This window comes from Streptomyces sp. NPDC051907 (assembly GCF_040681075.1).
Taxonomy (GTDB): Bacteria; Actinomycetota; Actinomycetes; order Streptomycetales; family Streptomycetaceae; genus Streptomyces.
In genome coordinates this window covers 1-56,324 of the sequence record NZ_JBFAYB010000049.1, presented here as the reverse complement: position 1 = coordinate 56,324, position 56,324 = coordinate 1, and the positions used below count along the sequence as shown (strand labels likewise).

The 56,324-nt window shown below is 71.8% G+C and carries 52 protein-coding genes and 1 riboswitch (1 of these 53 running past the window's edge); of the genes, 33 read left to right on the top strand and 19 right to left on the bottom strand.

What is annotated here, in order from left to right; genetic code table 11:
- Nucleotides 1-509: the 5' portion of an ornithine--oxo-acid transaminase gene (rocD, locus tag AB0M39_RS24160; protein WP_365367679.1), read on the bottom strand. It extends 697 nt beyond the left edge of the window; 509 of the gene's 1,206 nt are visible here — the first part of the coding sequence; it begins with the start codon at nt 507-509; its stop codon lies beyond the left edge, outside the window.
- Nucleotides 510-649: 140 nt separating this feature from the next.
- A riboswitch (ZMP/ZTP riboswitch) is annotated at nt 650-741 on the top strand.
- A gap of 44 nt (nt 742-785) precedes the next feature.
- Between rocD and glyA the strand changes: the two genes are divergently transcribed.
- Nucleotides 786-2,054, top strand: coding sequence for a serine hydroxymethyltransferase (gene glyA / locus AB0M39_RS24155; protein ID WP_365367677.1), 1,269 nt, complete (start codon nt 786-788; stop codon nt 2,052-2,054).
- Between the two features lie 322 nt (nt 2,055-2,376).
- Here the strand turns inward: glyA and AB0M39_RS24150 are convergent, their stop codons facing one another.
- Both AB0M39_RS24150 and AB0M39_RS24145 read right to left on the bottom strand, forming a co-directional pair.
- Nucleotides 2,377-3,186 (bottom strand): hypothetical protein, encoded by an 810-nt coding sequence (locus tag AB0M39_RS24150; RefSeq protein ID WP_365367675.1) that lies wholly within the window; start codon nt 3,184-3,186, stop codon nt 2,377-2,379.
- Nucleotides 3,179-3,847, bottom strand: coding sequence for a sigma-70 family RNA polymerase sigma factor (locus AB0M39_RS24145; protein ID WP_365367673.1), 669 nt, complete (start codon nt 3,845-3,847; stop codon nt 3,179-3,181). Before AB0M39_RS24145 ends, AB0M39_RS24150 begins: the two co-directional genes overlap by 8 nt.
- Here AB0M39_RS24145 and trpS point away from each other — a divergent pair.
- The 3 genes from trpS to AB0M39_RS24130 all read left to right on the top strand — a co-directional run bounded on the left by trpS (nt 3,846) and on the right by AB0M39_RS24130 (nt 6,859).
- Nucleotides 3,846-4,859, top strand: coding sequence for a tryptophan--tRNA ligase (gene trpS / locus AB0M39_RS24140; protein WP_365367671.1), 1,014 nt, complete (start codon nt 3,846-3,848; stop codon nt 4,857-4,859). The two genes, AB0M39_RS24145 and trpS, sit on opposite strands and share 2 nt — an antisense overlap.
- 231 nt (nt 4,860-5,090) lie before the next feature.
- A complete protein-coding gene (locus AB0M39_RS24135; RefSeq protein WP_365367669.1) occupies nt 5,091-5,672 on the top strand; it encodes a 2'-5' RNA ligase family protein in 582 nt (193 codons plus the stop codon).
- Nucleotides 5,673-5,842: 170 nt separating this feature from the next.
- Nucleotides 5,843-6,859 (top strand): YihY/virulence factor BrkB family protein, encoded by a 1,017-nt coding sequence (locus tag AB0M39_RS24130; protein ID WP_365367667.1) that lies wholly within the window; start codon nt 5,843-5,845, stop codon nt 6,857-6,859.
- Here AB0M39_RS24130 and AB0M39_RS24125 read toward each other — a convergent pair.
- Nucleotides 6,828-8,045: a D-alanyl-D-alanine carboxypeptidase gene (locus AB0M39_RS24125; protein ID WP_365367665.1), complete on the bottom strand. Its 1,218-nt coding sequence runs from the start codon at nt 8,043-8,045 to the stop codon at nt 6,828-6,830. The two genes, AB0M39_RS24130 and AB0M39_RS24125, sit on opposite strands and share 32 nt — an antisense overlap.
- A gap of 121 nt (nt 8,046-8,166) precedes the next feature.
- Here AB0M39_RS24125 and AB0M39_RS24120 point away from each other — a divergent pair, with 121 nt between their 5' ends.
- Both AB0M39_RS24120 and AB0M39_RS24115 read left to right on the top strand, forming a co-directional pair.
- Entirely contained in the window at nt 8,167-8,409 is a 243-nt protein-coding gene (locus tag AB0M39_RS24120) for a hypothetical protein (RefSeq protein WP_365367663.1), read from the top strand.
- Between the two features lie 10 nt (nt 8,410-8,419).
- Complete coding sequence (locus tag AB0M39_RS24115) at nt 8,420-9,790, top strand: metallophosphoesterase (protein WP_365367661.1); 1,371 nt, start codon at nt 8,420-8,422, stop codon at nt 9,788-9,790.
- Between the two features lie 22 nt (nt 9,791-9,812).
- Here AB0M39_RS24115 and AB0M39_RS24110 read toward each other — a convergent pair whose 3' ends face one another.
- The 4 genes from AB0M39_RS24110 to AB0M39_RS24095 form a co-directional block, all read right to left on the bottom strand.
- A complete protein-coding gene (locus AB0M39_RS24110; protein ID WP_365367659.1) occupies nt 9,813-10,598 on the bottom strand; it encodes a TetR family transcriptional regulator in 786 nt (261 codons plus the stop codon).
- A gap of 11 nt (nt 10,599-10,609) precedes the next feature.
- Entirely contained in the window at nt 10,610-11,146 is a 537-nt protein-coding gene (locus AB0M39_RS24105) for a DCC1-like thiol-disulfide oxidoreductase family protein (RefSeq protein WP_365367657.1), read from the bottom strand.
- 7 nt (nt 11,147-11,153) lie between these two features.
- The gene (locus AB0M39_RS24100) at nt 11,154-11,585 is read right to left on the bottom strand and encodes a hypothetical protein (protein ID WP_365367655.1); all 432 of its coding nucleotides are present in this window, start codon (nt 11,583-11,585) and stop codon (nt 11,154-11,156) included.
- A 298-nt stretch (nt 11,586-11,883) separates the two neighbouring features.
- Entirely contained in the window at nt 11,884-14,391 is a 2,508-nt protein-coding gene (locus tag AB0M39_RS24095) for a DUF4132 domain-containing protein (RefSeq protein ID WP_365367653.1), read from the bottom strand.
- A gap of 118 nt (nt 14,392-14,509) precedes the next feature.
- Between AB0M39_RS24095 and AB0M39_RS24090 the strand changes: the two genes are divergently transcribed.
- Nucleotides 14,510-14,809: a hypothetical protein gene (locus AB0M39_RS24090; RefSeq protein WP_365367651.1), complete on the top strand. Its 300-nt coding sequence runs from the start codon at nt 14,510-14,512 to the stop codon at nt 14,807-14,809.
- A gap of 200 nt (nt 14,810-15,009) precedes the next feature.
- On the opposite strand, the gene AB0M39_RS24085 is transcribed toward AB0M39_RS24090, so the two are convergent.
- Genes AB0M39_RS24085 through sdhC form a run of 4 tightly spaced genes read right to left on the bottom strand, consistent with a single transcriptional unit; the run spans nt 15,010 to nt 18,413 of the window.
- Nucleotides 15,010-15,768, bottom strand: coding sequence for a succinate dehydrogenase iron-sulfur subunit (locus AB0M39_RS24085; RefSeq protein WP_365367649.1), 759 nt, complete (start codon nt 15,766-15,768; stop codon nt 15,010-15,012).
- Nucleotides 15,768-17,528, bottom strand: coding sequence for a succinate dehydrogenase flavoprotein subunit (gene sdhA, locus AB0M39_RS24080; protein ID WP_365367647.1), 1,761 nt, complete (start codon nt 17,526-17,528; stop codon nt 15,768-15,770). Before sdhA ends, AB0M39_RS24085 begins: the two co-directional genes overlap by 1 nt.
- Nucleotides 17,529-17,550: 22 nt before the next feature.
- A complete protein-coding gene (locus AB0M39_RS24075; RefSeq protein WP_365367645.1) occupies nt 17,551-18,024 on the bottom strand; it encodes a succinate dehydrogenase hydrophobic membrane anchor subunit in 474 nt (157 codons plus the stop codon).
- Nucleotides 18,025-18,032: 8 nt separating this feature from the next.
- Complete coding sequence (sdhC, locus tag AB0M39_RS24070) at nt 18,033-18,413, bottom strand: succinate dehydrogenase, cytochrome b556 subunit (protein ID WP_365367643.1); 381 nt, start codon at nt 18,411-18,413, stop codon at nt 18,033-18,035.
- A 715-nt stretch (nt 18,414-19,128) separates the two neighbouring features.
- Between sdhC and AB0M39_RS24065 the strand changes: the two genes are divergently transcribed.
- The 9 genes from AB0M39_RS24065 (at nt 19,129) to AB0M39_RS24025 (ending at nt 27,713) form a co-directional block, all read left to right on the top strand.
- Nucleotides 19,129-20,745, top strand: a complete 1,617-nt coding sequence (locus tag AB0M39_RS24065) for a glycoside hydrolase family 20 protein (protein ID WP_365367641.1) — start codon at nt 19,129-19,131, stop codon at nt 20,743-20,745.
- 291 nt (nt 20,746-21,036) lie between these two features.
- A complete protein-coding gene (locus AB0M39_RS24060) occupies nt 21,037-21,735 on the top strand; it encodes a DUF4328 domain-containing protein (protein WP_365367699.1) in 699 nt (232 codons plus the stop codon).
- Nucleotides 21,736-21,953: 218 nt separating this feature from the next.
- On the top strand, nt 21,954-22,460 hold the full coding sequence (locus tag AB0M39_RS24055; RefSeq protein WP_365367639.1) for a hypothetical protein: 507 nt from the start codon (nt 21,954-21,956) through the stop codon (nt 22,458-22,460).
- A 169-nt stretch (nt 22,461-22,629) separates the two neighbouring features.
- The gene (locus AB0M39_RS24050; RefSeq protein ID WP_365367637.1) at nt 22,630-23,190 is read left to right on the top strand and encodes a hypothetical protein; all 561 of its coding nucleotides are present in this window, start codon (nt 22,630-22,632) and stop codon (nt 23,188-23,190) included.
- Nucleotides 23,190-24,332: a hypothetical protein gene (locus tag AB0M39_RS24045; RefSeq protein ID WP_365367635.1), complete on the top strand. Its 1,143-nt coding sequence runs from the start codon at nt 23,190-23,192 to the stop codon at nt 24,330-24,332. The genes AB0M39_RS24050 and AB0M39_RS24045 overlap by 1 nt, the downstream gene beginning before the upstream one ends.
- Nucleotides 24,332-24,865, top strand: coding sequence for a hypothetical protein (locus tag AB0M39_RS24040; RefSeq protein WP_365367633.1), 534 nt, complete (start codon nt 24,332-24,334; stop codon nt 24,863-24,865). Before AB0M39_RS24045 ends, AB0M39_RS24040 begins: the two co-directional genes overlap by 1 nt.
- 237 nt (nt 24,866-25,102) lie before the next feature.
- Entirely contained in the window at nt 25,103-25,675 is a 573-nt protein-coding gene (locus AB0M39_RS24035) for a hypothetical protein (RefSeq protein WP_365367631.1), read from the top strand.
- Between the two features lie 272 nt (nt 25,676-25,947).
- Nucleotides 25,948-26,703: an RNA polymerase sigma factor gene (locus AB0M39_RS24030; protein ID WP_365367629.1), complete on the top strand. Its 756-nt coding sequence runs from the start codon at nt 25,948-25,950 to the stop codon at nt 26,701-26,703.
- A complete protein-coding gene (locus AB0M39_RS24025) occupies nt 26,703-27,713 on the top strand; it encodes a hypothetical protein (protein WP_365367627.1) in 1,011 nt (336 codons plus the stop codon). Before AB0M39_RS24030 ends, AB0M39_RS24025 begins: the two co-directional genes overlap by 1 nt.
- 309 nt (nt 27,714-28,022) lie before the next feature.
- Here the strand turns inward: AB0M39_RS24025 and AB0M39_RS24020 are convergent, their stop codons facing one another.
- On the bottom strand, nt 28,023-28,922 hold the full coding sequence (locus AB0M39_RS24020) for a peptidoglycan-binding protein (protein ID WP_365367625.1): 900 nt from the start codon (nt 28,920-28,922) through the stop codon (nt 28,023-28,025).
- A 272-nt stretch (nt 28,923-29,194) separates the two neighbouring features.
- Between AB0M39_RS24020 and AB0M39_RS24015 the strand changes: the two genes are divergently transcribed.
- Together AB0M39_RS24015 and leuE are read left to right on the top strand one after the other, a co-directional pair.
- On the top strand, nt 29,195-30,775 hold the full coding sequence (locus tag AB0M39_RS24015) for a methylmalonyl-CoA mutase family protein (RefSeq protein ID WP_365367623.1): 1,581 nt from the start codon (nt 29,195-29,197) through the stop codon (nt 30,773-30,775).
- Nucleotides 30,776-31,175: 400 nt separating this feature from the next.
- On the top strand, nt 31,176-31,832 hold the full coding sequence (gene leuE / locus AB0M39_RS24010; protein WP_365367621.1) for a leucine efflux protein LeuE: 657 nt from the start codon (nt 31,176-31,178) through the stop codon (nt 31,830-31,832).
- Between the two features lie 89 nt (nt 31,833-31,921).
- Here leuE and AB0M39_RS24005 read toward each other — a convergent pair whose 3' ends face one another.
- Together AB0M39_RS24005 and AB0M39_RS24000 are read right to left on the bottom strand one after the other, a co-directional pair.
- The gene (locus tag AB0M39_RS24005; protein WP_365367619.1) at nt 31,922-33,331 is read right to left on the bottom strand and encodes an alpha-2,8-polysialyltransferase family protein; all 1,410 of its coding nucleotides are present in this window, start codon (nt 33,329-33,331) and stop codon (nt 31,922-31,924) included.
- Nucleotides 33,331-34,314, bottom strand: a complete 984-nt coding sequence (locus tag AB0M39_RS24000; RefSeq protein ID WP_365367617.1) for a glycosyltransferase family 2 protein — start codon at nt 34,312-34,314, stop codon at nt 33,331-33,333. The genes AB0M39_RS24005 and AB0M39_RS24000 overlap by 1 nt, the downstream gene beginning before the upstream one ends.
- Before the next feature lie 187 nt (nt 34,315-34,501).
- On the opposite strand from AB0M39_RS24000, the gene AB0M39_RS23995 reads away from it, so the two are divergent.
- From AB0M39_RS23995 to AB0M39_RS23940, 12 genes are all read left to right on the top strand, one after another.
- Nucleotides 34,502-35,818: a DUF6716 putative glycosyltransferase gene (locus AB0M39_RS23995; RefSeq protein WP_365367615.1), complete on the top strand. Its 1,317-nt coding sequence runs from the start codon at nt 34,502-34,504 to the stop codon at nt 35,816-35,818.
- A gap of 23 nt (nt 35,819-35,841) precedes the next feature.
- The gene (locus AB0M39_RS23990; protein ID WP_365367613.1) at nt 35,842-37,089 is read left to right on the top strand and encodes an acylneuraminate cytidylyltransferase; all 1,248 of its coding nucleotides are present in this window, start codon (nt 35,842-35,844) and stop codon (nt 37,087-37,089) included.
- Nucleotides 37,090-37,100: 11 nt separating this feature from the next.
- Nucleotides 37,101-38,024 carry an N-acetylneuraminate synthase family protein gene (locus AB0M39_RS23985; protein ID WP_365367611.1) on the top strand — a complete coding sequence of 308 codons (924 nt, stop codon included), beginning with the start codon at nt 37,101-37,103 and terminating at the stop codon, nt 38,022-38,024.
- 105 nt (nt 38,025-38,129) lie between these two features.
- A complete protein-coding gene (locus tag AB0M39_RS23980; protein WP_365367609.1) occupies nt 38,130-39,242 on the top strand; it encodes a hypothetical protein in 1,113 nt (370 codons plus the stop codon).
- 649 nt (nt 39,243-39,891) lie between these two features.
- Nucleotides 39,892-41,112 carry an amidohydrolase gene (locus tag AB0M39_RS23975; RefSeq protein WP_365367697.1) on the top strand — a complete coding sequence of 407 codons (1,221 nt, stop codon included), beginning with the start codon at nt 39,892-39,894 and terminating at the stop codon, nt 41,110-41,112.
- Between the two features lie 521 nt (nt 41,113-41,633).
- Nucleotides 41,634-42,683 carry a BMP family ABC transporter substrate-binding protein gene (locus tag AB0M39_RS23970; RefSeq protein WP_365367607.1) on the top strand — a complete coding sequence of 350 codons (1,050 nt, stop codon included), beginning with the start codon at nt 41,634-41,636 and terminating at the stop codon, nt 42,681-42,683.
- A 238-nt stretch (nt 42,684-42,921) separates the two neighbouring features.
- Complete coding sequence (locus tag AB0M39_RS23965; RefSeq protein WP_365367695.1) at nt 42,922-44,505, top strand: ABC transporter ATP-binding protein; 1,584 nt, start codon at nt 42,922-42,924, stop codon at nt 44,503-44,505.
- Nucleotides 44,502-45,608, top strand: coding sequence for an ABC transporter permease (locus AB0M39_RS23960; protein WP_365367605.1), 1,107 nt, complete (start codon nt 44,502-44,504; stop codon nt 45,606-45,608). The genes AB0M39_RS23965 and AB0M39_RS23960 overlap by 4 nt, the downstream gene beginning before the upstream one ends.
- A complete protein-coding gene (locus AB0M39_RS23955; protein WP_365367603.1) occupies nt 45,605-46,876 on the top strand; it encodes an ABC transporter permease in 1,272 nt (423 codons plus the stop codon). Before AB0M39_RS23960 ends, AB0M39_RS23955 begins: the two co-directional genes overlap by 4 nt.
- Complete coding sequence (locus tag AB0M39_RS23950) at nt 46,873-47,283, top strand: cytidine deaminase (protein WP_365367601.1); 411 nt, start codon at nt 46,873-46,875, stop codon at nt 47,281-47,283. Before AB0M39_RS23955 ends, AB0M39_RS23950 begins: the two co-directional genes overlap by 4 nt.
- A gap of 109 nt (nt 47,284-47,392) precedes the next feature.
- Nucleotides 47,393-48,670 carry a thymidine phosphorylase gene (locus AB0M39_RS23945; RefSeq protein ID WP_365367599.1) on the top strand — a complete coding sequence of 426 codons (1,278 nt, stop codon included), beginning with the start codon at nt 47,393-47,395 and terminating at the stop codon, nt 48,668-48,670.
- A gap of 124 nt (nt 48,671-48,794) precedes the next feature.
- Nucleotides 48,795-49,085: an STAS domain-containing protein gene (locus AB0M39_RS23940; protein ID WP_365367597.1), complete on the top strand. Its 291-nt coding sequence runs from the start codon at nt 48,795-48,797 to the stop codon at nt 49,083-49,085.
- A gap of 49 nt (nt 49,086-49,134) precedes the next feature.
- Here AB0M39_RS23940 and AB0M39_RS23935 read toward each other — a convergent pair whose 3' ends face one another.
- The 3 genes from AB0M39_RS23935 to AB0M39_RS23925 all read right to left on the bottom strand — a co-directional run bounded on the left by AB0M39_RS23935 (nt 49,135) and on the right by AB0M39_RS23925 (nt 52,339).
- Nucleotides 49,135-50,115: a sigma-70 family RNA polymerase sigma factor gene (locus tag AB0M39_RS23935; RefSeq protein WP_365367595.1), complete on the bottom strand. Its 981-nt coding sequence runs from the start codon at nt 50,113-50,115 to the stop codon at nt 49,135-49,137.
- A 66-nt stretch (nt 50,116-50,181) separates the two neighbouring features.
- On the bottom strand, nt 50,182-50,913 hold the full coding sequence (locus AB0M39_RS23930; RefSeq protein WP_365367593.1) for a L,D-transpeptidase family protein: 732 nt from the start codon (nt 50,911-50,913) through the stop codon (nt 50,182-50,184).
- 115 nt (nt 50,914-51,028) lie between these two features.
- The gene (locus AB0M39_RS23925; RefSeq protein ID WP_365367591.1) at nt 51,029-52,339 is read right to left on the bottom strand and encodes an MFS transporter; all 1,311 of its coding nucleotides are present in this window, start codon (nt 52,337-52,339) and stop codon (nt 51,029-51,031) included.
- 62 nt (nt 52,340-52,401) lie between these two features.
- Here AB0M39_RS23925 and AB0M39_RS23920 point away from each other — a divergent pair, with 62 nt between their 5' ends.
- A complete protein-coding gene (locus AB0M39_RS23920) occupies nt 52,402-53,364 on the top strand; it encodes a LysR family transcriptional regulator (protein ID WP_365367589.1) in 963 nt (320 codons plus the stop codon).
- Between the two features lie 212 nt (nt 53,365-53,576).
- On the opposite strand, the gene AB0M39_RS23915 is transcribed toward AB0M39_RS23920, so the two are convergent.
- The gene (locus tag AB0M39_RS23915) at nt 53,577-54,257 is read right to left on the bottom strand and encodes an alpha/beta hydrolase (RefSeq protein WP_365367693.1); all 681 of its coding nucleotides are present in this window, start codon (nt 54,255-54,257) and stop codon (nt 53,577-53,579) included.
- 238 nt (nt 54,258-54,495) lie between these two features.
- Here AB0M39_RS23915 and AB0M39_RS23910 point away from each other — a divergent pair, with 238 nt between their 5' ends.
- Both AB0M39_RS23910 and AB0M39_RS23905 read left to right on the top strand, forming a co-directional pair.
- Nucleotides 54,496-55,650 carry an adenosine deaminase gene (locus tag AB0M39_RS23910; protein WP_365367587.1) on the top strand — a complete coding sequence of 385 codons (1,155 nt, stop codon included), beginning with the start codon at nt 54,496-54,498 and terminating at the stop codon, nt 55,648-55,650.
- 124 nt (nt 55,651-55,774) lie between these two features.
- Nucleotides 55,775-56,197 (top strand): ATP-binding protein, encoded by a 423-nt coding sequence (locus AB0M39_RS23905; RefSeq protein ID WP_365367585.1) that lies wholly within the window; start codon nt 55,775-55,777, stop codon nt 56,195-56,197.
- The last annotated feature ends 127 nt before the right edge of the window (nt 56,198-56,324 follow it).

Here is a 56,324-nt window from a genome sequence, read left to right as displayed (position 1 = left end):
ATCTCGAAGCCCGGCGTGTACGGACCGAAGTCCGCCCGCGCCTCGGGGTCCGTCGAGAAGCTGACCACCGTGGTCGTACGGCCGTGGAAGTTGCCGGCCGCGACGACGATCTTCGCCATGTTGTCCGGGACGCCCTTGACCCGGTAACCCCACTTCCTGGCGGTCTTCACGGCGGTCTCCACCGCCTCCGCCCCCGTGTTCATCGGCAGCACCATCTCCATGCCGCACAGCTCGGCCAGCTGCGTGCAGAAGTCGGCGAAGCGATCGTGATGGAAAGCGCGTGAGGTCAGCGTGACTCTCTCCAGCTGCGCCTTCGCGGCGTCGATGAGGCGACGGTTTCCGTGACCGAAGTTGAGCGCCGAGTACCCGGCGAGCATGTCGAGATAGCGGCGCCCCTCGACATCGGTCATCCAGGCGCCGTCGGCCGAGGCGACGACGATCGGCAGGGGGTGGTAGTTGTGCGCGCTGTGCGCTTCCGCGGAAGCGATGGCACTCTCCGATGTAGACACGGGATCTCCGTCCGTCCGTCTGTACAAGCCATCCGGTGTGCAAGCCATCCGGCCTGAGGCGGGGTGGTGCGCCCGTTTCTATCGTCGCTCGCATGGTGGACGTAGAAACCTTGCTGCGGGGCGCGACTATTAAAGTTGTGGGTACGCACGGCGACTGGCGTACGGGGAGACAACCTCGAGGAAGCCGCGCGCGGAAGATCAACGCGAGGTGCCGCCCGCCTGGGCACCCCGGGGACAGATGCGACGCCCGAGCAACGGACCGCCCCGGAGGACACCATGACCCTTCCCCTGCCGCATCCGGCACTCTCCGCCGCAGACCCGGAACTGGCGGCCCTCGTCGGCGCCGAGGAACAGCTCCAGGCCGAGACCCTGCGGCTCATCCCCAGCGAGAACTACGTGTCCAACGCCGTGCTCGAAGCCGCCGGCACGGTGCTCCAGAACAAGTACAGCGAGGGCTACGCGGGCCGCCGCTACTACGAGGGCCAGCAGAACATCGACCAGGTCGAGCTGCTCGCCATCGCCCGCGCCAAGGCCCTCTTCGGCGTCGAGCACGCCAATGTCCAGCCCTACTCCGGCTCCCCGGCCAACCTCGCCGTCTACCTCGCCTTCGCCGAGCCCGGCGACGCCGTGATGGGCATGGCCCTGCCGATGGGCGGCCACCTCACCCACGGCTGGGGCGTCTCGGCCACCGGCAAGTGGTTCCGCGGCGTCCAGTACGGCGTACGCCAGGACACCGGCCTCATCGACTTCGACGAGGTGCGCGAACTCGCCCTCAAGGAGCGCCCGAAGGTCATCTTCTGCGGCGGCACCGCGCTGCCCCGCACCATCGACTTCGCCGCGTTCGCGGAGATCGCCCGCGAGTCCGGCGCGGTCCTGGTCGCCGACGTCGCCCATATCGCCGGCCTGATCGCGGGCGGCGCGCACCCCTCCCCGGTCCCGCACGCCGACGTGATCTCCACGACCACCCACAAGACGCTGCGCGGGCCCCGCGGCGCGATGCTCATGTGCCGCGAGGAGCACGCCAAGGCGATCGACAAGGCGGTCTTCCCCGGCCTCCAGGGCGGCCCCCACAACCAGACCACCGCGGCCATCGCGGTCGCCCTCCACGAGGCGGCGCAGCCCTCCTTCCGCGCCTACGCCCAGTCGGTCGTCGCCAACGCCAAGGCGCTCGCCGAGCATCTCCTCGCCCGAGGCTTCGACCTCGTCTCCGGCGGCACGGACAACCACCTGATCCTGATGGACCTCACCCCCAAGGAGGTCCCGGGCAAGGTCGCCGCGAAGGCGCTCGACCGGGCCGGGATCGTCGTCAACTACAACACCGTGCCCTACGACCCGAGGAAGCCGTTCGACCCGTCCGGCATCCGTATCGGCACCCCCTCTCTCACCTCTCGTGGTCTGGGCGTCGAGCACATGGCCGCGGTCGCGGAGTGGATCGACCGCGGAGTGCGCGCGGCCGGGGCGGGGGACGAGGGGGCGCTGGCGGCGATCCGGGCCGAGGTGGGGGAGCTGATGGGGGCGTATCCGGCACCGGGGCTGGCGGGGTAGGTCGGGCGGGGGTGGTGCCGGGGGCGTCCGGCCCGCTCTGTCCTCAATCGCCGGACGGGCTGGGGTGGCTCGTCCCGGCCCAGGGGCCCTTGGCCCGGGCTCTCCGGTGCGTGGGGCTTGATCGGGGCGGGTGCGAGTTTGGCCGGGTGTCCGTGTGGTTTGCGGGTTCTCGTGGGCGAGGGTCGTCCTCAATCGCCGGACGGGCTGGATTCGCCGGATGGGCTGACTTTGGGCCTGCCGCCCTGAGCCGGGCGGGCTCGAGTGGGCCTCGGGTCCGTCCTCAAACGCCGGACGGGCTGGATTGGGCGGGCGGGCTGACGCCTCAGCGGAGCGTGGACTCGGCGATGTCCTTGGCGCGGGGCAGCTCCGGCACGCCCTCCAGGCGCAGGGTCGTGGCTGCGTCCGGGGTCGTCCACAGGAGGGTGGGGCCCGCGGTGCGCTCGGAGCGGAGCCACTGCCCGCCCGCCGCGTCCGTCAGGCCGAACCGCAGCAGGTGCGGCTCGGCGAACCAGAGCCCGGGGCCGTCGCCGGTCAGCGTGATCCACTGGGGGGCGATCCGCGCCTCCTTGGCGACGCCCATGTCCAGCCGCGCCGGGAACTCGTCCAGCCGGACCGTCCGCCCCCGCTCCCGCCAGCACAGGCTCACCACCGACCGGCCCGCCGGCCCCACGGTCACCGAGACCGCGTCCGGATCGCCCAGCCCGTCCGGCACCCGCGCCGAGAAGCCCGCGCGCCGCTCCGCCTCCGCCAGGGACACCGGGTCCTCGCACCACGGCGCCTGACCCTCTGCCCTCGGCGGCGCCGACGGGTCGTACCGCACCTCCACGCCGCCGAAGCCGAACCAGTCAGCCACCTCCGCGCGCACGGGCGGCGTGAGCACGGCGACCATCAGCACGCCCGACAGGGCGACGGTCAGCGCCCGCCACCGTCTGCGCGCCCAGCTCCGCAACCGTGCGCCCCGCCCCGGCGCGGGCGCGGGCGCCGGGATCGCCTCGGCGAGGAGCTGCGCCAGCACCCGCTCCGCCATCGTCTCGCCGTCCACGTCCGGAATCCGCGTCCCGCGCCCCAGGGCGCGCAGCTCCTCGCGCAGCGCGTCCCTCTCGTCGTCGGTCCGATCGCGTCCCTCACCCACACTCCTCACCTCCCTTCGCCTGACCCGGCAGCAGCCGCCCCAGCTTGGCCAGCGCGCGGTTCAGCCGGGACTTCACCGTGCCGCGCGGCCAGCCCAGGGCCTCGGCCGTCTCGGCCTCGTCCATCTCCAGCAGATAGCGGTAGGCGACGACCTGCCGCTGCTCCTCGCTGAGCTCGTCCATCGCCGCCAGCAGCTGCGCGCGCCGCTCGCCGGCCACCGCCGCGTACGCCGGGTCCGCCGACTCCGGTATCAGCGGCTCGGCGCCGAGCAGCAGCGCCTCCCGCCCGGCGAGCGCCCGCATCCGCACCGCCGTGCGCACTGTGTTCCTCGTCTCATTGACGACGATCCGCAGCAGCCACGGCCGAAACGACGCGCCGTCTCGAAAACGGTCCAGCGACTGATACGCCTTGATGAAGGCGCTCTGCACCACGTCCTCCGCGTCCGCTCCAGCGCCGAACGTCACCGCCGCCTTCAACGCCACATTCGTATAGGCGCGGACAAGCTGCGCATACGCCTCCGGCTCCCCGGCGCGCACGCGCGCGATCACCGCAGCCTCGTCTACGACGGTGCGGCCCCCCTCCCGCGTCCCCTCCCGCGTCCTCACACCTTTGATACACCGGCGGCCGGAGATCGGTTCCACACCTGAGAGAATGTTGTGCATGGCCTCTGACCGACCCCGCGCGCTCTCCGGTATCCAGCCCACCGCAGGCTCGTTCCACCTCGGGAACTACCTCGGCGCGATCCGCCAGTACGTGGCGCTGCAAGAGACCCACGACGCGTTCTACATGGTCGTGGACCTGCACGCCATCACCGTGCCGCAGGACCCCGCGGAGCTGCGCGCGAACACCCGGCTCGCCGCCGCCCAGCTGCTCGCCGCCGGCCTCGACCCCGAGCGCTGCACCCTCTTCGTCCAGAGTCATGTGCCCGAGCACGCGCAGCTCGGCTGGATCATGAACTGCCTCACCGGCTTCGGCGAGGCCTCCCGGATGACGCAGTTCAAGGACAAGTCCGCCAAGCAGGGCACGGACCGGGCCACCGTCGGCCTGTTCACGTACCCGATCCTCCAGGTCGCGGACATCCTGCTCTACCAGGCAGACGCCGTCCCGGTCGGCGAGGACCAGCGCCAGCACATCGAGCTCACCCGCGACCTCGCAGAGCGCTTCAACTCCCGCTTCGGCGACACGTTCACCATCCCGGCGCCGCACATCGTCAAGGAGGTCGCGAAGATCTACGACCTCCAGGACCCGTCGATCAAGATGAGCAAGTCGGCGTCCACGCCCAAGGGCCTGATCAACCTGCTCGACGAGCCGAAGACGACGGCCAAGAAGGTCAAGAGCGCGGTCACCGACACCGACACGGTCATCCGCTTCGACCCCGAGAACAAGCCGGGCGTCTCCAACCTCCTCACGATCCACTCCACGCTCACCGGCAAGACCGTCGCCGAGCTGGAGAAGGAGTACGAGGGCAAGATGTACGGAGCGCTCAAGACCGACCTCGCCGAGATCATGGTCGACTTCGTCACGCCGTTCCGGAGCCGTACGCAGGAATATCTGGACGACCCCGAGACGCTGGACTCGATCCTGGCCAAGGGCGCGGAGAAGGCCCGCGCGGTCGCCGCGGAGACGCTGGCAGCCGCCTACGACAAGGTGGGACTGCTTCCGGCCAAGCACTGACCGGCCATGTCCGCACGGTGAGGTCCCGATCACGCCGGGGCCGGACCCGCGCGGACCCGGGCCGGATCCGGACACGGGCCGAAAAAGTGACCTATAGCACTCAGGCCAAGCAGTGTCCGAGGACTCTGGCCACATACGCCGTGCAGCCGCCACACTGGCGGCTGCACACCATAGCCGCCGACCGTCCGTCGACGGCTATGGACCCGGCTACCGACGACTGAGGAGAACGACGTGGGGACCGTAACGCTCGGCGTTTCGATCGCGGTCCCGGAGCCCTATGGCAGCCTGCTCCAGGAGCGGCGCGCGGGCTTCGGGGATCCCGCCGCGCACGGCATTCCCACGCACGTCACCCTCCTGCCGCCCACCGAGGTCGACGCCGAGGCGCTGCCCGCGATCGAGGCGCACCTCGCCTCCGTCGCCGCCGCCGGGCGCCCCTTCCCGATGCGGCTGTCCGGCACGGGCACCTTCCGTCCGCTCTCGCCCGTCGTCTTCGTCCAGGTCGTCGAAGGCGCGTCGGCCTGCACCTGGCTCCAGAAGCGGGTGCGCGACGCCTCCGGGCCGCTCGTACGCGAGCTCCAGTTCCCGTACCACCCGCACGTCACCGTGGCGCACGCCATCGCCGAGGACGCTATGGACCGCGCGTACGAGGAGCTGGCGGAGTACGAGGCGGCGTGGATGTGCGCCTCCTTCGCCCTGTACGAGCAGGGCGCCGACGGCGTCTGGCGGAAGCTGAACACGTACGCCTTCGGCGGCGCGATCGGGTCCGTCCCCGCCCAGGGCGCGCCGGTGGACGAGCCCGCCACCACGCTCTGACCCCTTCGCCCGCCCCTTCGCCCGCTCCTTAGCCCTCCCCTTCCGTCGGCCCTCCTCCGGCCCCTCCGGGCCCTTGGGGCTGATCCGCTGGCCCTGCTGCCGGTACGCCGAGACGGGTGACGGTTCGCCGAGGCCCTCGTGACGAGGCCGGGGGAGGGTACGCGTAGGACATGGACTGGCTGACCAAGATCCCCGTCATCGGCCCGCTGGCGGCACGGCTGATGCGCACCCACGCCTGGCGTTCGTACGAGACCCTGGACCGGGTGCACTGGACGCGGCTCGCCGCCGCGATCACCTTCCTCAGCTTCCTCGCGCTGTTCCCGCTGATCACCGTCGCCGCGGCGGTCGGAGCGGCGCTCCTGAGCGACGAGCAGCTCAAGAAGCTGGAGGACAAGCTCTCCGAGCAGGTGCCGGGCATCTCCGACCAGCTCGACCTCGACTCCCTGGTCGCCAACGCGGGCACCGTCGGACTGATCGCCGGCGCGCTGCTGCTGGTCACCGGCATCAGCTGGATCGGCTCGATGAGGGACTGCCTGCGGGCCGTCTGGGAGCTGGACGACGAGGACGAGGGAAACCCGGTTCTGCGCAAGCTCAAGGACGGGGGCGTGCTGCTCGGGCTGGGCGGGGTCGCGCTCGCCTCGGTCGGGGCCTCGGCGCTCGGCTCCACGGCCGTCGGCTGGAGCGCGGACCGGCTCGGCATCGAGCGCGACGGCGGCGCCGGGGTGATGCTCCAGATCGCCGCCCTCGCGATCGCGGTGATCGCCGACTTCCTGATCCTGCTCTACCTGCTGACGCTGCTGCCCGGCGTGCATCCGCCCCGCCGCCGTCTGGCGGTGGCGGCGCTGGTCGGCGCGGTCGGCTTCGAGCTGCTGAAGATGCTGCTCTCCGGCTATATCCGGGACGTGGCGTCGAGAAGCATGTACGGGGCGTTCGGCGTGCCCATCGCGCTGCTGCTATGGATCAACTTCACGGCGAAGCTGCTGCTGTTCTGCGCCGCCTGGACGGCGACGCAGAGCAAGAGCGAGGAGGGCGCCGGGTCCGAGGACGACGGCGGGAACGGCGAGAACGGCGGAAGCGGAGAGGCCGGCGGGAGCGGAGCGGCGGGCCGGAGCGGAGCGGCCGGCGAACAGGCCGCCGGCCGGGCGGACAAGCCGGTCAGCGGCGGCGGAGCGGCCAGCGGCGGTTGACCAGGAACACGCCGGCCGCCAGCAGGACCAGCACCCCGCCCGTGATCGCGAGCGCCGTGCCGACGCCGCCCGAGCCGCTGGTCTTGTCGGCGGAGGCCTTCGCGGGGGCGCCCTTGCCGTTCTTGGCGGGCTCGCCGACGTTGGCGGGCCCGGTGGCCGCCGACTTCGGCGGGACCAGCTCGCCGACCGGCTTGACCTTCCCCGCCGCCGCGAAGCCCCAGTCGAGCAGCCGCCCGGCCTCCTTGTAGACGGCCTGGCTCTCGTCGGAGTCCGGGTTCATCACGGTGACGAGGAGCACCTTGCCGTCGCGCTCGGCGACGCCCGTGAAGGTCGCGCCCGCGTGGGTGGTGTTGCCGTTCTTGACGCCCGCGATGCCCTTGTACGGATCCATCCCATAGTCGCCGGTGAGCAGGCGGTTGGTGTTCTGGATCTCGAACGTCTCGCGCTTCTTCCCCTTCTCCTGCTCGCCGGGGAACTTGGCGCTGACCGTGGAGCAGTACTCCCGGAAGTCCTTCTTCTGCATGCCGCTGCGAGCGATGAGCGTGAGGTCGTACGCGGAGGAGACCTGGCCGTCCGCGTCGTAGCCGTCGGGCGACACCACATTGGTGTCGAGCGCCTGCAGCTCCTCGGCGTGGGCCTGCATGTCCTTGACGGTCTGGCGGATGCCGCCGTTCATGGCGGACAGGACGTGGACGGCGTCGTTGCCGGAGCGCAGGAAGACGCCCAGCCACAGGTCGTGAACGCTATAGCTGAGTTCTTCCTTGACCCCGACCAGGCTGCTGCCCTCGCCGACGTCGGCGAGGTCCTTGGGCGTGACCTTGTGGACGGTGTCCTTGGGGAGCTTGGGCAGAACGGTGTCGGCGAAGAGCATCTTGAGCGTCGAGGCCGGGGGCAGCCGCCAGTGGGCGTTGTGCGACGCGAGCACATCGCCGCTCTCCGCGTCCGCGACGATCCAGGAGCGGCCGCTGACCTCCTTGGGCAGCACGGGCACGCCGGGCCCGAGGCTGACCTGGGTGCCCGGCTTGCCGAGCTGGGCGCCGCCGACCGTGGACATGGAGGCCGGGGGGTTGGGCTGCTTCTTGTCTGCCTTGTCGTCGATCTTGTCCGCGGAGGCGGGTGCGGCGGTCAGAAGGGGCAGCAACGCGGCGGCGGCGACCGTCAACGCGGTCTTTTTCAAAGCAGACACGGACGAGAACGTACAGGGCGGCGCGGAAGACGCGGACATCGGCTCGATGACCCGCCGGGAGCTCCGCCGGTACAGCCCACCCCGGAGGACCCGGCCAGGGCGCGCCCGCGATACTGAGTCCATGAAGCTCAGCCGCCCCGTCTCCTGGTTCCTGCTCGCCTTCGGGGTGTGGAGCTGGTTCATCTGGATCACTTTCGTCAAGAACCTGTGGAAGGACGGGAGCGGGCTCGCCTTCGACGACGCGGGTGACCCGACCGGCTACTTCTGGGTCCATCTGGTGCTCGCCGTTACGTCCTTTCTTCTGGGGACGGGCGTCGGAGTGATCGGGTTGCGTGGCGTCCGCGCATTGCGACGCGAGGGATAGAGGAGCTTCCGTGCTGGTGGTCGTCCTGCTCGTGGTGGTCTTGGTCCTCGCCGTGCTGGCGGGGGTGCACTGGTACGTCTGGCGGCGACTGGTGCGCGACACGACGGCCTCCGGCGGGACGGCGCGCAGGGCGGGCACGGTCGCGGTGTGCGTGCTGCCGCTGCTCTCGGTGGGCGCGCTGGTGTCGGGTCGGGCGGGAGCGCCCTTCTGGCTTCAGCAGGCGGTGGCGTGGCCGGGGTTCATGTGGCTGGCGGTGCTGCTGTATCTGACGCTGGCGCTGGTGATCGGCGAGGCGGTACGGCCGCTGCTGAGGAAGGTGTTGGAGAGGCGGGCGGGGGTCGAGTCCGAGGGGACTGGCGAGGGTCTCCGCCGGGGCGCTGCCCCGGAGCCCGCGCCTCAATCTCCCCCAGACTTCGTCCGGGGGGACCCCCACGGGGCTGAAAGCGCGCCTCAATCTCCGGCGGGGCTGGAAGTGCCGGCGGGGCTCGGAACGCTGGAGACTCCGGTAGGGCCGGAAACGCCGCCGCAGTCGGCCGAGGAGCCGGGCAGCGGGCTTTCGCGGCGGCTCTTCGTGGCGCGCGTCGTCGGGGGCGGCGCCGCCGTCGCCGCGCTGGGGACCGTGGGGTACGGGACGTACGGCGTTCTGCGCGGGCCGCGCGTCAAGCGCGTCACCGTGCCGCTCGCCAAGCTCCCCCGGGCCGCCCACGGGTTCCGGATCGCCGTCGTCAGCGACATCCACCTCGGGCCGATCCTCGGGCGCGCCCACACCCGGCGGATCGTCGACTCCATCAACGCCGTCAATCCGGACCTCATCGCCGTCGTCGGGGACCTCGTCGACGGGTCCGTGGACGATCTCCGCTCCGCCGCCGAGCCGCTCGCGCAACTCCAGTCACGGCACGGCGCGTTCTTCGTCATCGGCAACCACGAGGTCTTCTCCGGCGCGGACCAGTGGGTCGACCACGTCCGCGAGCTGGGTCTGCGCCCGCTCCAGAACGAGCGCGTCGAGATCGCGGGCGGCTTCGACCTCGCCGGGGTCAACGACATCGCGGGCGAGAGCGAGGGCGAGGGCCCCGACTTCGCCAAGGCCCTCGGCGACCGGGACCGGGCGCGGGCCGCCGTGCTGCTCGCGCACCAGCCCGTGGTCATCCACGACGCCGTCGACCACGCCGTCGACCTCCAGCTCTCCGGGCACACCCACGGCGGGCAGCTCTGGCCGGGCAACTACCTCGCCGAGCTGGCCAATCCGACCGTGGCCGGTCTCGAGCGCTATGGCGACACGCAGCTGTACGTGACGCGCGGCGCGGGCGCGTGGGGACCGCCGGTGCGGGTCGGGGCGTCCTCCGACATCACCGTGGTGCAGCTGGCCTCGAAGCAGGCCTAGCCCGCTGCGAGTCAGCCCCTCCTCAGCCTGCTTGCCTTCCTGCCCGCTCCGCCTTCGTGCCCCGGGGCGCGCTCTTCGCCTGCGACGCGCCCGACGCGCCCGAGGCACCCGGCATGAACTCCTCCAGCACGTCGTGCACCTGCCGTACCACCGGCCGCAGCACACGGAAGCGGGAGAGGGAGATGAGACGGGCCGCGATCGGCGCCGTGCGCTCCACGAGCCGTCGGCTGCGCTCCGCGCCCTCCGACCGGTCGTACACCCAGAAGAGCACCAGTCCCATCTGCATCAGCCACATCAAGTGGGGGAGCAGCTCGGACAGTTCGGGCGCCGTCTTGACGTCCGCGCCCGCCAGGGCGCGCTCGTGGACGGAGATCGCCGCCTCGCGGGCCGCGACGGAGTCCGGCGAGAACGGGCTGAGCGGGCTCTCGGGGTCGGCGGCGTTCTTGAAGAACTGCGCGGCGAAGCGGTGGTACGGCGCGGCGATGTCGAGCCAGGTCAGCAGCACGCCCCGAATCCGTACCGCGAGGTCCGGGTCGCCCTCCAGGACGGGCCGGACCGCCGCCTCGTGCTCGGCGGCGATCCGGTCGTAGAAGCCCTGGACGAGGTGTTCCTTGGAGGAGAAGTAGTAGTACGCGTTCCCCACCGAGACGCCGGCCTCCTGGGCGATGGCCCGCATCGTCGTCTTGTCGTAGCCGCGCTCCTGGAACAGCCTGAGCGCGGTCTCGAGGATGAGGGTGCGGGTCTGCTCGCTCTTGGGCGCGGTCTTCTCGCCCTTGGGCGCCGCCTTGGCTGCCTTTACGTCCGTCACGTCGACCGAGCCTAACCGTGCCCCGCGGCCGGGCCGCACCGGCCGCCGCAGTGCGCCGCGCCCATGGTCCTCGCCGCGGTCGCCTCGCGGTACTTCGCGGCGGCCAGCACGGTGCCGCGAGCGAACGGAGCGCCCGCCGGAGTGGTCAGCCAGTGGGCCTTGGGCCGGTGCTCGGCCAGCGCCCACAGACAGACGATCCAGGCGCTGGTCCCCCGGTAGACCTGGCCGGCGTCCCCGATCACGGTGATCTCGTCGAGGGTGCCGGCGTGGTCGAGGCCGGGGAACCGGCGCTCGGCCTGCTCCGAGGCCGCGGGGATCAGCTCGAGCGGTACGAGCTGTCGCTGCCGGGAGAGCCATTGGCGCAGGTGGAGGCAGAGCGAGCACTGCGCGTCGTACAGAACGGTCAGGCGGGTGACCGGGGCGGCGGCCGCGGGGTTCGGCCGGCCGGCCTGCCAGCCTGCGGGCTGTGCCCCCGGCCGGCCTGTGGGCTGGGCCGGGGCGGCCGGGTCGCAGGCAGCCGGGGCGGGGGCTGGCGCCGGGGTGCTCATGGCCGGCTCACGCTCCCGCGGGGGTCGTCCACGGACCCTGGCCGGCGGGCGTGGTCCAGCCCTGCGGCGGCACGGGCGGCAGCTGCTCGCGCTCCATCACTCCGCGCCGGCGGATCTTGTTGAGCACGAAGACGTTGGCGAGGTGCATCACGCCGAGGACGAGCAGGACGACGCCGATCTTCACCGAGAGGGCCTCGAAGAGCCCGCGGGCGTCGGCGACGGCCTCGGCCGCCTTGAGGTAGAGGGCGACGAAGCCCAGGTTCACCAGGTAGAAGCCGACCACCAGGAGGTGGTTCACGGCCTCGGCGAGCTTCTCGTTGCCCTTCAGTACGTCGGCGAGGAAGATCCGCCCGTTCCGGCTGAGCGTGCGGGCCACCCAGACGGTGAGCGCGACGCTGATCAGCAGGTAGACGACGTAGGCGACAACAGTGAGGTCCATGCCTCACCCTCCCTTGAACGTGTTCAAAAGCTGTTGTCGTGGACTGTAGACCTCCTTTTGAACATGTTCAAGTCGTGCCCTGGGCGTGGCCGGGGCAGGGCGAGGCAGGGCAGGGCGAGGCGCCTGCGCGCCAGGCGGCGTCAGGTGCGGGTGTGGGTCGGACGCGGCTATGTCCGGCGGGTCGGATGCGGGCGCGGGCCGGATGTGGGTCAGGCGCGGGTCGGGGGCATCAGGGCAGCGCTCGGCCGAACTGCCGGTCCCCGTCCCCCGGTCGGCGTGCTCCTCGGGGCCTTCGCCCCTACACGCCCCGCTCTATCTGCGCCGCGATCGCACGGTCGGCGATCTTGGAGTCGTCGGCCAGCAGGAACGCCTTCGACACGATCAGCGACAGCAGCCCGCCGTCCTCCTCGAAGGGCAGGAAGAGGTGCTCCCTGCCTCCGGCCGCCGCCGTCGACCGGTCCTCGACGATGCAGAGGTACGCGTCGTTCGGCTCCATCAGGACGCCGGCCGAGCCGAGATGGATCTTGTACGTGCGCAGCTCGCCCCGGACCCGCAGATAGCGGTCCGTCAGCTCCACGCGGTCGGCGATCCGGGTCCGCGGCAGCAGCCGGGCCAGCGACTCGCGCCGTATCCGCGCCGACTCGGCGAGCTCGCCGAACGCCCAGCTCTCCCAGTACCCGTCGTGCTCCCGGTCCTCGCCGCGGTCCCGCCAGTGCGGATCCGCCCCGATCGAGGCGACTCCCGTGAACAGGTCCGCGTCCCGCATCGCCTCCGACAGCGCCAGCGGCGGCGCCTCCGCGAGGTCGGCCTGCTCCCAGGGCCCGCGCGCCCCGCGCCGCCGCTCGAAGCGGAGCCGCCCGGTCGAGCACAGGGCGCCCGACGAGCCGTCCGTCCGCCGCTGGTCGACCAGCTCCAGGCAGAACCGGGCGCGCCAGAACTCGCCCTCGCTCGCGCGCAGCTCGCCCGCGCGGGGCAGCTCCCGCACCATCTCGGCGGAGTACCCGTCGCGGAAGTCGCCGAGATGGCCGCCCGTCCAGCCGCGCTCGGTCATCAGGGCCCGCGCCTGGCCGTAGCGCAGGATGTGGCCGGCGAAGCGGTGGGAGCAGCCGCGGGTCTCCTCCTCGGCCGGGGTGAGCGGATACACCTCCCTGAAGGCCTGCTTGAACGGCTGGCGCAGCTCGCGGTCGGCCAGCTCCTCGCGCCACGCCCGTGTCTCGTCGGCGTCCCCGCCCAGCGGATGCCACAGCCGCAGCAGCGCGCCGTCCGTCACCGGGGCCGCCGTGCCGTCCGCGTCCGCCAGCGCCCAGCCGCCCGCCATCTGCTCCGGCAGCCCCGCCGTCCAGCGCTCGCCGTCGTCGTCGCTCATCTCCCAGATCAGGGTGCGGGCGAACGCGCCGGTGACCGGATGGTCGATGTAGTACTGCTCCCAGTCCCGGGCGGGCCAGCGGGTGCCCGCCGCCAGATGCTCCTCCAGCCGGGCGCGCTCGACGGGCATCAGGGCGCGCAGCTGCTTGAGCGCGGCCTGGATCTGGGACAGCTGCTCGCCGAACTCCTCGCGGACGGCCTTCGGCGCGGACTTCAGCACCCGGCCCTGCGGCCCCCGGAAGGACAGCGCCGCCGTGCCCGGCGCGGACACCGAGAGCACTGCGGTGTACTCGCCGAGCGCCTCCTCGCGTAGGCCCCGCGGATCGAGGCCCGCGGTCGGCACGGCCCGCTCCCTGACCATCGACGGGGTGAGCCCGCTGCGCTCGGCCGCGGCCTGGAGGGCGGCCGTCATCCCCTTGACCACCGTGCGATTGCGGATCCCGCGCTGGAGCCGGCCGAGCCGGTCCACGGCCTGCTCGCCGCGCGCGCCGTCGAACTCGCCGAGGACCGCGACGGCCGTCGTGGCCATCTTGCCGCTGCGGCAGTCGCCGCCCGAACCGCCCATGCCCGTGCCCGCGTTGAGCGCCACGTCGGCGACGACCGGGACCACCCACGCGGCGTCGACGTCCGCGGCCGCCCACAACAGGCCGCGCACCAGCCGGACGTTGCCCTCCGAGCCGATCCCCGGCCAGAAGTGCCGGCCGACCCACCCGGGGGCGGCCACCGGGTGCTCCGGCTGCGCGGCCATGCCCGCCAGCAGCGCCCGTACCACGTCCGCGCCGCCCTCGGCACCGGCCAGCAGCACGGCCGCCTCCTTGCGCCACCGCCTGGTCGCGCGCACCTTGTCCTGGCCCAGGCAGTGGCGCAGCAGCTCGGCGACGCCCGGCGCGGCGAGCAGCGCCGGGTGCGCGGCCCGCATCGCCGGGCCGTACTCGTCGTACTCGTCGAGCAGATCGGCGGGCAGGCCCGTGGCGTCGTGCGGCCCGGGGCCGATCAGCTCGTCCAGCCGGTCGCGGAGCCACTCGGGCGCGTCCCATATCTCCGGCAGGAGCCGGCGCAGCCTCCGCAGCCCCGCCGTGTCGTACTCCCCGGAACGGGCGGCGGCCGCCAGCGGGATGCGCAGCAGCGCCACGAAGCGGTGCGGCACGGCCGCCGGGTCGACGAGCGCGTCCTTCCCCGTCAACCGCCCCAGCAGCTCGGCCGACTGCGGCGCGGTCCACTCCAGCCGCTGCTCCGCCAGCCAGCCCAGCGCGGCCAGCGTGACCGGGTCGCCGGCGCCCTCGCACAGACTCCGGTGGAACCAGAGGGCGGCCCGGCGCAGGTCGGGCTCGGCGAGGGACTCCAGCAGCTTCCGCACCGGCCGCCCGCCGTCGGCGCGCTGCCGTGCCCCCGCTTCGTACAGCCTGTCCTCCAGGCCGTCCGTCGACGCCGTCGCTGTCATGATGCCGGTCCCCTCCCCGAGCTCAACTCCCCTCGAAGGTACGGCCTGCCGCTGACAATGCCCCCCTCGGCCTCGGCCCGCGGGTCGATTGTCAGTGGCGCCCTCTACGTTTCTCGGCATGGGAAAGGTGACCTTCGTCGACGAGACGACATCGGGGGACCGCCGCGCCGTCCTGGGGCTGGACGTCGCGGAGGAGCGTCTCGCGCTGCGCGAGCTGATACGGCGCAGGGTGTACGAGGAGGCGGGGGACGGCCAGGAGGCAGGCCGGGCGTACGAGCACGCGCTCGCGGCCTTCGGCCGGAACGGCTTCCTGGTGCTGGTGGGCGACCGCCAGATAGCGGAGCTGGACCAAGAGGTCGAGCTCGCCGACGCCGCGGAGGTCGCCTTTCTCAGACTCGTTCCCCTGGCGGGGGGCTGAGGGGGACGAGAGGGGGAGGGGGGAGGAGCGGGGCCCGGAGCCGGCCGGGGGGCTTGGCACGGCGAAGGGCCCCGCCTCTCCCGAAGGTGAGGCAGGGCCCTCGTCCAGCACACGAGCCGATGGCCGGGCGAGCACGTGCGTGCGCGCCGGTCAGGCGCTCAGAAGCCGAAGCGGCAGCCGACGCGGCAGCAGAGCCAGGCTCAGAAGCGACGCGTGATCAGCGCGCGCTTCACTTCCTGGATCGCCTTGGTGACCTCGATGCCACGCGGGCACGCGTCGGTGCAGTTGAACGTCGTGCGGCAGCGCCACACGCCGTCCTTGTCGTTGAGGATCTCCAGCCGCTGCTCTCCGGCCTCGTCGCGCGAGTCGAAGATGAAGCGGTGGGCGTTGACGATCGCCGCCGGGCCGAAGTACTGCCCGTCGTTCCAGAACACCGGGCACGACGACGTGCACGCCGCGCACAGGATGCACTTGGTGGTGTCGTCGAAGCGCTCGCGGTCCTCGGCGCTCTGCAGACGCTCGCGCGTCGGCTCGTTCCCCTTGGTGATCAGGAACGGCATGACGTCGCGGTACGCCTGGAAGAACGGCTCCATGTCCACGACGAGGTCCTTCAGGACCGTCAGGCCCTTGATGGGCTCGACCGTGATGGGCTTCTCCGGGTTGATGTCCTTGATCAGCGTCTTGCAGGCGAGCCTGTTCTTGCCGTTGATCCGCATCGCGTCGGAGCCGCAGATGCCGTGCGCGCAGGAGCGCCGGAAGGTGAGCGAGCCGTCGACGTCCCACTTGATCTTGTGGAGACCGTCGAGCACGCGCTCCTTCGGGTCGATCTCGATCGGGAAGTCCTGCCACTGGGCCTCGTCGGAGACCTCGGGGTTGAAGCGGCGGACCCGGAAGGTGACCGTGATGTACGGCGAGGCGGCGGATTCCGCCTCGACCTTGTCCAGTACGGGGGTAGCCATCAGTACTTACGCTCCATCGGCTGGTAGCGGGTCTGGACGACCGGCTTGTAGTCGAGACGGACGGTCTCGGAGCCGTCGTCGCCGACCTCGCGGTACGCCATGGTGTGGCGCATGAAGTTGACGTCGTCGCGGTTCGGGTAGTCCTCGCGGTAGTGACCGCCGCGGGACTCCTTGCGCGCGAGCGCGGAGACGGCCATGACCTCGGCCAGGTCGAGCAGGTTGCCCAGCTCGATCGCCTCGAGCAGGTCGGTGTTGAACCGCTTGCCCTTGTCCTGGATGGACACGTTCAGATAGCGCTCGCGCAGCTCGGCGATCTTCTCGACCGCCGTCTTGATCGTCTGCTCGGTGCGGAACACCATCACATTGGCGTCCATCGTCTCCTGGAGCTCCTTGCGGATCACCGCGACCCGCTCCGAGCCGGTGGAGCTGCGCAGCCGCTCGACCTGGCTCACCACGAGGGAGGCCGGGTCCTCGGGCAGCTCGACGTACTCGGCCTTCGCCGAGTACTCGGCGGCGGCGATGCCGGCCCGCTTGCCGAACACGTTGATGTCGAGCAGCGAGTTCGTGCCCAGGCGGTTGGCGCCGTGCACCGAGACGCAGGCGACCTCGCCGGCGGCGTACAGGCCCGGGACGACGGTGGTGTTGTCGCTCAGCACCTCGCCCTCGACGTTGGTCGGGATGCCGCCCATGGCGTAGTGCGCGGTCGGCTGGATCGGGATCGGGTCCGTGTAGGGCTCGATGCCGAGGTACGTCCGCGCGAACTCGGTGATGTCCGGGAGCTTGGCGTCCAGCTGCTCCGGCGGCAGGTGGGTCAGGTCCAGGTAGACGTGGTCGCCCTCGGGACCGCAGCCGCGGCCCTCGCGGATCTCCGTGTAGATGGAGCGCGAGACGACGTCACGCGAGGCGAGGTCCTTCATGACGGGCGCGTACTTCTCCATGAAGCGCTCGCCGTCCTTGTTGCGCAGGATGCCGCCCTCGCCGCGGGCGCCCTCCGTCAGCAGGATGCCCATGCGCCAGATGCCCGTCGGGTGGAACTGGAAGAACTCCATGTCCTCCAGCGGCAGACCGCGCCGGTAGCAGGCCGCCTGGCCGTCGCCGGTGAGGGTGTGCGCGTTGGAGGTCACCTTGAAGAACTTGCCGGTGCCGCCGGAGGCGTAGATGACGGCCTTCGCCTGGAAGACGTGGATCTCGCCGGTGGCCAGCTCGTAGGCGACCACGCCGGCCGACTTCTTGACGCCCGTCTCGGGGTCTTCGGTGATCAGCTGGTCCAGGACGTAGAACTCGTTGAAGAACTCCACGCCCTCTTTGACGCAGTTCTGGTACAGCGTCTGGAGGATCATGTGGCCGGTGCGGTCCGCGGCGTAGCAGGACCGGCGGACCGGGGCCTCGCCGTGGTTGCGCGAGTGGCCGCCGAAGCGGCGCTGGTCGATGGTGCCGTCCGGGGTGCGGTTGAACGGCAGGCCCATCTTCTCGAGGTCCAGGACCGCGTCGATGGCCTCCTTCGCCAGGATCTCGGCGGCGTCCTGGTCGACCAGGTAGTCACCGCCCTTGACCGTGTCGAAGGTGTGCCACTCCCAGTTGTCCTCTTCCACGTTGGCGAGCGCGGCGGCCATGCCGCCCTGCGCGGCGCCCGTGTGGGAGCGGGTGGGGTACAGCTTGGTCAGCACCGCGGTGCGGCTGCGCTTCGTCGACTCGATCGCGGCGCGCATGCCGGCGCCGCCGGCGCCGACGATGACGGTGTCGTACTTGTGAATCTTCATGGGAGAAACCTCAGCCCCGTGCCTAGCGGATGTTCGGGTCGAAGGTGAAGATCACCAGCGTGCCCAGCAGGATGGTGAACACCGTGGCGGTGTACAGCAGGCCCTTCAGCCACAGGCGCGTGTTCGGACGCTCCGCGTAGTCGTTGATGACGGTACGCAGGCCGTTCGCGCCGTGCAGCATGGCGAGCCACAGCATCAGCAGGTCCCAGGTCTGCCAGAACGGCGAGGCCCAGCGGCCGGCCACGAAGGCGAAGCCGATCTTGGAGACGCCGCCGTCCAGCACGAGCTGGATGAGCAGGTGGCCGATGACCAGGACGACCAGGACCACGCCGGACAGGCGCATGAAGAGCCATGCGGCCATCTCGAAGTTGCCGCGGGTCGAGCGCGGGGTCTTCTTGGTGCGCTTGCGCGGGGCCTCGATGTACGGGGCCGGGTTGTCGGCGTCGTAGAGGCCTACGGCCTCGACCTGGCCGACAGCGGAGGTGTCAGCGGACATTTCTGGCGTCACTCCCCGAAGACTTCGCGGACGGCGTGGCCGAGCACCGGGTACAGGGCGCCGACCATCAGGACGAACCAGACGACCATGACGGTCCAGAGCATCTGCTTCTGGTAGCGCGGGCCCTTGGACCAGAAGTCCACGGCGATGACACGCAGGCCGTTGAGCGCGTGGAAGAGAATCGCGGCCACCAGGCCGTATTCGAGAAGCGCGACGATCGGCGTCTTGTACGTGGCTACGACGTCGTCGTACGCCTCGGGGGAGACGCGCACGAGAGCGGTGTCCAGCACATGTACGAACAGGAAGAAGAAGATGAGGACGCCGGTGACTCGATGAGCCACCCATGACCACATTCCTTCCCGGCCGCGGTACAGCGTTCCAGCCGGCACGGAAGAACCCTCCGGGAGCGGGGATTAGGGCCTGCCGGCTTGTGGGTGTCGGTCTGGCCCGGCCGGGTACGGTCCACCGGCCCCGGCCATCGTAGCGACGAGTTGTCGGTTCGTTCGCCCGGGGTCCTCAGGTGTGATCAAACCGGCAATCAAACAGCCTCGGACGGGCTATCGGGAAGCCCCCGCGGCGTCTGTTTCCGGATGGTTGGCCACTACATGTGCCAGTCGGGCGCGGGCGAGCCGGGTGCGGATGGGGGCCGGCGCTTGGTCGAGGTGCTCCTCGGGGCGGTGCCCGGCCGGGCGGATCGCGAAGGCGCGCCCCAAGCGGCTCTCGTGCGCCGCGCGGGCGGCCTGCCGGGCGCCCGCGGTGCGGGGGCGGCGGAGGACTCGTGGGCGAGCGCCTCGGAGAGGTCGGCCGGGCGGGCCGTGGCGTTGGGCGGGCGGATCCGGGGGCAGGCGGGCCGGTAACGGGCGAGGGTGCGCGGGCGGGAGGTGTGGTGGAGTGGCGGCGGTCGTGGGGGTTGTGGGCGGGGCTCAGGTGGCCGCTGTGGGGCATGAGACTGCCGGGACGCCAAGGTGAAACGCTGTCGACGGCGGATGGTAGCTGTCCGAAGATGCACGATTTTCACCCGGATGGGAGGGTTTCAGCTCAGGGAATGGACGATGATGGGGGTGTTTCGTCAGCATTTGGCGGCATAAAGGAGGTTTGCGGGTGATGTGGGACTCTCGAGGCGCGCGGGTCACAGGCGTCATGGTTTCTCTGGGGGCGGCGCTGTCGCTGGCGCTGACCGGCTGCTCGGGGGAGAGCCGTGGCGACGCACCGCAGAGACCCGGGAGCGGCGACGCACAGGACGAGGCGCGCGCACAGGCGCCCACGCCCTCCGTGTCGCCTTCACCCACACGGGTGTACCCGCTCTCCAAGCCGCCCGCCGTCATCCCCTCCGTGCGCGACCACGAGGCCGCCCGCGGGCCGGGCTGGAAGCCAGGACCCGGGCGCGGGGTCGTGATAGCCGAGGGCGACGAGGAGCTCGCCGACGAGGGACGGCTGATAGCCGGGGAGCTGAAGATCGCCTACCGGGGCGAGGTCCCCGCACGCGCCGGAGACGTGGAGCTGGCGCTCGGGTCCGGCGGGAAGGGCGAGTCGTACACCCTCGTCGCCCGCGACGGACGGGTCAAGATCACCGGAGCCGACCAGGCCGGGGTCTTCTACGGCACCCGGACCCTCAAGCAGTCGCTGCGCTCGGGCGGCGCGATGCCCGAGGGCGTCGTACGCGACCAGCCCGATCGGCCGCAGCGCGGGCTCAACCTGGACATCGCGCGCAAGCATTTCACCGCGGCCTGGATCGAGGCGCGGCTGCGCGAGATGGCCGACCTCAAGCTCAACCAGCTGGGCCTGCACTTCTCCGACGACCAGGGCTTCCGAATAGCCTCCGACTCGCACCCCGAGGTCGTCTCCGAGCAGCACCTCAGCAAGGCCGAGGTGCGCAAGATCATCGCCCTCGCGCAGAGCCTGCACATCACCGTCGTGCCCGAGATCGACTCGCCGGGGCACCTGGGCGCGGTCATGAAGGCCCACCCGCAGCTCCAGCTCCGCAACGTCCAGGGCGTGCCGCGGCAGGGAGCCGTCGACATCTCGAACCCCCAGTCCGCTCAGATCGTGGACGACCTGCTGCGCGAGTACGCGGAGCTGTTCCCCGGGGCCTGGTTCCACATCGGCGCCGACGAGTACCAGGCGCTGACCGTGTCGAACCCCGAGGCCTCCTATCCGCAGCTCGCCCAGGCGGCCGTGCAGGAGTACGGAGCGCAGGCCCGCGTCCAGGACCTGGCGACCGGCTGGCTGAACGACCGCGCGGCGACCGTCCGCGAGGCGGACAAGCGGCCCAAGGCGTGGAACGACGGCTTCTTCCGCGGCGGAGTGGTCTCCGGCGACAAGGACGTCGAGGTCGAGTACTGGACCGGCAAGGAGATCGGGGCGCGGCCGCCGGAGGAGTATCTGGCGGAGGGCCGCAAGGTGGTCAACCTCAACGACGAGTACCTCTACTACGTGCTCGGCGAGCCGAACGAGTTCACGTACCCCACCGGCCGGCGCATCTACGAGGAGTGGACCCCGCTGGTGCTGCGCGGCACGACGCCCGTCCCCGCGCGCTACTCCGACCAGATCCTGGGCGGCCGGCTCGCCGTCTGGTGCGACCTCTCCGGCGCCCAGACCGAGGAGCAGGTGGCGGCGGGCATCCGGATGCCGCTGCGGGCGGTGTCCCAGAAGCTGTGGACGCCGGGACAGCCGCCGCTGGACTGGGCGGGCTTCACGGCGCTGGCGAACCAGCTGGGCTGAGCTGCGGACACGCGATGGACGGCGCTCGCGCCCGACGCGTATCTTCCGGCGAGCGACCGCGCGCCCCGCGCGCGGTCGCTCGCGGTCGCCGTGAGCGCGGCCGTGATCGCCTGACGCCCTGGGGGAGGGGCGTCCTCTTCTCGCCCGTGGGGGGTCCGCACAGCCATGCTCTGCACCGACTGCACAACGAACACAGCCAGTCACGGACAGGAGCGCTGCGAGAGATGCGCGGCGGCGGCCGGTGCGCCGGCCGCCGCCCCGCAGCCCGTGCCGGCGCCCGGCCCGTACCCGATGGGGCCGGTGGGGCCGGTGCTGCGCTCGCCGGTCGGGCTCTCGCACGCCGTCGTGGCGCTGCTCGCCTTCGTCGTCCTCGCGGACGCCTTCGCCTTCTCCACCGCCGTCAACCTGCGGTCCCTGATGGGCAGCGTGATCGACGGCGACGTCGCCGCGTACTCCGACGAGGACCTGGAGCGCGCCGACTGGCTGATGGTCGGCGGAAGCGCGCTGCAGCTCCTCGCGCTGGTCGCCACCGCCGCCGTCTTCATCGTCTGGTTCTACCGGGTGCGGTCGAACGCCGAGGTCTTCGCGCCGGATCTGATGCAGCGCGGCAAGGGCTGGGCGATCGGCAGCTGGTTCATCCCGATCGCCAACCTCTGGATCCCGCGCCAGATCGCCGGCGACGTGTGGACGGCGAGCCGCCCCGACCCGTACGCGGGCGCCAAGGGCGACGGGCGATCCGCCCTGAACCTCTGGTGGACGGTGATGGTCGTGAGCTTCGCGATCGAACGGATCGCGAGCAAGCAGTACGACCGGGCCGACTCGGCCGAGGAGCTGCGGTCGGCCGCGAACACGCTGATGTTCAGCACGGTCCTCGACATCGTGGCCGCCGTGCTGGCGATCCTCTTCGTCCGGCGCCTCACGCGGATGCAGCACACCAAGGCGACGGGCGGTGCGCCCGCGCCGGGCGAGGCGGCGCCGGCGGCGGTCTGAACGACCGAGGAGCGAAGACGACGAAGTCGCGGTGTGAGCCCGCCCGGGGGCGCGCGGGCTCACACCGCGGGCGCGTGGGGCCGCTGCGGCCAACTACTGGCCGCATAAGCCGCGTTGCATGTGAGCAGAATGTAACAGGGGTGTGGCGCAATAGTGTGTGAGTGACGCGCGGGTGGCTCTCCCCGTCACGCTTGGGTCAGCACAGGGGGGAGCAGGACATGGGGTTCTCGGGTTACTACGTGGTGGGCAGGAGCGAGCGCTCGCTCGCGGAGCAGGACGCGCTCGCGGGAGTGCGGGCGAATCTGACGCTGTTCCAGCAGCGCCCGGACGGCTGGCAGATCTGGCAGCATCCCAGCGAGCCGGACATCGGCGACATGGGGGCGCTCGCCCGGTCGATGGGGTCGCCGGTGCTCTTCGGCTATGTGATGGACAGCGCCTGCGTGGCCGTGGAGGCCTCGGCCCCGCAGAGCGGCTCCTGGTACGCGTGCCTGGCCAGGGAGACCATGGCCGGCTTCCTCGACGCCAACGGCATGGTCGTCGACGACCTCTTCCTGCCCGCCGACGAGGCGGTGCTGCGGGCCCTGGAGTGGGCGGCCGAGGCGGGCACGGCGCCGTCCGAGGAGCCGCTGGGGCAGGTCCTCGCCGCCGCCCGGCCGGAGCCGCTCGCCGAGGAGCTCTTCTTCCGCTTCCTCGGCGCGCTGGGGATCCCCGGCCTCCCGGACTGACGCGGCCGCCAGGGGCGCACGCCTGGGTACGGGTACTCATGCGCGGGCCGCACCGGGCCGCTTACCATCTCCGGGTGCCGTGAGAGGGGCGCGCCAGGGGAGTGCGCGCCGGCGTGCCGAGCGCTGAGCCGCGCCGGGCACGGTCGACGGGGGACGGAACGGAGTGCGCATGGCCAGCGAAGCACCCAAGGGCAAGGACACCCTGCCGGAGGGCGTGCTGTGGAAGCCGCCGGGGCAGTCGGCGGGCCTGGCGCCAGGGCCGCTGCAGGCGAGCCCGGGCGCCCCGAACATCTACGACCCGCTGGCGCCCAAGCCGCCCGCGCGCACCCTCCCGCCGGGCGTGCACGGCCCGGTGGCCACGGATCTGAAGATCGAGGGCAAGGTCCTGGAGGGGGCCGCGGGCAAGGCCGACGAGATCTACACCGTCTTCTACAAGGCCGCGGCCTCGCTCGAGACGGACACGCTCGCGGCCATCGCCGCCGTGGGCGACCTCGAGACCGGCCCGGCGCTGAAGAGCTCGGCCAGGCACTGGGAGGAGCAGGCGGGGCTGGTGAGCGGCTGGATCGCCAATATCTCGGAGAGCCTCAGGCTGGCGTCGCGCGACTACAAGGGCAACGAGCACGACCTGGAGGACCGGATCCGCAGAGGCGGCGGGTCGATGGCCGATCCCGGCCTTCCACCGCACCCCCCGCTCGTGCAGAACCCCGTCTACAACCGGTGGGGGTTCTGATGCCGGCGCTCTACAAGGACCTCGTGGGCTCCGACTTCGGCAAGCTGACGACCCTGTCGCTGAAGTGGGGCCAGGCCGCGAAGGACGTCGACGGACTCTCCCGCCGGATGCGCGACGAGGTGCTCAAGGCGCTGCGGGACAAGGGGTACTGGGAGGGCATGGCCGCCCCGTACGCCTGGGCGCAGATCGACGACATCGAGCGCCAGCTCGCCGCCGCGGCCAAGGTGGCCCAGGCCATGGAAGCGGCGCTGAAGGACGGCGCCGGCGAACTCGTGGCGATTCAGAAAGAGCTGAAGGGCGCGGTGGAGCGGGCGCGCGCCAAGGGCATGCACGTCGGCGACGACGGCGGGGTGTCCAAGCTGGTCTCGGACGGCGTGTGCAAGGTGGGCGGCCCGGAGAAGGACGAGAAGAAGGAGATCGAGGAGGCCCAGGCCGAGATCAACGACATCCTGCGCCGGGGCTCGCTCGCCGACCAGCATCTCGCGATCACGGTCCAGGAGAACATCGGCGTCGACCGGTGGTTCAACCAGGGCAGGACGCGCTCCGACATCAACCACACCGGCGACATCGGCGACGACCGCCTCAACGCCCTCGAGCGCGACCAGCAGGGCCTGGAGCCCTACCCGGACCGCAACGACACCACTCCGCGCGAGCTGCTCACCGACTGGGCGACCGGCACCGGCCGCCACGACCAGCAGTTCAACATGGGCGACAAGTTCACCGAGCAGCTGCGGCAGAGCGAGAGCATGAAGGACATCAGGGCCGACACGCTCAAGCAGTGGGAGGAGGGCAACGGGTCGGGCCGGGTGAAGCACAAGATCTCGTCCGACGGACTCCCCACCCAGGTCGGCACCTACGCCAAGGACATGGCCGGGCTCTCCGGCATCGACAACCTCTGGGGCGGCGACACCAACGAGGCCCAGTCCCTGCTCGGCTCGTTCGACGTCGACTACGAGGTGAAGGGGATCGACGACGACGGCAAGGTGATCGTCCAGTACCGGCTCACCAACGACACCGACATGGAGTCCTTCCTGCCCGGCTATCAGAAATGGCAGCAGAAGCTCAATCACGAATACGGTCCCGGGCGTGACATCGAGGAGACGATCACCTGGACCGAGCGGCTCAGTCCCAAGGGGTCCTGATGTCCATGAAGTCGTCGGCGGCGTGGCGTGCGCCGGGCCGGCTGGTGCGCACGCGTGCTCGGAAGGTCTGCCTGGCGGTGGCGTTCCTGGTCGTCCTTCCGCTGGGCTGCGTCGCCGTGTCGGTCCTGGGGGAGGAGTGCCCCCGGCCGGTCTCGGACGGCTCGGCGGTCGTCCGCGCCGGCACGTACGAGGGACCGCACGGCATGCGGATCGTCCTCTCTCCTCCCGGGAAGGACGGGAAGTCCGCTGCCGCGGTGGAGCGGTGGCCCGTCGACCTCGACGACCTGGACGCGGACGGCGAGGCGCCGCAGCGGCGCTTCGACGGGACCGGGACCTGGAGCGACGAGCCGGTCGACGGCGGGGACGGGCGGCGCGTCAGGCTCGGACTCAAGGGCGGCGGGCTGTGGGACGACAGCCCCTCCCGGGCGCAGTATCTGGCGGTCGGCGGCACGTCGTCGGCGCCGCTGCTGCTCGCGCAGGGCGACCCCGACGGCTGTGCGGACGCCGTCCTCGAGCGCGTCGGCGGCGGCTGAACGCGCCCTGGAGGCCTCGCTGTCGAGGGTCCGTCGAGCGGGCGGAAGAGGTGGGCGGGGTTCCGGCCGAAGTGCCGTTGAGGGAGCTATTTTCCGCCAATCGGACGGAACCGCTTGCCGAGGAACTCTTCTTCCGATTCCTTGGTGGGCTGGGGATTCCGGGCCTCCCGGAGTGACGCATTCGAGCCATGAGGCGCAGTAAGAGGAAGTACTGCGTCCGCGATGGGAGGCGTCCATATGGCGTCGAGAAGCCTGACGGAACTGATCGCTCAGGCGGATGAGCGAGGCCTGGCCGCGAGTGGACTCGCGTGCCTGGACCGCTGTCTGCCGCTGCTGGCGCCCGAGGCCGACGCGCCGCGCCCGCTGTGGGCGGGACTCGCCGGCGGCGAGGAGGACTGGGCCGAACGGCTCGCCGCAGCCAGGGAGACCATGGAGAGCGCGACCGTCGAGGACGAAGACGCCGCCGTCGTACGGAAGATGCTGGGCGCGGCGCCCTCCGAGTGGGAGCCGGCCGGGCTGCGGCAGTGGTCCGACGCGTGCTCCCTCGCCGCGCTCGAACTCCACCAGCGCTTCGACGCGGGCCCGGGCGGCTCCGACGGGGCCGAGCTGATCAAGCGCTGCCGCGAGGGCGAGCCGGAGGGCGCGGGACCGCTCGTCTCGGGCGAACTGCGCAGACAGATGCAGATACTGGAGATCCTCGCGGACGCGGACGCCCACGGCGGCGGGCTGCGGGCCGCTCTGGATCTGTCCACCGAGGGGCAGCGGGTGCTGCGCGCGGCCCTCTCGCGGCGCGCACGCGTCCGGCGATGACGGAGCGGCAGGGCAGGATGGAGGGTGGAAGGACGACCGGGGCCGCCACCCCCCACAGGAGAGGCCCCGGTCGTCGTCCGCCGGGGCCGCAGTGCCGCCCCGTACTTCCTTCAGCGCCGTGAGTGCGTTTTCTGTCACACCGCGCTGAAGTCAGGATTTTGTTGCAGGTTGTACAAGGCATGGACGCAGGGCCCGACGACGACGTAGCGTGCTGGTTCGCGCAGGGTGGCGCGGCAGCAGTGACCAGCTGCGATTCAAGACAGGTTGAGGTAGTGCTGGGGGACGACGCGGAGCTGACCGCCGCGGTGCTCGCGGCACAGGACGGGGACGAGAGAGCGTTCCGTACTGTGTACCGCGCCGTGCACCCGCGGCTGCTCGGTTATGTGCGCACTCTGGTCGGCGAGCCGGAGGCGGAGGACGTCGCGTCCGAGGCGTGGCTGCAGATAGCCCGCGACCTCGACCGGTTCAGCGGCGACGCGGACCGCTTCCGCGGCTGGGCCGCACGCATCGCCCGCAACCGCGCACTCGACCACATACGCATGCGAGGCCGGCGCCCCGCCGTCGGCGGCGACGAGACCGAGCTGACCGGCAAGCCCGCCGAGTCCGACACCGCGGCCCTGGCCATGGAGTCCCTCTCCACCGGCGACACCATGGCGCTCATAGCCCAGCTGCCGCAGGACCAGGCCGAGGCCGTCGTGCTGCGCGTCGTCGTCGGCCTCGACGCCAAGAGCGCGGCCAAGACCCTCGGAAAGCGGCCCGGGGCCGTGCGCACCGCCGCCCACCGCGGGCTGAAACGACTGGCCGAGCTGCTCGGCGCGGACACCGCCGACCTGCCCCAGGAACCCGGCTGCGCGGACCACGACGGCATGGCCCACGGCGCCGGAGCGGTCGCCGGACCAGGCGGGGCGCAGCCCGCCGAACGCGCGCCGGATCTCGACGCAGTACCGTCTCAGCGCGGCCCCCGGCCGGGCGCGACGGCCCCCGCTGGTGTGACGCATTCACGCCTGCGGACGCAGAAGGACATGTGATGGCCGACGAGCGGTACGAGTGGCTTGACAAGGATTCGGCGGAGCGACTGCTGCGCGGCGAACCTGTCGAGGCCGCTGACGAACACGCCCGTGTCCAGGCCGCGCGACTGTCCGGAGCGCTGAACTCCGCGCGCCGGACCACCTTCGACGACGACGGCGAGATGCCCGGCGAGGCAGCCGCCATGGCCGCGTTCCGCAAGGCCAGGGCGGACTCCGCCGTGCCCGCGGGCGACCTCCTGGGAACCGTGCGGCTCGCGCACCCGCCCAGACCGCCGCGCATGCTGCGCTTCGGGCGTCCGGTGCGCTTCGGGATCGCCGCGGCGGTGGCCGGCTGCGCGCTCGGCGGCGTCGCGGTCGCGGCGGGCGCCGGCGTGCTCCCTTTCGGCGGCGAGGAGCCGCTGCCCGGCTCCTCCGTCTCTGCCGCTGAGACCCCCGGACCGCTGAAGAGCCCGTCGCCCGAGGACCGGCAGGCGCTCCCGTCCCCGCTGCCCCCCGAGGAGAACCCCGCCCCCTCCACGACGCCCCCGCCGAGCCCCGACGCGAGCGGCGAGCCGGGCAAGGCGAGCGGCAGCCCCACCGGGGAGCCGACCGGCGGCGCGTCCGCCTCGCCCAGCGGCTCTCCCGAGGACAAGATCCGCGACCGCAACCGCGAGTGGTACCGCAAGACCCTCGCGGCCTGCCGCGACTACCGCGGCGGCAGCATGAAGCCCGAGCACAGGCTCCTCCTGGAGAAGGCGGCCAAGGGCCCGGACGGCGTGAAGAATTTCTGCGACCGGCTGATCGGCGCCGCCAAGGACGGCAGCAGGGGCGACGGCGGCACGGACGGCGGCGACGGCGACGGCGACAACGGCGCCGAAGACGACGGCGGCGAGAGCAACGGCTCCGAAGGCGGCAAGCCCGGCAGGCTGCCGCGTGCCGCCTGGTCTCCCGGCGCGCCCGGCGCGCCTGCCCCCGCGCTCACCGAGCGCGCGCCCCAGGCGCATCCCACCCTTCAGCTGAACCCGTCCTGAGCTGCGACTTCTCCGCAGCACTGGCGGGGCTGAGCGTCGTGTGGAGCCGCTCGCCGAACCTGTTCCGATCGAGCCTCCGGCCCAGGTGTGACGTTTTTTGAGTCAGTGGCGCAGTAATAAGTGAGCCGACTGGTCATCGGCTGCGCCTGAGCCGGGGTTCCCCCCGTACCTACGGCTCGGCGCATCGGCGCGGGCGGGACACGTTCCCCCGGTCCCGCCCGCGCCTCTCTCCGCTTCCAGCCCGCTCTGGCCCGCCTCCCGGGCCGCGGCCGGGCCCGCGCCCCGCCGCCCAAGACGCCGAGCTTCGCGTCACCAGTAGACGACGACCTTGTCGCCGGTGCGGACCTGAGCGAAGAGCGCGGCGATCTTCCCCTCGTCCCGGACGTTCACACAGCCGTGCGAAGCGCCGTTGTAGCCGCGGGCCGCGAAGTCCGAGGAGTAGTGCACCGCCTGGCCGCCGCTGAAGAACATCGCGTACGGCATGGGCGTCTTGTAGATCGTCGAGACGTGGTGCCGGGACTTCCAGCCCACCGAGAACACGCCCTCGCGCGTCGGCGTGTACTGCGAGCCGAAGCGCACGTCCATCGTCGAGAGCACCTTGCCGTCGACCACCCAGGACAGCGTCCGGGTGGTCTTGCTGACGCACATCACCCGACCGGTCTTGCAGCGCGGGTCCAGCTTCGCCGAGGGCTTGGCGACGGCCGTGCCGTCCAGCTCCTCGCGCGTCGGCTTCGTCGTCATGCCGAGCAGCCTCTGCCAGGTCGCTGTGTCCGTGGCGCCGGTCGCGGGCAGGCCTCGCTTGCCCTGGAAGCCCTTGACGGCGGCGGTCGTCACCGGACCGTACGTACCGCTGGGCCGGTCGTCGAACCAGCCGATCTGCGCCAGCCGCGCCTGCAGCTCGCGCACTTGGTCGCCCTTGGCGCCGCGCTCCATGAGGACCTTGGGCGCCGGGCCGGACGGGGACGGGCCGGGGGTGGCCGAGTCAGTCGCCGAGGGCGTCTTCGAGGGCGTCTTGGCAGGGGGCTTGGAGGCGGTCGGCGAGGGCTTCGCCGCGCCGGAGGGCGTGCCGGACGGCGTGGCGGCGGGTGTTGCGGCGGGCTTGTCGTCGGCCCGCGCCGGCGACGGGGTCACCGCCTGGGCGGTGCAGCCGGCCGTCACGGTCAGCACGGCCGCGACGGCCAGCGAGGTGCGGACGGCGGACCGCGGCACGGCCGAACGGTGCGAGCCGAGCGATCCGCGCGATCTGCCTATGGCGGGTTTCCTGAGCATCGACGCCCCCCTGTCCCCTGTATCTCCTGTGTCCCTATGGACAGATTCCCGTCCTGCCCGGTTGCGCAATCCCGCGCATCATGAGGGGGAGACGCCTGCCGGGTCTGTGAGCAAGGTCCCAGCGAGCGCCTCTCCATCCGTCGGGCGCCCGCCGCTACAGTCCGTCGCGAGGATAGTTACCAGCCAGTAGCAACAGCGGGAGGCACACGCTCATGGCGCGCGAGTCCGAGTCGGGACTGCCCATCGAACCGGTCTACGGGCCGGGCGCACAGGACGGGTGGGACCCCGCGGAGAAGCTGGGCGAGCCCGGTTCGTACCCCTACACCCGCGGTGTCTACCCCTCGATGTACACCGGCCGTCCCTGGACGATGCGCCAGTACGCCGGTTTCGGCACCGCCGTCGAGTCCAACGCCCGGTACAAGCAGCTGATCGCCAACGGCACGATGGGCCTGTCCGTCGCCTTCGACCTGCCGACCCAGATGGGCCACGACTCGGACGCGCCGATCGCGCACGGCGAGGTCGGCAAGGTCGGCGTCGCCATCGACTCGGTCGACGACATGCGGGTGCTGTTCGGCGGGATCCCGCTGGACAAGGTCTCCACCTCGATGACGATCAACGCCCCGGCCGCGCTGCTGCTCCTGCTCTACCAGCTCGTCGGCGAGGAGCAGGGCGTCCCCGCGGACCAGCTCACCGGCACGATCCAGAACGACGTGCTGAAGGAGTACATCGCCCGCGGCACGTACATCTTCCCGCCCAAGCCGTCGCTGCGGCTGATCGCCGACGTCTTCAAGTACTGCCGGGCCGAGATCCCGAAGTGGAACACCATCTCGATCTCCGGCTACCACATGGCGGAGGCCGGCGCCTCGCCCGCGCAGGAGATCGCCTTCACGCTCGCGGACGGCATCGAGTACGTCCGCACCGCCGTGGCCGCCGGCATGGACGTCGACGACTTCGCGCCCCGGCTCTCCTTCTTCTTCGTCTCGCGCACGACGATCCTGGAGGAGGTCGCCAAGTTCCGCGCGGCCCGCCGCATCTGGGCCCGGATCATGCGCGACGAGTTCGGCGCGAAGAACCCCAAGTCGCAGATGCTGCGCTTCCACACCCAGACCGCCGGGGTGCAGCTGACGGCCCAGCAGCCCGAGGTGAACCTGGTGCGGGTGGCCGTGCAGGGGCTCGCGGCCGTCCTCGGCGGCACCCAGTCGCTGCACACCAACTCCTTCGACGAGGCGATCGCGCTGCCGACCGACAAGTCGGCGCGGCTCGCGCTCCGTACCCAGCAGGTCCTGGCGTACGAGACGGACGTCACCGCCACCGTCGACCCGTTCGCCGGCAGCTATGTCGTCGAGCGGATGACGGACGAGGTGGAGGCGGCGGCGCTCGCGCTGATGGAGCGGGTCGAGGACCTGGGCGGCGCGGTCAGTGCGATCGAGCAGGGCTTCCAGAAGAACGAGATCGAGCGCTCCGCCTACCGCATCGCGCAGGAGACGGACAGCGGCGAGCGCGTGGTGGTCGGCGTCAACCGCTTCACGCTGGACGCGGAGGAGCCGTACGAGCCGCTGCGCGTCGACCCCGCGATCGAGGCGCAGCAGGCGGAGCGGCTGGCGAGGCTGCGGGCCGAGCGCGACCAGGCCGTGGTGGACGCGGCGCTGGCGGCGCTGAAGAAGGCGGCGGAGGGCACGGACAACGTCCTCTACCCGATGAAGGACGCGCTGCGGGCGCGGGCGACGGTGGGCGAGGTGTGCGGCGCGCTGCGGGAGGTGTGGGGGACGTACGTGCCGACGGACGCGTTCTGAGCGGCGCGGCGTTCTGAGCGGCGCGGTCCTGAGCTGAGCGTTCTGAGCGGCGCGCCCTGAGCCGTGTCTGCCGACCGCCTGCTGAGTCCGTGCTGAGCCGTGTTTGCCGACCGCCTGCCGAGTCCGAGCGCGGTGTTCCTCGCCTTCGGCCTCAGCGGCGACGCCGTCTGAGCCGGGCGGCGCTCGGCGCGTTCGCCCCCGGCGCGCGCGCCGGGGGCGAACGCGCAAGCTCGTGCGCGGGGGCGCGTCGCCCTCCGAGTCCCTGAGGGCGCTGAGCCCCGCGGCTCTGAGCTGCGCTTTCTTGGTGTGGCGCGGTCTCGGCGGCGGGTGTCGGCCGACCGGTTTCCGCCATCCGAAACGCGGAGGCGGAGTGTCGTACCCGTGTGCGAGACTCCGCCTCATGCTGGGTGTCACCGATCTTCCGACCTACCTCGTCGGCCTTGCCCTGATCATTCTGCTGCCGGGACCGAACTCGCTGTACGTGCTCTCCGTCGCGGCCCGCCGCGGTGTGCGCACGGGCTACCGGGCCGCCGCCGGCGTGTGGTGCGGCGACACCGTCCTGATGGTGCTCTCGGCGGCGGGCGTGGCCTCGCTGCTCCAGGCCAACGACCTGCTCTTCGGGATCGTGAAGTTCGCCGGCGCCGGCTATCTGACCTGGCTGGCGATCGGGATGCTCCGGGCGGCCTGGTCGATGTGGCGCGGCCGGCACGAGCGCACCGCCGAGGGGGCGGAGGGCTCGGACGCGCCCGCGGCGGCCGAGCGGCCGTTCCGCAGGGCGTTGGTGATCAGCCTGTTCAACCCCAAGGCGATCCTGTTCTTCATCGCCTTCTTCGTGCAGTTCGTCGACCCGGGGTACGCCTATCCCGCACTGTCCTTCATGGTGCTCGGGGCGCTCGCGCAGCTGGCGAGCTTCCTCTATCTGACCCTGCTGATATTCACCGGCACCCACCTCGCGGCCGCGTTCCGCCGCCGCAAGAGGCTGTCGGCCGGGGTGACGTCGGCGGCCGGCGCGCTCTTCCTCGGCTTCGCGGTGAAGCTCTCGCTCAGCAGCGCCTGACGTCGCCTGAAGCAGGCGGTGACCTCCGCGGCCCGACCTGGGCGGGGTCGAACACCCGCCCCGCCCGGCCGGCAGCACCCCCGTCGCCGTCAGCCCAGCGCCGCCTTCTTCAGGCGGCGCGCCCTGCGCACCACCCTGCGCACTGCGGCCCCCCTCGGCACCGGGATCCCGCCCGGCAGCCCGAGCACGGTGAGCCGCCGCCGCTTGAAGTAGCGCCACGCGCCCGAGCGCGAACCGGAACCGGCGCCGGTCCCAGCGCCGGCCCCTGCGCCCGCGCCCGTGCCGCCCAGGCTGCCGCTCAGATACGCCTCGGCCGCCGGGCGCAGATCCGGCCTCAGCTGCGGCTGCATCGCGTAGCCCACCGCGCTGATCAGCCCCGTCAGCGACTCGTCCGCCGCCTTCGGCGCGCCCGCTTCGCCCTCCGCCAGGTCCGGGATCAGCGCGTCCACGATCGTCAGCGGGACGCGGTTGCTGTTCTGGTACGGCGTCAGCCGGTCCAGCAGCGGCTCCGTGCCGACGCGGGCCACCGGAATGCCGTAGAACGTGCTGGCCGTCAGCAGCGCCGTCGAGAAGCAGCCCGCCACCAGCGCCGGACGCAGCTGCTTGTAGAGCACCTCCGCCAGCAGCGGCCGGTCCACGACCGTCAGCTCGGCGTCCAGCTTCTCCGCCTCCCGCTCCAGCGCCCGCGTCCAGGACGCCGGGGCCGTCGGGTGCGGCTTGAAGACGATCCGGCGGTGGCCGAGCGCGACCGCCCCGCGGACCATGCGCAGATGGAGGGCCTCCTCCTCCGCGACGGTGATGATGCCGAGCGCCGCCAGATACTGGCCGAGCAGCAGCGCCGGTCCCTCGCCCGAGTCCGACGGCGGCCGCGCCTCGGCCGCCGCGTCCGCCTCGGCCGTCTCCGCCGCCGCGTCCGTGAGCTCCGCGACGACCTTGACGAACGCCTCCGTCGGCACGATCCGCGGCTGTGCCCCGAACTCGGCGAGCAGCAGAGGCTCAAGCCCCGGCACCAGGTCCAGATGGAACAGGCGGCGCACCCGCTCCCCGACCAGCGGGTCGATCTTGTTGCGGGTCGGCCCGTAGCTCATCAGCCCGTCCGCGTACACGTCCAGCGTCGCGTCCGGGAAGAGCTGTGCGACGGCGAGCGCCGGATTGACCTGGATGGACTCCACGGCCAGCTCGATCCGGTCGTCGCCGAGCCCCCACAGCAGCCGCAGATACCGCTCCCACATCGGGGCGTCGTCCGCGCGCGGGGACCAGCCGCCCGGATGGAAGGGGGCGATGGCCTCGTTCCAGGAGACCACGTCGTCGAACCGGCCGCGCAGCCGCTCGAAGCCCGTCATCTCGTCGAGCGAGGGCGTCGTCTCCGGCGTCGTCGCGTTGTTGGCGACCAGCAGCAGGCGCCGGTCCGCAGCGGCGAAGCAGCCGCTGTCGAGCGCGGCGGCCAGCGTGGCGGCGCCGTACAGAGAGGACGCGAAGAAGATCTGTGTCGTAGGCATCAGGCCGCGGCCTCCGCGGTCAGGGCGGCGGGCCGGCGGCGCACCCTGCGCAGCCGGGACGCGCGCTCGACGTCCATCGAGTCCAGCGCGTCCTTCAGCACGTCCTGCGGCATCCGCTTCAGCGCCGCGGCGCTCATCGAACGCAATTTCCGTGCCACGGCCGGCTCGAACCTCTCAATTGAACCCAGATGATGGGAGATAACCGCGCAGTAGGTACGCACGGCTTTGGGCAGCAGTCGGTCGGAATCCGGGTCTTTCGCCGTTTCTTCGAGCACCTGGTCGAATGCCCGGATGAAATCGAGCTGCCGGCTGTCGCCGATCTGGGTGAGCGAAGAGGCGACGCCCCGCCGGTAGAAGATGCCCAGCTGGCTGACCGCGGCGAACGACTCCGCCTCGCGGTGCAGCCGCCAGATCCACGGCCGGTCCTCGGCGGTGCGCAGCCCGTGGGTGAAGTGCAGCAGCCCCCGGTCGGCGAGCCGCCGGTGGTACATGCCGGCCCAGGCGTACGGGTAGTCGACGCCGGTCGAGCGGTCCGCCGGCAGGATCGCGTCGCGCGGCCGCAGCACCTCGCCGCGGCGGCCGACCGGCACCCGGTGGACCGTGCGGGCCCTCGCCGTGCACTGCACATGGTCGGTGCGGACGAAGTCGCAGCCCAGCTCCTCCATGGCCGCCAGCAGCCGCGCGAAGTGGCCGGGGGCCAGCCAGTCGTCGCCGTCGAGGAAGGTGAGGTACTCCCCGGACGCGGCGTCGAGGCCGGTGTTGCGCGCGGTGGCGAGCCCGCCGTTCTGCTCATGTCTGATCAGCCGGGCGCCCGGAACCTCACGCTCCGCGCGCGCCAGGATCTCCGGCGTCCCATCCGTCGAGCAGTCGTCGACCAGCAGGAACTCGAAGTCGTCGCGGGCGTTCGCCTGAAGACTTCGGAGGGTGTCAGGGGCATATGTCTGCACGTTGTAAAACGGCACGATGACGGAGAGCTTAACCACCTGCGTGAGGCTAGGGCGGGCCCCGGCATTCGTACTGAAGGCGCGAGAGACGGCCGGTGAACGCAGGGCGTCGAATCTGTTAACCAGCCCGATTCCCGGGCTATATCCCCGTCCGTAGACGCTCTGTTAACCCGCTGTTGCGGTCGCGTTGGGCCGTGAATCGGAATGCCTTTCTAACGTCCTCGACGTGCCAACACGTACCAGCGAGGCCGTACGGGTCGCCGTACTCGCCGACTCCGACACCCGGTGGAAATGGGGCGCGCTCACCGCGCGCCGCATCACACCGCATCCCTCCATCGAGCTGAGCGGCTTTCTGCTGCGCGGCCGGGCCACTCCGACGGCCCGCCAGCTCGCCGAGGTCGGAGCGAGCGCGGACGACCTGCGCGAGGCGACCGGAGGAGAGTTCCTGCGGGCGGTGCGGGACGGGCAGTACGACGTGGTCGTCCTCGCCCTCGTCGGCGGCGCCGTCCAGGCCATGCTGCACGGGCTCGCCGCCCTGGAGCTGCCCCGCCGGCCCGTCGTCGTCACCGGCTATGTCGGCGTCGTCTACGAGAAGCTCGCCGACGGGCTGCTCCTGCGCCACGGCGCGGACGTCGTCCTCGCCAACTCCCGCCACGACGCGGACCGATTCCGCGCCGTGTACGAGGGCGTGGGCGCCGACGCCTCCTCCGTCACCGAGGCCGCGCTGCCCTTCCTCGGCGGCGCCCCCTACGCGGCGCGCGCCGACCGCGACACCGTCGTCTTCGCCGCCCAGCCCTCCGTGCCCGAGTCCCGCGCCGACCGCACCTATCTGCTGCGGCGCCTCGTCGAGCACGCCCGGCTCCACCCGGGCCGCGAGGTGCTGCTCAAGCTGCGCTCCAAGCCCGGCGAGCACACCACGCACCTGGAGGAGCTGCCCTACCAGCGGCTCGCCGACAAGCTGCCCGGCGGCCTGCCGCCCAACCTCTCCCTGGTCTACGGGCACATGGGCGAGGTGCTGGACCGCACCGACCTGCTGGTCACCGTCTCCTCCACGGCCGCCCTGGAGTCCCTGCACCGCCGCATCCCCACCGCGATCCTCAGCGACCTGGGCGTACGCGAGGCCCTGGGCAACCACCACTTCCTCGGCTCGGGCCTGCTGACCTCCTGGGACCAGCTCGACGGCGGGCGCCGGCCCGACCCGGACCCGCAGTGGCTGGACCGGCAGGGCGTCGCCGCCGACGGCTCGTACGCCAGCGCCTTCGACACGGCCCGCGCGCGCGTCGCCGAGCTGCTGACCAAGCGGGAGCTGCCGAGGATCGCGCCGTACTACACCCCCGCCACCGCGCCCGGCTATCTGCCGGCCCTCCTCGCCCGCCACCACCTCGGCCCCGACGGCGCCCCGCTGCACGGCGCGGCCCCGAAGGCGGCGCCCACCGGCCTGCGGCGCGTGGTGCGCGACGCGGTCCGCGAGGCGGCGCGCGGCGCGTACCGCCAGGGCGTCCAGCGCGTCGCCCCCGTCATCCGCCGCATGGGCGAACTGTGAACCCCCCGAAGGAGCGCCCCTCCATGACCACCGTCCTCGCCGTGATCCCCGCCAGGGGCGGCTCCAAGGGCGTGCCCGGCAAGAACCTCGCGGCCGTCGGCGGCCTCCCGCTCGTCGTCCGCGCCGTACGGGCCTGCACCGGCGCCCGCCTGGTCACCGACGTCGTGGTCTCCACCGACGACCCGGCGATCGCCGACGCGGCCCGCGCCGCGGGCGCCGAGGCCGTGCAGCGGCCGGCGGCCATCGCCGGCGACACCGCGACCAGCGAGTCGGCCGTGATCCACGCGATGGACGCGTACGAGTCGATGCACGGCCGCCCGGTCGACGCCGTCCTCCTCGTCCAGTGCACCAGCCCCTTCATCACCCCCGCCGACGTCGACGGCGTCGCCTCGGCGGTGGTGGAGGACGGCGCCGACACGGCGGTGACGGTCGCCTCCTTCCACGCCTTCGTCTGGCGCCGCGCCCCCGCCGAGGCCGCCGTCGCCGTCCTCGCCGAGGACGGCCAGGGCGTCAACCACGACAAGGCCCACCGCCCGCGCCGCCAGGACCGGCCGGAGGACTTCGTCGAGACCGGCGCCGCGTACGCCATGGACGCCCAGGGCTTCCGCACCCACGGCCACCGGTTCTTCGGCCGCACCGCCCTCGTCGAGACCGACCCCGCGCGGGTCCTGGAGATCGACGACCCGCACGACCTCGCCCGGGCCCGCGCCCTCGCGCCGCTGCTCGACGAGGCCGCGCTGCCCGTGCGCGAGGACGTCGACGCGGTCGTCCTCGACTTCGACGGCACCCAGACCGACGACAAGGTCCTCATCGACGCGGACGGCCGCGAGATCGTCGCCGTCCACCGCGGCGACGGCCTCGGCATCGCCCATCTGCGCCGGGCCGGCCTGCGGATGCTCATCCTCTCCACCGAGCAGAACCCGGTCGTCGCCGCCCGCGCCCGCAAGCTCCAGATCCCCGTCCTGCACGGCGTCGACCGCAAGGACCTCGCCCTGAAGCAGTGGTGCGAGGAGCAGGGGATCGCGCCGGAGCGGGTCCTCTACGTCGGCAACGACGTCAACGACCTGCCGTGCTTCCACCTCGTCGGCTGGCCCGTGGCCGTCGCGAGCGCGCACGGATCCGTACGAGCCTCCGCTCGCGCCGTCACCGCCACGCCCGGCGGCGAGGGGGCGATCCGCGAGATCGCCGCCTGGCTGCTCGGCCCGGCGCTCGACGGCGTCCCCGTCCACGTCCCCTCCCACACCCCCACCCCCAACTCCCCTCAGAAGTAAGGAACGACCCCATGAGCACCTCCCGTCTGCGCGCCCTCGGCAACAAGATCGCGGGCCCCGGTCACCCCGTCTACGTCACGGGAGAGATCGGCATCAACCACAACGGCGACCTGGACAACGCCTTCGCGCTCATCGACGCCGCCGCCGACGCCGGCTGCGACGCGGTCAAGTTCCAGAAGCGCACCCCGGAGATCTGCACCCCGCGCGACCAGTGGGACATCGAGCGCGACACCCCCTGGGGCCGGATGACGTACATCGACTACCGCCACCGCGTGGAGTTCGGCGAGGACGAGTACCGCAAGATCGACGAGCACTGCAAGGAGCGCGGCCTCGACTGGTTCGCCTCCCCGTGGGACACCGAGGCCGTCGCCTTCCTGGAGAAGTTCGACGTGCCCGCCCACAAGGTGGCCTCCGCCTCGCTGACCGACGACGAGCTGCTGCGCGCCCTGCGCGCCACCGGCAAGACGGTCATCCTCTCCACCGGCATGTCCACCCCGCGCCAGATCCGCCACGCGGTCGAGGTGCTCGGCAGCGACAACATCCTGCTCTGCCACGCCACCTCCACGTACCCGGCCAAGGCCGAGGAGCTCAACCTGCGCGTGATCAACACGCTCCAGGAGGAGTACCCGAACGTCCCGATCGGCTACAGCGGCCACGAGACCGGTCTGCAGACCACCCTCGCCGCCGTCGCCCTCGGCGCGGCCTTCGTCGAGCGCCACATCACCCTCGACCGCGCCATGTGGGGCTCCGACCAGGCCGCCTCCGTCGAGCCGGGCGGCCTGCAGCGTCTCGTCCGCGACATCCGCACCATCGAGACCGCGCTCGGCGACGGCGTCAAGAAGGTCTACGACTCCGAGCTCGCCCCGATGAAGAAGCTGCGCCGCGTCGCGGGCGTGGTCGCCGAGGCCGGCGACCGCGAGCCGGCCGCGGTCTGACGGGCTCCCTCCCGTGCTGTCATCCCCCGGGGCGCCCGCCCCGGACTCCCGGTCGCACAAGCGGGCCAGCGGGCTGGCCGGCCTGGAATCTCGAGGTGAAACCCAGTGAATCTCGCCTTTGTGGAGAGTCCGGTCCAGCTCCTGAACGTCCTGGAGTGGGCCCACGCCAGGACGGGCGGCGACCTGCTGCCCGGGATGCCGGCGCAGCCGGCCGGATCGACGCCCGCCCGGGCCGCCGACCTCACCGTCGTCGTCCTGTCGCCCACCGACCCGATGTCGCGAGGCCAGCTGCGCCGGATGGCGGAGCTGGCCCGCGACGAGGGGTTCACGGTGCGCTGGCAGGAGGCGCGCGGCGGGGCGGGCGCGCCGCTGCGGACGGTGCGCGAGCTCGGGCCGATGCTGAGCCGGGCGGAGCGGATCGTGATCGGGGACCCGTTCTCCCGGTACGTACAGCTTCTGCTGACCCTGGTCCGCCGCAAGGATCTGACCGTGGTCGACGACGGCACGGCCACGATGGAGTTCGTCGCCCAGCTGGCGCGCGGCGAGAAGCTGGTGCGCTGGCACCGGCGGGGCCGCCGGGGGCCGCGTGAGCTGGTGCTCGCGCCGGTCACCCTGCTGGCCCGCCGCCGGCTGACCCCGACCCGGGCCCGCTCGGTCGAGGTCTTCACCTCGATGCCCGTGGAGCCGCCGCCGGGGATCACGGTGACGCCCAACGACTTCGCCTGGACCCGGGCGCGCTTCGGCCCGCCGAAGATCACCCGGGGCGCCGACCTGGTCGGGACGTCCCTGGTGGAGACCGGGGTCGTGGACCCGGACCAGTATCTGGAGGCGGTCTCTGCCCTGGCCCGCGCGCACGGCGCCACCCGCTACTTCGCGCACCGCCGGGAGAGCCCCGACAAGCTGCACCGGCTGGCCGTGGAGACCGGCCTGGAGATCGTGCGCCCGGACCTCCCGCTGGAGCTCATCGCCCGGCGCGGGCCCATAGGCCGCATGGTCGTCAGCTTCCCCTCCACGGTGGTCCACACCCTGCCGCTGGCCCTGGCGGGCACCGGGATCCAGGTCGCGGTCTGCGACATCGCCCCGGAGTGGCTGCGGGACACGGCCTCGCCGCGGGCCCAGGACTTCCTCTCGGGCGTCACGGAGGCGGCGCGCAAGGCGCACGGCCTGACGCTGATGGGCCCGGAGGCCCGGGGAGGCGCGACGCTGCTGGGGGCGTGAGCGGGGCGCGGCGCGCGGAGGGCGGAGGGCGGAGGGCGTGAGCCGGTCCTGCGACGCGGGCGGGATCCGGTCCGCGACGCGCCGCACGCAGGCGCGGTGGATAGGCGTCGTCCAGCTGGCCCGACCAGCCGCGTCGGCCAGCCGCGTCGAGCGCGGCGGGCGTGAGCGGGTCCGCGGCGCGGGCTGAGCCGGTCCGCGACGCGCCGCACGCAGGCGCCGTGGAGAGGCGTCGTCCAGCCGCGTCGTCCAGCCGGCCCGACCGGCCGCGTCGCGCAGCCGCATCGTCGAGCAGGGGCCGAGCGGGACGAGAGCCCCGGCAGCCACGGTGGATCCGGCCTCGCTGAGGCGCACGATCGCCCCCACTGATCACGACTGATCACGACTGATCGCGCCCCGCTCGTATCGGCCGAGCGCACGGCCCAGACGCCGTGTCCGGCCGCCGCCTCCCGCGGGACGAGCGGATTGACCCGGTCGTGGGGGAGAATGGGAGTGTGCGCGAGAGGCCGGAAAGGCCGGACGAGCTTACCCGTCACGAATGAGGACTATGCGTAGTCGGGCGAGTTTTCTTTCCCCTATCGGGCTGAAGTTTTGTTGATCGATGGTCAGTTGACCCCCGAAGGGGCCTACCCTTCAACAGGTGAACCAGTTGATGTCCCGCGAGTCCGACGCCGACCTCCCCGGGGAAACGGCACTGCCCGGCACGCTGCCCGACGCGCTGCGCGCCGAACTGATCGCCTTCCGCCGGGACTTGCACATGCACCCCGAGCTGGGCAACCAGGAGTTCCGCACGACCGCCGCGCTCAAGGCCCGGCTGGAGCGGGCGGGGCTCAAGCCCCGGGTGCTCGCCGTCGGGACCGGGCTCGTGTGCGACATCGGCTCCTCGGACGGCGTGCGGCCCATTCTGGCGATCCGCGCGGACATCGACGCCCTGCCCATCCCGGACACCAAGTCGGACGTCCCGTACCGCTCCACCGTGCCCGGCCGGGCGCACGCCTGCGGCCATGACGTGCACACGGTGGCCGTCCTGGGCGCGGGTCTCGTCCTCGCGGAGCTCGACCAGCAGGGCCTGCTGCCGCGTCCGGTCCGGCTGATCTTCCAGCCGGCCGAGGAGGTGCTGCCCGGCGGCGCGCCCGACGCGATCGAGTCCGGCGTGCTGGACGGCGTCGGCAAGATCGTCGCGGTGCACTGCGACCCCCGGGTCGACGCAGGAACGATCGGGCTGCGGCCCGGCCCCATCACCTCGGCCTGCGACCGGCTGGAGGTCACCCTCGACGGGCCCGGCGGCCACACCGCCCGCCCGCATCTGACCACGGACTTGGTCACGGCGGCGGCGAAGGTCGTCACGGAGGTCCCGGCGCTGCTCGCCCGCCGCGTGGACGCCCGCTCCGGCCTCGCCCTGACCTGGGGCCGCCTCGAGGCGGGCCACGCCTGCAACGTCATCCCGCAGCACGCGGAGCTCTCCGGGACGGTGCGCTGCCTGGACCTGCCCGGCTGGCGGGCCGCCCCCGACCTGGTGCACGCGGCGATCGACGAGATCGCGACGCTGCACCGGGCGAAGTCGCAGATCAACTACATCCGCGGAGTCCCGCCGGTGGTCAACGACCCGGTGGTGACCGAGCTGCTGCGCGAGGCGCAGAGCGCGCGCCGGGGGCCGGGGGCCATCGAGGACACCGAGCAGAGCCTGGGCGGCGAGGACTTCTCCTGGTACCTGGAGCATGTGCCGGGCGCCATGGCGCGCCTCGGCGTGCGGACGCCGGGCGACACCTCGCGCAAGGACCTGCACCGGGGCGACTTCGACGCGGACGAGCACGCGATCCAGGTGGGCGTGGAGCTGTTCACGGGGGCGGCGCTGCTGGACGGCATGGCCTGAGGCGGTCGACTGCCCTGAGGCGGTCAAGGGGAGCCGTCTGGACGGGCTTTGGCCAGGCGGTGGGCTGCGGTCGGCCGGAGGCTCCACCGAGCACGGACGGACGGGGCGCCTCGGCGTTCCGTCCTCAGCGTTCGCGGCGGCGTTCGCATGCTCGCGACGCCATTGGCTACGGCGTTCGCTACGGTGTCCGCGACTGTTCCCGCGACTGTTCCCGCGAGCGTGTCAGCGACCGTCTCGGCGTCGGACGGCGGGCCCGTCCTCTCCGTCCGCGCGCACGGCGTCCATGTCACTGCCGGTGACCACAAGAGGCGCTCCGTGTCGGAGCGTTGGCTGAAAACGCGCTCTCGCCGCGTTGTGTCCCATTTATGACAGAATGTCCCCCATGCGTACCAGTCGGGTCCGCAACGCGACGATCCGATAACGACTGATGAACAGGGCTTTAACTGACATCTACGCGCGTTACGATCGCCCCCAAAACCAGCGCCGGAAGTGGCGCTTAGGTCAGGTCGAAGGAGCCTCCCTTGCGCCGGATCACTAGGATCGCCACCGTGGGCATCGCGTCCGCGGCACTCGCGCTCTCCGCCACGGCATGCGGTAAATCGTCGTCGAGCTCTAGCTCGGAGAGCACCGGTAGCGGCAGCGCCGCCATCGCGTACGACATCGGCGGCCGTGGCGACCAGTCGTTCAACGACGCCGCTTACGCCGGTCTCGCGAAGGCCGAAAAGGACCTTGGCATCAAGGGCAGCGAAGCCGAGCCCACCGAGGGCGAGGGCGACCCGGACAAGGTCCAGCGCCTCACCGAGCTGGCCCGCGCCGGCAACAACCCGGTGATCGGCGTCGGTTTCGCCTACGCGCCCGCCATCGCCGAGGTCGCGCCGAAGTTCCCGAAGACCACCTTCGGCCTCATCGACGACACCTCCAAGACCGGCAAGAACATCGCCAACCTGGTCTTCAACGAGGAGCAGGGCTCCTACCTGGCCGGCGTCGCCGCCGCCAAGGTGACGAAGACCAAGACGGTCGGCTTCATCGGCGGTGTGGAGACCCCGCTGATCAAGAAGTTCGAGGCGGGCTTCGTCCAGGGCGTCAAGGACACCAACAAGGACGTCAACGTCAAGGTCCAGTACCTGACGCAGCCGCCGGACTTCGGAGGCTTCTCCAAGCCCGACCTCGGCAAGGCCGCCGCGCAGGGCCAGCTCGACGCGGGCGCCGACGTGATCTACGCCGCCGCCGGTCTCGCGGGCTCCGGCGCCATCGAGGCGACCGCCAAGGCCAAGAAGTGGGCCATCGGCGTCGACTCGGACCAGTACAACCAGAAGGGCCTCGCGTCCTACAAGGAGTACATCCTCACCTCGGTGACCAAGGATGTGGCCGACTCCGTCTACAACGTGATCAAGTCGGTCAAGGACGGCAAGCCGCAGTCCGGCGAGGTCCGCTACGGCCTCGACAAGGACGGCGTGGGCCTGGCCGCCTCGAACCCGGCCTACACCAAGATGACCGAGGTCACCGCCGCGGTCGACAAGGCCAAGGCCGACATCATCGCCGGTACGATCAAGGTCAAGACCGCTCCGTAGTCGAGCGTTCGGGACCGAACCCCGCGGGCCCGGAATGGACGGCGAAAGCCGCCCCTCCGGGCCCCGGGCCACGTTCCGGCGCCGGTTTTCAGCATTCGGCATCGCTACGCGCGTAGAACACTCTCAGGCGCGATAACTTCGCCCCATTCCCCTGCTCGCAACAGCCCGCCTCCCGCCTGCCCGTCGGCAGCCCCCGCCCTTCCCTCCCGGCTCCCTTCCCCGCCTAGGAGAGTGCGTCATCAACGCGTCCAGTCCGCCCTCGCCGTCGGCAGCTGCCGTAGAACTGCGTGGCATCACCAAGCGCTTCCCCGGCGTCGTCGCCAACCACGACATCGACATCACCATCCGCAAGGGCACCGTGCACGCCCTCGTCGGTGAGAACGGTGCCGGCAAGTCGACCCTGATGAAGATCCTCTACGGCATGCAGAAGCCGGACGAGGGGACCATCACCATCGACGGCGATCAGGTCGCCTTCTCCAGCCCCGCCGACGCCATCGCACGCGGCATCGGCATGGTCCACCAGCACTTCATGCTGGCCGACAACCTCACGGTGCTGGAGAACGTCGTTCTCGGCGGCGAGAAGCTGTACGGCATCGGCGCCAAGGCCCGCCTCAAGATCAACGAGATCTCGGACGCGTACGGGCTGAACATCCGCCCCGACGTCCTGGTCGAGCAGCTCGGCGTCGCCGACCGCCAGCGCGTGGAGATCCTCAAGGTCCTCTACCGCGGCGCCCGCACGCTGATCCTCGACGAGCCGACCGCCGTCCTGGTCCCGCAGGAGGTCGACGCGCTCTTCGACAACCTCCGCGAGCTCAAGGCCGAGGGCCTGACCGTCATCTTCATCTCGCACAAGCTGGGCGAGGTCCTGTCGGTCGCCGACGACATCACGGTCATCCGCCGCGGCACCACCGTCGGCACCGCCGACCCCCGCACCACCACGACCAAGCAGCTCGCCGAGCTGATGGTCGGCAGCGAGCTGCCCTCGCCCGAGACCCGCGAGTCGACGGTGACGGACGTGCCGATGCTGAAGGTGGCCGATCTGCGGCTGACCGTCACCGACCCCGACGGCGTCGTGCGCGAGGTCCTGGCGGACGTCGACTTCACCATCCACAAGGGCGAGGTCATGGGCATCGCCGGCGTCGAGGGCAACGGCCAGACCGAGCTCATCGAGGCCCTGATGGGCATGCGCGACCCCGACGGCGGCGTCATCACGCTCGACGGCGCCGACATCTCGCACGCCCCGACCCGCAGGCGCCGCGAGGGCGGCATCGGCTACATCCCCGAGGACCGCCACCGGCACGGTCTGCTGCTGGAGTCCCCGCTCTGGGAGAACCGTATCCTCGGCCATGTCACCGAGGCCCCCAACAGCAAGAAGGGCCTGCTCGACCTGAAGGCCGCGCGCGCCGACACCGAGCGGATCGTGCGCGAGTACGACGTGCGCACCCCGGGCATCGAGGTCACCGCCGCCTCCCTCTCCGGCGGCAACCAGCAGAAGCTGATCGTCGGCCGCGAGATGAGCCACGCGCCCAAGCTGCTGATCGCCGCCCACCCCACCCGCGGCGTGGACGTCGGCGCGCAGGCGCAGATCTGGGACCAGATCCGCGAGGCCCGCCGCGAGGGCCTGGCCGTGCTGCTGATCTCCGCCGACCTGGACGAGCTCATCGGGCTCTCCGACACCCTGCGGGTGATGTACCGGGGCCGCCTCGTCGCGGACGCGGACCCCGCCACGATCACCCCCGAGGAGCTGGGCTCGGCCATGACCGGCGCCGCCACCGGCCACCTCGAAGCACCCGAGCAGCCTGAGAACGGTGAGGGCCGATGAAGAAGTTCGACAAGGACCGGCTGATCCTGGGTCTGGCCGGCCCGGCCCTCGCGTTGCTCGTGGCCTTCCTGCTCACATCCGTCGTGCTGCTCCTCTCGGACCGCAATCCGATCGAGCCGTACCAGCTGATGTTCGAGAACGCCGAGTTCACCGACGTCCAGGTGCTGATCGTCAATCAGGCCGGCACGTACTACCTCGCCGCCCTCGCCGTCGCCATCGGCTTCCGGATGAACCTGTTCAACATCGGCGTGGACGGCCAGTACCGCCTCGCGGCGATGCTCGCCGCGGTCGTCGGCGCGTCCGTCGAGCTGCCGGGCCCGCTGCACATCCTGCTGATCGTGCTCGTCGCGATGATGGTCGGCGCGTTCTGGGCCGGCATCGCGGGCATCTTGAAGACCACCCGCGGCGTCAGCGAGGTCGTCTCCACGATCATGCTGAACGCGATCGCGACCAGCCTGATCGCGTGGATGATCCTGCCCGCCAACCTCGGCGAGCAGCCGCCCGGCTCCAACGACCTGACCACCGGCGAGATCGCCGAGTCCGGCTGGGTCACGGGCCTCGAGCTCGACGGCGGAACCATCTACGGCTTCACCTTCGTCGCCTTCGGACTGGGCATCGTCTACTGGTTCGTGCTCAACCGCACCCGCTTCGGCTTCGACCTGCGCGCCACCGGCGCCAGCCAGTCCGCCGCCCAGGCGAGCGGCGTCGACGCCAAGAAGATGATCCTCACCGCCATGCTGATCTCCGGCGCGGTCGCGGGCCTCGCCGGAATGCCGCTGCTGCTGGGCCAGACCCACACCTACAGCCTCAGCTTCCCGGTCGGCGTGGGCTTCACGGGCATCACCATCGCCCTGCTCGGCCGCAACAACCCCATCGGCATCTTCTTCGCCGCGCTGCTGATCGCCTTCCTGGAGAAGACGTCCGCATCGCTGGACCAGCACGGCTACGAGAAGGAGATCGCCACGATCATGCAGGGCCTGATCGTGATCTCGGTCGTCGTGTCGTACGAACTCGTCCGCCAGTACGGGCTCCGACGTCAGCAGCAGAAGGTCGGCGAGGAGCTGGCCGCGCAGGCCCGCAAGAACAAGGAGGCAGCGGCATGAGCGAGTCGACGAGCACGGTCTCGATGGCGAGCACCGCGCCCAAGAAGGGCGGCGGGCGCCGCAAGCTGTCCCTGCCGGTCATCATGCTGATCATCGCGGGCGGCCTGGCGCTGTTCTCGCTGGTCCGCGTCATCAGCGGCGCCAACGACCTCACCTCCGTCGGCCAGGTCGGCGGCGCCCTCCAGCTCGCCGTGCCCATCGGCCTCGCCGGACTGGGCGGTCTGTGGGCGGAGCGGGCCGGCGTGGTCAACATCGGCCTCGAGGGCATGATGATCCTCGGCACCTGGTTCGGCGCCTGGGCCGGCTACCAGTGGGGCCCGTGGACCGGCGTCCTGCTGGGCATCGTCGGCGGCGCGCTCGGCGGTCTGCTGCACGCGGTCATCACGGTGACGTTCAACGTCAACCACATCGTCTCCGGCGTGGCCATCAACATCCTGGCCGTCGGCGTGACGCGCTACCTGTCGAACTTCACCTTCGCCGAGGCCGAGGGCGGCTCCTCCAAGCAGTCCCCGCGCATCGACCAGATCACCGACATCACCGTTCCAGGGCTGTCGGACTGGCTGGCCGACGTCCAGGCCAAGCACTGGTTCTTCGTCTCGGACCTCGCCGGCATGCTCGGCGGTCTGGTCACCAACCTCTCGGTGCTGACCGTCCTCGCCCTGCTGCTGGTCCCCGGCACCTGGTGGGTCCTGTGGCGCACGGGCTTCGGCCTGCGGCTGCGCTCCTGCGGCGAGAACCCGGTGGCCGCTGAGTCCCTCGGCGTCAACGTGTACAAGTACAAGTACATCGCCGTGATCGTCTCCGGCGCGATGGCCGGCCTCGGCGGGGCGTTCCTCGCGATCGTCTCCACCGGCATCTACCAGGAGGGCCAGACCGGCGGCCGCGGCTACATCGGCCTCGCCGCCATGATCTTCGGCAACTGGATGCCGGGCGGCATGGCGCTGGGCGCCGGGCTCTTCGGCTTCACCGACAGCCTCAAGCTGCGCGGCGGCGCCGAGAACGTCCACGCGATGCTCCTGCTGCTCGCCATCCTGCTGGTGATCGCCTTCGCCTGGCAGCTGTACAAGAGCAAGCACTGGCAGGCCGCGATCTGCCTCGGGGTCTCCGCCGGGCTGTTCGCCTGGTACTCCCTGACCGACGCGCTGCCCAGCCAGTTCGTGGACGCCGCTCCGTACGTCACCACGCTGCTGGTCCTGGCCCTGTCCGCACAGCGGCTACGGATGCCCAAGGCGGACGGCATGCCGTACAAGAGAGGCCAGGGCAAGTGACCACGGCCGCCGAATCCGCGGAGTCGGTGAACTGGGACGCGCTGCGCGAGCGGGCGCGCGAGGCGATGCGGCGTGCGTACGCCCCCTACTCCGGGTTCCCGGTGGGCGTCGCCGCGCTGGTCGACGACGGACGCACCGTGGTCGGCTGCAACGTGGAGAACGCGTCGTACGGCATCGGGCTGTGCGCCGAGTGCGGTCTGGTCTCCCAGCTCCAGGCCACGGGCGGCGGCCGGCTCACCCACTTCACCTGCGTCGACGGCCGGGGCGAGATCCTGGTGCCGTGCGGCCGGTGCCGTCAGCTGCTGTACGAGTTCGGCGGTCCCGAGCTGCTCCTGGAGACCCCGGAAGGGGTCCTGACGCTGGCCGAGATGCTTCCGCAGGCTTTCGGCCCGCACCATCTCCCGTAGCACCGCGGCCCTTCCGCTCCGGCGGGAGGGCCGTTCCCCTACCCTCTCTCTATGCGCGTAGAGCGTGGAGAGTCACTCTGAGCGCATAGAGCCACTCTGGAGGAATTGCATGGACGTCATCTCCGTCATCCGCACCAAGCGCGACCGCGGCGAGCTGAGCCCCGAGCAGATCGACTGGGTCATCGACGCCTACACGCGCGGTGAGGTCGCCGACGAGCAGATGTCGGCGCTGGCGATGGCGATCCTGCTGAACGGCATGAACCGTACGGAGATCGCCCGCTGGACCGCCGCGATGATCGCCTCCGGCGAGCGCATGAACTTCGACGCGCTGTCGCGGCCCACCGCCGACAAGCACTCCACCGGCGGCGTCGGCGACAAGATCACGCTGCCGCTCGCCCCGCTGGTCGCCGCCTGCGGCGCGGCCGTCCCGCAGCTCAGCGGCCGGGGCCTCGGCCACACCGGCGGCACCCTCGACAAGCTGGAGTCCATCCCCGGCTGGCGCGCGCTCCTGTCCAACGAGGAGATGCTGCACGTCCTGGACACCACCGGCGCCGTGATCTGCGCCGCGGGCGACGGCCTCGCCCCGGCGGACAAGAAGCTGTACGCGCTCCGCGACGTCACCGGCACCGTCGAGGCGATCCCGCTGATCGCCTCGTCGATCATGTCGAAGAAGATCGCCGAGGGCACGGGCTCGCTCGTCCTGGACGTCAAGGTCGGCACCGGCGCGTTCATGAAGAACATCGAGGACGCCCGCGAGCTCGCCTCCACCATGGTGGCGCTGGGCACCGACAGCGGCGTCAAGACGGTCGCGCTGCTCACCGACATGTCCACCCCGCTGGGCCTGACGGCGGGCAACGCCCTCGAGGTCCGCGAGTCCGTCGAGGTCCTCGCCGGCGGCGGCCCCGCCGACGTCGTCGAGCTCACCCTGGCGCTGGCCCGCGAGATGCTGGACGCGGCCGGGATCAAGGACGCGGACCCGGCGAAGGCCCTGGCCGACGGCTCGGCGATGGACGTCTGGAAGCGCATGATCGCGGCGCAGGGCGGCGACCCGGACGCCACGCTTCCCGTCGCCCGCGAGCAGCACGTGGTGACGGCCCCCGCCTCGGGCGTCCTCACCCGCCTCGACGCCTACGACGTCGGCATCGCCGCGTGGCGCCTCGGCGCGGGCCGCGCGCGCAAGGAGGACCCGGTCCAGGCGGGCGCGGGCGTCGAGATCCACGCCAAGCCCGGCGACCAGGTGACGGCCGGCCAGCCGCTGCTGACGCTGCACACGGACACCCCGGAGAAGTTCGACTACGCGCTGGACTCGCTGAAGGCGGCCTACGACGTCGCTCCTGCGGGCACGGCGTTCACGGCGAACCCGATCGTGCTGGACCGCATCTCCTGACGGAGTCTGCCCACCCCGTCTGGCCACCGCGTCGTCTGACGTGCGCCCGACGACCGTCTGAGGATCGCCTGCAGACGAGCCGCCCCCGCGATGAGTTCTGGTCGCGGGGGCGGTCTCTTTGAGTGTGGACGCCACACAGCCGATCGTCGTGCGCATCGCCGGGAGAGTGACCCAGGCCGATGTGCCTCATCTGTGCGAGGAGTTGAGGGCGCGACTGAGCGGCGTGGCGGGGGGCGCCGAGGCGATCTGCGACGTCGGCGCCCTCACCCACGCCAATCTGACCGCGGTCGACGCGCTCGCCCGCCTCCAGCTCACCGCCCGCCGCCTCGGCTGCCGGATACGGCTGCGGAACGCCGGGGCGGAGCTGCGGCTGCTGCTCGACCTGGTCGGGCTCGCCGACCTCGCGCCGCCCTAGCCCAGTGCCCTCCCAGCCCCGCGCCGCACACGCCGTCGCAGCCCGCTGATCAGGCGTCGAGCCGCTCAGGCAGCCCGAAGAGCGGGAACCAGCGCTTAGTGTCCAGGAAGAAGTCCATCCCGCCGACCTTGCCGTCCGAGACCTCCAGGACGATGAGCGCCCAGGGCTCGTACCCCTCGCCGTTCTGGCTGGGGTGGTACTGGGCGAAGGCCGGGGAGCCGTTCGCCACGGTCGGCACGAGCCTGGAGCCCCGGCAGACCTCGCCGACGCCGAGCATCCAGCCCACGATGTCGTCGTGCCCGCGCAGCCACAGGTCGTACGGCGGCATGGACATCGTCGCGTCCTCGTGGAGCAGCGCGGTCAGCGCCTTCATGTCGTACCCCTCGAAGGCCGCGACATAGCGCTCCAGCAGCCGCTGCTGCTCCTCGTCGAGCGGGTCCGCCGCGTCGCTCGCCGCCGGCTCCGACTCGGCGAGCGTGGCCCTGGCCCGCTGGAGCGCGCTGTTGACCGAGGCCACCGTCGTGCCCAGCAGCTCGGCCACCTCGCTGGCCTTCCACGCCAGTACCTCGCGCAGGATCAGCACGGCCCGCTGCTTGGGCGGCAGATGCTGCAGCGCGGCGACGAACGCGAGCCGGATCGTCTCGCGCTCGACCGCCGTCTCCGCCGGGTCCGCCACCGACGGCAGCACGCGCCCGTCCGGCACCGGCTCCAGCCAGGTGATCTCCGGACGGGCGTTGAGCTGGGCCTGCGCCACGGGCGTGGCCGCGGTCAGGTCCATCGGGCGGGCCCGGCGATTGCCGGCGTTCAGCATGTCCAGACAGACGTTCGTCGCGATGCGGTACAGCCAGGAGCGGAGCGAGGAGCGTCCCTCGAACTTCTCGAAGTTGCGCCAGGCGCGCACCATCGTGTCCTGGACCGCGTCCTCGGCCTCGAAGGCGGAGCCGAGCATGCGGTAGCAGTAGCCGGTCAGCTCCCGGCGGTACTGCTCCAGCCTGGAGTCCAGGTCCTGTGTCGTTGCCGCGTCGCTCATCGGTCCACCCCTGTCGCCCCTTGGCACCAGCCCTTGGAAAGTACAGGAGGGGACTGACAACGGGGGTCAGGTTCCGGGCTTGCGTCCGTAGACGAAGACGTCGTCGCCGTTCTTCAGCAGGTTCCAGTATGCCTTCGCGTCCCCGCTGCGCATGTTGACGCAACCGCCCGAGCCGGGCGGGTTCCACATCGACTTCGTCGTGGAGTGGAAGGCCTGGCCGCCGTCGAAGAACTGGGAGTACGGCATGCGCACGTTGTAGAGCGTCGACCAGTGGTTGATGCTGCGCCAGTAGATCTTCTTGGCGCCCGTGCGGGTCTCGGTGCCGTCCTTGCCTGTGCGCACCGGCACCGGGCCGTACTTCAGGGTCTTGCCGTCCTGGATCCAGCTGAGCTGCCGGGTCAGGTCGACGCAGGCGATGCGGCCCTTGTTCGTCGGGCACTTGCCGGCCTTGTTCGGGTTCTTGCCCGCGGCGCGCTGGGCGAGCATCGTGTCCATCGTGCGCCAGGTGATCGGCCCCGCGTAGCCGATGGTGGGCGTGATGCCGTGCTGGGCCTGGAAGGCGCGGATGGCCTTGCAGTCGGCGGCGGACTGCTTGCCGTCCACCGGGCGCCCCAGGAACTTCTCCACCTGCTTCTGGTACGGCCCCGTCGACGTGCTGCACGACGCCGCCTGCGCCGTGCCCGCGCCCAGCGCCGCCGTGAGCGGGACGATGAGGCCGGTCAGTCCGAGCACGATGCCCGCCCGCCTGCGTATCCCCCGTGTCCCGCGTATCTCTCTTGCCCCGCCAGTGACTTCCATGACGCAAACTCCCCTCCGTGCACCGCGCGATCGCGCCGAGTCTGCCGGTTTGACGCACGTCGGGGAGCTTGAGTTGTACGGACTGGGGACCTGATTTCAGGAGATTCGCGAGCGCTCAGCGCTGAGCGGATGCCGCGACCAGCATCCGGTGCTCGGAGCGCTGCTCGGCCCGCTGGTGGGCGCGCTGCTCGGCGCGCGCCACGCGGGTGCCGTACAGCGTGATCGACACGACTCCGAGGACCGCGAGCAGCCCCAGCAGAACCGTTCCCGCCCAGCCGCCGGCGTGGAAGGCGACCGCGCCGAGCGTGCCGCCGACGCTGCTGCCCAGGTAGTACGCGGACTGGTAGAGCGCCGACGCCTGCGCGCGGCCCGTCTTCGCCGTGCGGCTCACCGAGGACGAGGCGACCGCGTGGCCCGCGAAGAAGCCCGCGGTGATCAGGACCAGGCCCGCGAGCACGGCCGCCAGCGACTCGGCGAGGGAGAGCAGCAGGCCCGCGGCGGTCGTGGCGACCGCGAGGTAGAGCGCGCCGCGGCGGCCCAGCCGGGCGACGAGCTTGCCCGCGGCGGCGGAGGAGACCGTGCCGACCAGGTAGACCAGGAAGATCGAGCCGACGACGCCCTGCGGGAGGCTGAAGGGCGCCTCGACCAGGCGGTAGCCGATCACCGTGTAGACCGCGCCGAAGACGGTCATGAACAGCGCGCCGATCGCGTACAGCCGCATCAGCAGCGGGTCGGCGAGGTGGCCGCGGACGGTCCTGGCCAGGGTGCGGGGGCTTAGCGAACCGGGCGTGAAATTACGGGCCTTGGGGAGCATCGCGCGGAAGACCAGCGCGCAGACCACGGCCATCAGCCCGACCGCGCCGAGCCCGGCGCGCCAGCCCCACAGCTGGGCGACCCAGCCGGTGACGATCCGGCCGCTCATGCCGCCGATGCTGTTGCCGGCCACGAACAGGCCGATCGCGGCGACCAGCGCCTTGGGCCGCACCTCCTCGGCGAGGTACGCCATCGCCGACGCCGGCAGACCGGCCAGCGCCGCGCCCTGCACGGCGCGCAGCGCCACCAGCCACTCCAGGTTCGGCGCGAACGGGATCAGCAGCGCGACCAGGACGGCGATCACCAGGGAGGCGGTCATCACGCTGCGCCGGCCGAAGCGCTCGGACAGAGCGCTCAGCGGCAGGACGAACAGGGCGAGCGCGCCGGTCGCGGCGGAGACCGTCCAGCTGGCGGCGCTCGCGCTCACGCCGAAGTCGGCGGAGACGGCGGGCAGCAGGGCCTGCGTGGAGTAGAGGAGGGCGAAGGTCGCCACCCCGGCTGCGAAGAGAGCGAAGCTCATACGGCGGTAGCCGGGGACGCCGGGGGCGAGGAGACGGGAGGACTGCGAGGCGGCGCCCACGGTGGTGGACGCCTTGGTACTGGCGGGAGGCATGCATCGAACGTACGACCAGCTTTTTCATGCGTCCAATGCATGGAATGGCCATAATCGTTCCCATGGTGCATCAACACAGCTCACAGCCTCGGCTGTCACCGAGCAGTTACGAAGAATACGAAGCCGACACCGCGATGTTGCTTGCGCCGAGGCTCGCGTACTTCGCCGGGGCGGCGCGTCAGGAGCATGTGACGCGGGCCGCACAGGAGATGGGCGTGCCGCAGTCCACGCTGTCCCGGGCGATCGTGCGGCTCGAAGAGGACCTGGGGGTCGCGCTCTTCGCCCGCAAGGGCCGCACGGTCTCGCTGACGCCGGCGGGGCGGACGTTCCTGACGGCGGTGGAGCGGGCGCTGGCGGAGGTGGAGAAGGCGGCGGAGGCGGTCCAGCAGGACGCGGACCCGGCGTCCGGCAAGGTCGCCTTCGGCTTTCTGCACACGATGGGCTCGGAGACCGTGCCGGGCCTGATCCGCGCCTTCAGGGCCGACCACCCGCGCATCCGCTTCACGCTCGTCCAGAACTACGGCGAGGCGATGATCGAACGGCTCCGGGCGGGGGAGCTGGACCTGTGTCTGACCTCGCCGGTCCCGGACGCGCCTGACCTGGTGGCGCGCCGTCTCGACGAGCAGCGGCTGCGGCTGGTGGTGCCCGACGACCACCGGCTGGCGGGCCGCAAGCGGATCCGGCTGGCGGAGGCGGCGGACGAGACGTTCGTCACGCTGGAGCCGGGCTACGGCCTGCGCCGCATCACGGACGACCTGTGCGCGGAGGCGGGCTTCACGCCCCGCGTGGCGTTCGAGGGCGAGGAGGCGGAGACCCTGCGCGGCCTGGTGGCGGCGGGCCTGGGCGTGGCCCTGCTGCCCCCGCCGGCGGTGGCGCGCCCGGGCGTGGTGGAGCTGACGGTGACGGCGCCGAGGGCGGTCCGCGAGATCGGCGTCGCCTGGCTGGACGGCCACCCGGACACCGCGCCGGTGGCCGCGTTCAAACGCTTCCTGCTCTCGCGCCGGGGCCGCCTACTGCCGGACTGAGCGCCGACGGCGGGCCCTGGCGGGGCGATCGGGGTCTGCTGCGGGACTGCGCGGCGACGGCGGCGGGCCCTCGCGGGCGGGGGCACCCTCCCGGAGGGCGACCCGGGCGCGCTGCGGCCCGCCGAAAACTCCCGCAGGCTCCTCCGTGGTGGAGCGATCGCCGTCTGCTGCCGGACGTCGCGGCACCGGTCCGTCCCCCCCCCGCAGGCTCCTCAGTGGCGGAGCGATCTGCCGAAGCCCGCCGCCAGCGGCATCCGCAGGCCCAGCGGCGGCGGCGCCGCCAGTGCGTCGGCCACCGGGCGGGCGTACGCGCGGGTGAAGAGCGAGCCCAGGACGAAGTCCGAGGCCAGCGCCAGGACTTCCGCGTGGTGTTGGCGCAGCGCGTGGCCGTCCGAGTGGACCTCGAAGCGGCAGGTGTCGCGGTTCGTCCTCTTCGCGCGCTCGGCCAGGCGGTACGACAGCTCCGGGTCCGTCCGCTCGTCGTTCGTGCCGTGCATGATCAGCACATGTCTGCCGGCCAGCTGCCGCACCGGCTCCGGCTCCGCCGCCGCGTCGTCCTCGGGGAGCCACGGCGCCATCGCCAGAACCGAGTTCACCGCCGAGTGGTCCGCCGCGCGCAGGGCCGCCCGGCCGCCCATGCCGTGGCCCGCCAGACAGACCGGCACGTCGCCGTAGCGGCGTACCACCTCGTCCGCCGCCCAGCGGGCGTCCGCCGCCAGATGCGCGTCCGCGCCGTTCCAGCCCCGGCAGCGGTAGCGGACGCCGTGCACCACCAGACCGTCCTGACGGCCCGCCCGCGCCAGCGTGCGCCCCAGCGGCAGCGCCGCGGCGTACGAGAGCCGAGACGGCCCCCGCGCCGAGACCGCCTCCCCGTCCGGCAGGACCAGCACCACCCCGCCGACCGCCGGCTCCACCGCCCGTCCGCCGCCGTTGATACGCCTCAGCCCGGCGCTCGTCCCACCGGTCCGCGCCGCCGCGCCCGCATCGCCTCTACGCCCCCACCACAGGGGCTGTGCGTGGTGTGCCATGGCAGAACAGTCTCAGAAGGGCGGGTGTACTCCACCCGTACGCACGGTCACTGTTACGTATCGACCCGGCGCGCTCTACGCGCGTAGGGGCTAGAGTGCGCAGATGACGAGCCAGACCCTCAATTCGCCCTCCGCGGACCAGATCCGTCGCGCCCCGAAGGTGCTGCTCCACGATCACCTCGACGGCGGGCTGCGTCCCGGCACGATCATCGACCTCGCCCGCGACGCGGGCTACGACGCGCTCCCCGAGACCGAGCCCGACAAGCTCGGCATCTGGTTCCGCGAAGCCGCCGACTCCGGCTCGCTGGAGCGCTATCTGGAGACCTTCGCGCACACCTGCGCCGTCATGCAGACCCGCGACGCCCTCTTCCGGGTCGCCGCCGAGTGCGCCCAGGACCTGGCCGAGGACGGCGTCGTGTACGCCGAGGTCCGGTACGCCCCCGAGCAGCACCTGGAAGCCGGTCTCAGCCTCGAGCAGGTCGTCGAGGCCGTCAACGAGGGCTTCCGCGAAGGCGAGCGGCTCGCCCGCGAGGCCGGCCACCGCATCCGCGTCGGCGCCCTGCTCACGGCCATGCGCCACGCCGCCCGCGCCCTGGAGATCGCCGAACTCGCCAACCGCTACCGCGACCTGGGCGTCGTCGGCTTCGACATCGCCGGCGCCGAGGCGGGCTTCCCGCCCACCCGCCACCTCGACGCCTTCGAGTACCTGAAGCGCGAGAACAACCACTTCACCATCCACGCCGGCGAGGCCTTCGGCCTGCCGTCCATCTGGCAGGCCCTCCAGTGGTGCGGCGCCGACCGGCTCGGCCACGGCGTGCGCATCATCGACGACATCACCGTCGCCGAGGACGGCAGCGTGCAGCTGGGCCGGCTCGCCGCGTACGTACGGGACAAGCGCATCCCGCTCGAGCTCTGCCCGACGTCGAACCTGCAGACCGGAGCGGCCGCCTCGTACGCCGAGCACCCCATCGGGCTGCTGCGCAGGCTGCACTTCAGGGCCACCGTCAACACCGACAACCGGCTGATGAGCGGCACCACCATGAGCCGCGAGTTCGAGCTGCTGAGCGAGACCTTCGGGTACACGCTCGACGACATGCAGTGGTTCACCGTCAATGCGATGAAGTCGGCGTTCATTCCTTTCGATGAACGGCTGGCGATGATCAGTGACGTCATCAAGCCCGGCTACGCCGAGCTGAAGTCCGAATGGCTGTTCAAGCAAACGGCCACGACCAGCGGTTCTTCCTCCGAAGGGCGCTGACGCGAAGAGTCGGGAAGCGGCCGAGGACGTCAACACTCGGCCGCTTCGGGGTGTTTGCGGCGGCCGCGCGGGCCTGGCTAGCTTGCATAGCCGCTCGTATCCCCATCCCAAGGACTCGTCTCTGATGAAGCAGTCTGCTGCCAAGACTCTCGGCGTCGCCGCCCTCGGCGCCGCCTTCGCCGCCGCCGCTGCGGGCACCGCCGCCGCCGCCCCGGCCCTGACCGAGGCCCCCTCCCTGAGCACCGTCACCGGCCTGGTGTCGCAAGAGGTCGCCCCCAAGCTCCCGACGGGCACCCCGCAGGCGCTGTCCGGGGCGCAGACCGCGCTGGGCGACGCGCCGACCACGCTGCCCGCCACCCTCCAGGAGACCGGGAACAAGGTGCTGCCCGGCGGCGTCGAGGGCGGCGACGTGGTCTCCAGCCTGCTGGGCGGCCTGCCGACCAAGGGTCTGCAGACCAAGGGCCTGCCGACCGAGGGCCTGCCGACCGAGGGCCTTCCGCTCGGCAGCCTGCCGGTCGGCACGAGCCTGCCCGGCGCCCTTCTCTGACGAGTCCCGCAGCGCGCACACGCGGAAGTGGGGGGGGGCCCCCCCGGCGGGGGGGGGGCCCCCCCCCCGCAGAGAGGGGGGGGGGGAGGGCGGGGGGGGCCCAGGCCCGGGGGCGCGGGGGCGCCGG

Bases quoted from the DNA above. Each gene is read 5' to 3' on its own strand.
- glyA (WP_365367677.1), top strand. From the start codon at position 786: ATGACCCTTCCCCTGCCGCATCCGGCACTCTCCGCCGCAGACCCGGAA.
- trpS (WP_365367671.1), top strand. From the start codon at position 3,846: ATGGCCTCTGACCGACCCCGCGCGCTCTCCGGTATCCAGCCCACCGCA.
- AB0M39_RS24145 (WP_365367673.1), bottom strand. From the start codon at position 3,847: ATGCACAACATTCTCTCAGGTGTGGAACCGATCTCCGGCCGCCGGTGT.
- AB0M39_RS24130 (WP_365367667.1), top strand. From the start codon at position 5,843: ATGGACTGGCTGACCAAGATCCCCGTCATCGGCCCGCTGGCGGCACGG.
- AB0M39_RS24120 (WP_365367663.1), top strand. From the start codon at position 8,167: ATGAAGCTCAGCCGCCCCGTCTCCTGGTTCCTGCTCGCCTTCGGGGTG.
- AB0M39_RS24105 (WP_365367657.1), bottom strand. From the start codon at position 11,146: ATGAGCACCCCGGCGCCAGCCCCCGCCCCGGCTGCCTGCGACCCGGCC.
- AB0M39_RS24100 (WP_365367655.1), bottom strand. From the start codon at position 11,585: ATGGACCTCACTGTTGTCGCCTACGTCGTCTACCTGCTGATCAGCGTC.
- AB0M39_RS24095 (WP_365367653.1), bottom strand. From the start codon at position 14,391: ATGACAGCGACGGCGTCGACGGACGGCCTGGAGGACAGGCTGTACGAA.
- AB0M39_RS24090 (WP_365367651.1), top strand. From the start codon at position 14,510: ATGGGAAAGGTGACCTTCGTCGACGAGACGACATCGGGGGACCGCCGC.
- AB0M39_RS24085 (WP_365367649.1), bottom strand. From the start codon at position 15,768: ATGGCTACCCCCGTACTGGACAAGGTCGAGGCGGAATCCGCCGCCTCG.
- sdhA (WP_365367647.1), bottom strand. From the start codon at position 17,528: ATGAAGATTCACAAGTACGACACCGTCATCGTCGGCGCCGGCGGCGCC.
- AB0M39_RS24075 (WP_365367645.1), bottom strand. From the start codon at position 18,024: ATGTCCGCTGACACCTCCGCTGTCGGCCAGGTCGAGGCCGTAGGCCTC.
- AB0M39_RS24065 (WP_365367641.1), top strand. From the start codon at position 19,129: ATGTGGGACTCTCGAGGCGCGCGGGTCACAGGCGTCATGGTTTCTCTG.
- AB0M39_RS24060 (WP_365367699.1), top strand. From the start codon at position 21,037: ATGGGGCCGGTGGGGCCGGTGCTGCGCTCGCCGGTCGGGCTCTCGCAC.
- AB0M39_RS24055 (WP_365367639.1), top strand. From the start codon at position 21,954: ATGGGGTTCTCGGGTTACTACGTGGTGGGCAGGAGCGAGCGCTCGCTC.
- AB0M39_RS24050 (WP_365367637.1), top strand. From the start codon at position 22,630: ATGGCCAGCGAAGCACCCAAGGGCAAGGACACCCTGCCGGAGGGCGTG.
- AB0M39_RS24045 (WP_365367635.1), top strand. From the start codon at position 23,190: ATGCCGGCGCTCTACAAGGACCTCGTGGGCTCCGACTTCGGCAAGCTG.
- AB0M39_RS24040 (WP_365367633.1), top strand. From the start codon at position 24,332: ATGTCCATGAAGTCGTCGGCGGCGTGGCGTGCGCCGGGCCGGCTGGTG.
- AB0M39_RS24035 (WP_365367631.1), top strand. From the start codon at position 25,103: ATGGCGTCGAGAAGCCTGACGGAACTGATCGCTCAGGCGGATGAGCGA.
- AB0M39_RS24025 (WP_365367627.1), top strand. From the start codon at position 26,703: ATGGCCGACGAGCGGTACGAGTGGCTTGACAAGGATTCGGCGGAGCGA.
- AB0M39_RS24015 (WP_365367623.1), top strand. From the start codon at position 29,195: ATGGCGCGCGAGTCCGAGTCGGGACTGCCCATCGAACCGGTCTACGGG.
- leuE (WP_365367621.1), top strand. From the start codon at position 31,176: ATGCTGGGTGTCACCGATCTTCCGACCTACCTCGTCGGCCTTGCCCTG.
- AB0M39_RS24005 (WP_365367619.1), bottom strand. From the start codon at position 33,331: ATGCCTACGACACAGATCTTCTTCGCGTCCTCTCTGTACGGCGCCGCC.
- AB0M39_RS23990 (WP_365367613.1), top strand. From the start codon at position 35,842: ATGACCACCGTCCTCGCCGTGATCCCCGCCAGGGGCGGCTCCAAGGGC.
- AB0M39_RS23985 (WP_365367611.1), top strand. From the start codon at position 37,101: ATGAGCACCTCCCGTCTGCGCGCCCTCGGCAACAAGATCGCGGGCCCC.
- AB0M39_RS23975 (WP_365367697.1), top strand. From the start codon at position 39,892: ATGTCCCGCGAGTCCGACGCCGACCTCCCCGGGGAAACGGCACTGCCC.
- AB0M39_RS23960 (WP_365367605.1), top strand. From the start codon at position 44,502: ATGAAGAAGTTCGACAAGGACCGGCTGATCCTGGGTCTGGCCGGCCCG.
- AB0M39_RS23955 (WP_365367603.1), top strand. From the start codon at position 45,605: ATGAGCGAGTCGACGAGCACGGTCTCGATGGCGAGCACCGCGCCCAAG.
- AB0M39_RS23945 (WP_365367599.1), top strand. From the start codon at position 47,393: ATGGACGTCATCTCCGTCATCCGCACCAAGCGCGACCGCGGCGAGCTG.
- AB0M39_RS23935 (WP_365367595.1), bottom strand. From the start codon at position 50,115: ATGAGCGACGCGGCAACGACACAGGACCTGGACTCCAGGCTGGAGCAG.
- AB0M39_RS23930 (WP_365367593.1), bottom strand. From the start codon at position 50,913: ATGGAAGTCACTGGCGGGGCAAGAGAGATACGCGGGACACGGGGGATA.
- AB0M39_RS23925 (WP_365367591.1), bottom strand. From the start codon at position 52,339: ATGCCTCCCGCCAGTACCAAGGCGTCCACCACCGTGGGCGCCGCCTCG.
- AB0M39_RS23920 (WP_365367589.1), top strand. From the start codon at position 52,402: ATGGTGCATCAACACAGCTCACAGCCTCGGCTGTCACCGAGCAGTTAC.
- AB0M39_RS23910 (WP_365367587.1), top strand. From the start codon at position 54,496: ATGACGAGCCAGACCCTCAATTCGCCCTCCGCGGACCAGATCCGTCGC.
- AB0M39_RS23905 (WP_365367585.1), top strand. From the start codon at position 55,775: ATGAAGCAGTCTGCTGCCAAGACTCTCGGCGTCGCCGCCCTCGGCGCC.